Source organism: Xanthomonas sp. MUS 060, assembly GCF_000963215.1.
Taxonomy (GTDB): domain Bacteria; phylum Pseudomonadota; class Gammaproteobacteria; order Xanthomonadales; family Xanthomonadaceae; genus Xanthomonas_A.
On record NZ_JZIM01000017.1, the window covers coordinates 1 to 57,671 of the forward strand.

The 57,671-nt window shown below is 62.0% G+C and carries 48 protein-coding genes, 4 tRNA genes and 7 pseudogenes (1 of these 59 running past the window's edge); 20 read left to right on the top strand and 39 right to left on the bottom strand.

Going from position 1 to position 57,671, the window contains the following annotated elements; genetic code table 11:
• The 8 genes and pseudogenes from XANALMUS060_RS22135 to XANALMUS060_RS13585 all read right to left on the bottom strand — a co-directional run.
• The coding region (locus tag XANALMUS060_RS22135; RefSeq protein ID WP_045738889.1) for an AMP-binding protein at positions 1-348 on the bottom strand (348 nt) is incomplete at its 3' end.
• Positions 349-379: 31 nt separating this feature from the next.
• Complete coding sequence (locus tag XANALMUS060_RS17570) at positions 380-3,295, bottom strand: condensation domain-containing protein (protein ID WP_152640507.1); 2,916 nt, start codon at positions 3,293-3,295, stop codon at positions 380-382.
• A complete protein-coding gene (locus tag XANALMUS060_RS22695) occupies positions 3,240-3,494 on the bottom strand; it encodes an AMP-binding protein (RefSeq protein WP_161795419.1) in 255 nt (84 codons plus the stop codon). The genes XANALMUS060_RS17570 and XANALMUS060_RS22695 overlap by 56 nt, the downstream gene beginning before the upstream one ends.
• Before the next feature lie 139 nt (positions 3,495-3,633).
• Positions 3,634-4,191: pseudogene (locus XANALMUS060_RS18755) on the bottom strand (AMP-binding protein); the annotation flags it as partial.
• A 45-nt stretch (positions 4,192-4,236) separates the two neighbouring features.
• Complete coding sequence (locus XANALMUS060_RS20985; protein ID WP_152640509.1) at positions 4,237-4,419, bottom strand: hypothetical protein; 183 nt, start codon at positions 4,417-4,419, stop codon at positions 4,237-4,239.
• Positions 4,420-4,521: 102 nt separating this feature from the next.
• A complete protein-coding gene (locus tag XANALMUS060_RS18760) occupies positions 4,522-6,069 on the bottom strand; it encodes a condensation domain-containing protein (RefSeq protein ID WP_082065130.1) in 1,548 nt (515 codons plus the stop codon).
• A gap of 612 nt (positions 6,070-6,681) precedes the next feature.
• Entirely contained in the window at positions 6,682-7,869 is a 1,188-nt protein-coding gene (locus tag XANALMUS060_RS13580) for an ATP-binding protein (protein ID WP_045738890.1), read from the bottom strand.
• Positions 7,866-8,560, bottom strand: a pseudogene (locus XANALMUS060_RS13585) (response regulator). The gene XANALMUS060_RS13580 and the pseudogene XANALMUS060_RS13585 overlap by 4 nt, the downstream one beginning before the upstream one ends.
• A 98-nt stretch (positions 8,561-8,658) precedes the next feature.
• Between XANALMUS060_RS13585 and XANALMUS060_RS13590 the strand changes: the two are divergent.
• Positions 8,659-9,705 (top strand): annotated as a pseudogene (locus XANALMUS060_RS13590) (TolC family protein); the annotation flags it as partial.
• Positions 9,706-9,762: 57 nt separating this feature from the next.
• Here the strand turns inward: XANALMUS060_RS13590 and XANALMUS060_RS18765 are convergent.
• Positions 9,763-10,086, bottom strand: a pseudogene (locus XANALMUS060_RS18765) (response regulator); the annotation flags it as partial.
• Between the two features lie 98 nt (positions 10,087-10,184).
• On the opposite strand from XANALMUS060_RS18765, the gene XANALMUS060_RS13595 reads away from it, so the two are divergent.
• The 4 genes from XANALMUS060_RS13595 to XANALMUS060_RS13610 are packed head-to-tail and all read left to right on the top strand — an operon-like array spanning position 10,185 to position 16,729.
• Entirely contained in the window at positions 10,185-11,654 is a 1,470-nt protein-coding gene (locus tag XANALMUS060_RS13595) for an efflux transporter outer membrane subunit (protein WP_045738891.1), read from the top strand.
• A gap of 28 nt (positions 11,655-11,682) precedes the next feature.
• Positions 11,683-12,516, top strand: coding sequence for a MipA/OmpV family protein (locus XANALMUS060_RS13600; protein WP_045738892.1), 834 nt, complete (start codon positions 11,683-11,685; stop codon positions 12,514-12,516).
• 14 nt (positions 12,517-12,530) lie between these two features.
• A complete protein-coding gene (locus XANALMUS060_RS13605; protein ID WP_200894053.1) occupies positions 12,531-13,658 on the top strand; it encodes an efflux RND transporter periplasmic adaptor subunit in 1,128 nt (375 codons plus the stop codon).
• Entirely contained in the window at positions 13,655-16,729 is a 3,075-nt protein-coding gene (locus tag XANALMUS060_RS13610; protein WP_045738894.1) for an efflux RND transporter permease subunit, read from the top strand. Before XANALMUS060_RS13605 ends, XANALMUS060_RS13610 begins: the two co-directional genes overlap by 4 nt.
• Positions 16,730-16,970: 241 nt before the next feature.
• On the opposite strand, the gene XANALMUS060_RS13615 is transcribed toward XANALMUS060_RS13610, so the two are convergent.
• The 8 genes and pseudogenes from XANALMUS060_RS13615 to folD form a co-directional block, all read right to left on the bottom strand.
• A tRNA-Glu gene (locus XANALMUS060_RS13615) sits at positions 16,971-17,046 on the bottom strand.
• A gap of 48 nt (positions 17,047-17,094) precedes the next feature.
• Positions 17,095-17,170 (bottom strand) — tRNA-Ala (locus XANALMUS060_RS13620).
• Between the two features lie 109 nt (positions 17,171-17,279).
• A tRNA-Glu gene (locus XANALMUS060_RS13625) sits at positions 17,280-17,355 on the bottom strand.
• A 44-nt stretch (positions 17,356-17,399) separates the two neighbouring features.
• Positions 17,400-17,475, bottom strand: a tRNA-Ala gene (locus XANALMUS060_RS13630).
• A gap of 241 nt (positions 17,476-17,716) precedes the next feature.
• Positions 17,717-18,331, bottom strand: a pseudogene (locus tag XANALMUS060_RS13635) (GMP synthase (glutamine-hydrolyzing)); the annotation flags it as partial.
• Between the two features lie 184 nt (positions 18,332-18,515).
• A pseudogene (guaA, locus tag XANALMUS060_RS13640) lies at positions 18,516-20,083 on the bottom strand (glutamine-hydrolyzing GMP synthase).
• A 146-nt stretch (positions 20,084-20,229) separates the two neighbouring features.
• Positions 20,230-21,687 (bottom strand): IMP dehydrogenase, encoded by a 1,458-nt coding sequence (gene guaB, locus XANALMUS060_RS13645; RefSeq protein WP_045738895.1) that lies wholly within the window; start codon positions 21,685-21,687, stop codon positions 20,230-20,232.
• Between the two features lie 130 nt (positions 21,688-21,817).
• Positions 21,818-22,708, bottom strand: a complete 891-nt coding sequence (gene folD, locus XANALMUS060_RS13650) for a bifunctional methylenetetrahydrofolate dehydrogenase/methenyltetrahydrofolate cyclohydrolase FolD (protein ID WP_045738896.1) — start codon at positions 22,706-22,708, stop codon at positions 21,818-21,820.
• 51 nt (positions 22,709-22,759) lie between these two features.
• On the opposite strand from folD, the gene XANALMUS060_RS13655 reads away from it, so the two are divergent.
• Positions 22,760-23,056, top strand: a complete 297-nt coding sequence (locus XANALMUS060_RS13655) for a DUF1244 domain-containing protein (RefSeq protein WP_045738897.1) — start codon at positions 22,760-22,762, stop codon at positions 23,054-23,056.
• A gap of 51 nt (positions 23,057-23,107) precedes the next feature.
• On the opposite strand, the gene moeB is transcribed toward XANALMUS060_RS13655, so the two are convergent.
• The 10 genes from moeB to ndk form a co-directional block, all read right to left on the bottom strand.
• Entirely contained in the window at positions 23,108-24,277 is a 1,170-nt protein-coding gene (gene moeB, locus XANALMUS060_RS13660) for a molybdopterin-synthase adenylyltransferase MoeB (protein ID WP_255352378.1), read from the bottom strand.
• Between the two features lie 16 nt (positions 24,278-24,293).
• Positions 24,294-25,523 carry a gephyrin-like molybdotransferase Glp gene (glp, locus tag XANALMUS060_RS13665; RefSeq protein WP_045738899.1) on the bottom strand — a complete coding sequence of 410 codons (1,230 nt, stop codon included), beginning with the start codon at positions 25,521-25,523 and terminating at the stop codon, positions 24,294-24,296.
• Entirely contained in the window at positions 25,520-26,125 is a 606-nt protein-coding gene (locus tag XANALMUS060_RS13670; protein WP_045738900.1) for an NTP transferase domain-containing protein, read from the bottom strand. Before XANALMUS060_RS13670 ends, glp begins: the two co-directional genes overlap by 4 nt.
• A gap of 6 nt (positions 26,126-26,131) precedes the next feature.
• Positions 26,132-27,529, bottom strand: coding sequence for a ribosome biogenesis GTPase Der (der, locus tag XANALMUS060_RS13675; protein ID WP_045738901.1), 1,398 nt, complete (start codon positions 27,527-27,529; stop codon positions 26,132-26,134).
• 18 nt (positions 27,530-27,547) lie between these two features.
• A complete protein-coding gene (gene bamB, locus XANALMUS060_RS13680) occupies positions 27,548-28,906 on the bottom strand; it encodes an outer membrane protein assembly factor BamB (protein WP_045738902.1) in 1,359 nt (452 codons plus the stop codon).
• On the bottom strand, positions 28,906-29,544 hold the full coding sequence (locus XANALMUS060_RS13685) for a tetratricopeptide repeat protein (protein ID WP_045738903.1): 639 nt from the start codon (positions 29,542-29,544) through the stop codon (positions 28,906-28,908). Before XANALMUS060_RS13685 ends, bamB begins: the two co-directional genes overlap by 1 nt.
• Before the next feature lie 63 nt (positions 29,545-29,607).
• Positions 29,608-30,474, bottom strand: coding sequence for a RodZ domain-containing protein (locus XANALMUS060_RS13690; protein ID WP_045738904.1), 867 nt, complete (start codon positions 30,472-30,474; stop codon positions 29,608-29,610).
• Positions 30,474-31,262 (bottom strand): type IV pilus biogenesis/stability protein PilW, encoded by a 789-nt coding sequence (locus XANALMUS060_RS13695; RefSeq protein WP_200894054.1) that lies wholly within the window; start codon positions 31,260-31,262, stop codon positions 30,474-30,476. The genes XANALMUS060_RS13690 and XANALMUS060_RS13695 overlap by 1 nt, the downstream gene beginning before the upstream one ends.
• A gap of 13 nt (positions 31,263-31,275) precedes the next feature.
• Positions 31,276-32,541, bottom strand: coding sequence for a 23S rRNA (adenine(2503)-C(2))-methyltransferase RlmN (rlmN, locus tag XANALMUS060_RS13700; protein ID WP_235430502.1), 1,266 nt, complete (start codon positions 32,539-32,541; stop codon positions 31,276-31,278).
• Positions 32,495-32,920, bottom strand: coding sequence for a nucleoside-diphosphate kinase (gene ndk / locus XANALMUS060_RS13705; RefSeq protein ID WP_045738907.1), 426 nt, complete (start codon positions 32,918-32,920; stop codon positions 32,495-32,497). Before ndk ends, rlmN begins: the two co-directional genes overlap by 47 nt.
• Positions 32,921-33,134: 214 nt before the next feature.
• Between ndk and XANALMUS060_RS13710 the strand changes: the two genes are divergently transcribed.
• From XANALMUS060_RS13710 to XANALMUS060_RS13725, 4 genes are all read left to right on the top strand, one after another.
• Positions 33,135-33,797: a TetR family transcriptional regulator gene (locus XANALMUS060_RS13710; protein ID WP_045738908.1), complete on the top strand. Its 663-nt coding sequence runs from the start codon at positions 33,135-33,137 to the stop codon at positions 33,795-33,797.
• 5 nt (positions 33,798-33,802) lie between these two features.
• Entirely contained in the window at positions 33,803-36,178 is a 2,376-nt protein-coding gene (locus tag XANALMUS060_RS13715; protein WP_045738909.1) for a 3-hydroxyacyl-CoA dehydrogenase/enoyl-CoA hydratase family protein, read from the top strand.
• Between the two features lie 70 nt (positions 36,179-36,248).
• Positions 36,249-37,454, top strand: a complete 1,206-nt coding sequence (locus XANALMUS060_RS13720; RefSeq protein WP_045738910.1) for an acetyl-CoA C-acyltransferase — start codon at positions 36,249-36,251, stop codon at positions 37,452-37,454.
• A 3-nt stretch (positions 37,455-37,457) separates the two neighbouring features.
• On the top strand, positions 37,458-38,117 hold the full coding sequence (locus XANALMUS060_RS13725; RefSeq protein ID WP_082065131.1) for an acetyl-CoA C-acyltransferase: 660 nt from the start codon (positions 37,458-37,460) through the stop codon (positions 38,115-38,117).
• A gap of 25 nt (positions 38,118-38,142) precedes the next feature.
• On the opposite strand, the gene XANALMUS060_RS20600 is transcribed toward XANALMUS060_RS13725, so the two are convergent.
• The 10 genes and pseudogenes from XANALMUS060_RS20600 to cmk form a co-directional block, all read right to left on the bottom strand.
• Entirely contained in the window at positions 38,143-38,313 is a 171-nt protein-coding gene (locus tag XANALMUS060_RS20600; RefSeq protein WP_161795422.1) for a hypothetical protein, read from the bottom strand.
• 56 nt (positions 38,314-38,369) lie between these two features.
• Entirely contained in the window at positions 38,370-38,795 is a 426-nt protein-coding gene (locus XANALMUS060_RS18770; RefSeq protein ID WP_343122979.1) for a sugar phosphate nucleotidyltransferase, read from the bottom strand.
• A pseudogene (galU, locus tag XANALMUS060_RS13735) lies at positions 38,743-39,567 on the bottom strand (UTP--glucose-1-phosphate uridylyltransferase GalU); the annotation flags it as partial. The gene XANALMUS060_RS18770 and the pseudogene galU, both read right to left, overlap by 53 nt.
• Positions 39,567-41,477, bottom strand: coding sequence for a nucleoside-diphosphate sugar epimerase/dehydratase (locus XANALMUS060_RS13740; RefSeq protein ID WP_045738913.1), 1,911 nt, complete (start codon positions 41,475-41,477; stop codon positions 39,567-39,569). The gene XANALMUS060_RS13740 and the pseudogene galU, both read right to left, overlap by 1 nt.
• A gap of 115 nt (positions 41,478-41,592) precedes the next feature.
• Positions 41,593-42,588, bottom strand: a complete 996-nt coding sequence (locus XANALMUS060_RS13745; protein ID WP_235430503.1) for a glycosyltransferase family 4 protein — start codon at positions 42,586-42,588, stop codon at positions 41,593-41,595.
• A 21-nt stretch (positions 42,589-42,609) separates the two neighbouring features.
• The gene (gene lapB, locus XANALMUS060_RS13750; RefSeq protein WP_045738914.1) at positions 42,610-43,788 is read right to left on the bottom strand and encodes a lipopolysaccharide assembly protein LapB; all 1,179 of its coding nucleotides are present in this window, start codon (positions 43,786-43,788) and stop codon (positions 42,610-42,612) included.
• A 24-nt stretch (positions 43,789-43,812) separates the two neighbouring features.
• Positions 43,813-44,082 carry a lipopolysaccharide assembly protein LapA domain-containing protein gene (locus XANALMUS060_RS13755; protein WP_045738915.1) on the bottom strand — a complete coding sequence of 90 codons (270 nt, stop codon included), beginning with the start codon at positions 44,080-44,082 and terminating at the stop codon, positions 43,813-43,815.
• A 72-nt stretch (positions 44,083-44,154) separates the two neighbouring features.
• Positions 44,155-44,460: an integration host factor subunit beta gene (locus XANALMUS060_RS13760; protein WP_045727560.1), complete on the bottom strand. Its 306-nt coding sequence runs from the start codon at positions 44,458-44,460 to the stop codon at positions 44,155-44,157.
• Between the two features lie 78 nt (positions 44,461-44,538).
• Complete coding sequence (rpsA, locus tag XANALMUS060_RS13765) at positions 44,539-46,218, bottom strand: 30S ribosomal protein S1 (protein ID WP_045738916.1); 1,680 nt, start codon at positions 46,216-46,218, stop codon at positions 44,539-44,541.
• A 233-nt stretch (positions 46,219-46,451) separates the two neighbouring features.
• On the bottom strand, positions 46,452-47,126 hold the full coding sequence (gene cmk / locus XANALMUS060_RS13770) for a (d)CMP kinase (protein WP_045738917.1): 675 nt from the start codon (positions 47,124-47,126) through the stop codon (positions 46,452-46,454).
• Positions 47,127-47,299: 173 nt separating this feature from the next.
• Between cmk and ykgO the strand changes: the two genes are divergently transcribed.
• The 7 genes from ykgO to XANALMUS060_RS13810 all read left to right on the top strand — a co-directional run bounded on the left by ykgO (position 47,300) and on the right by XANALMUS060_RS13810 (position 52,831).
• Positions 47,300-47,425 carry a type B 50S ribosomal protein L36 gene (ykgO, locus tag XANALMUS060_RS13775; RefSeq protein WP_003468676.1) on the top strand — a complete coding sequence of 42 codons (126 nt, stop codon included), beginning with the start codon at positions 47,300-47,302 and terminating at the stop codon, positions 47,423-47,425.
• Between the two features lie 128 nt (positions 47,426-47,553).
• Positions 47,554-47,883 carry a hypothetical protein gene (locus tag XANALMUS060_RS13780; RefSeq protein WP_045738918.1) on the top strand — a complete coding sequence of 110 codons (330 nt, stop codon included), beginning with the start codon at positions 47,554-47,556 and terminating at the stop codon, positions 47,881-47,883.
• 186 nt (positions 47,884-48,069) lie between these two features.
• Complete coding sequence (locus XANALMUS060_RS13785; protein WP_045738919.1) at positions 48,070-49,107, top strand: agmatine deiminase family protein; 1,038 nt, start codon at positions 48,070-48,072, stop codon at positions 49,105-49,107.
• Between the two features lie 236 nt (positions 49,108-49,343).
• Positions 49,344-50,228, top strand: a complete 885-nt coding sequence (locus tag XANALMUS060_RS13790; protein ID WP_045738937.1) for a carbon-nitrogen hydrolase — start codon at positions 49,344-49,346, stop codon at positions 50,226-50,228.
• Positions 50,229-50,371: 143 nt separating this feature from the next.
• Positions 50,372-51,649 (top strand): TraB/GumN family protein, encoded by a 1,278-nt coding sequence (locus XANALMUS060_RS13795; RefSeq protein WP_045738920.1) that lies wholly within the window; start codon positions 50,372-50,374, stop codon positions 51,647-51,649.
• Between the two features lie 340 nt (positions 51,650-51,989).
• Complete coding sequence (locus XANALMUS060_RS13805) at positions 51,990-52,361, top strand: cytochrome c (RefSeq protein ID WP_045738938.1); 372 nt, start codon at positions 51,990-51,992, stop codon at positions 52,359-52,361.
• Positions 52,362-52,369: 8 nt separating this feature from the next.
• Positions 52,370-52,831, top strand: coding sequence for a cytochrome c (locus XANALMUS060_RS13810; protein WP_045738922.1), 462 nt, complete (start codon positions 52,370-52,372; stop codon positions 52,829-52,831).
• Between the two features lie 45 nt (positions 52,832-52,876).
• Here XANALMUS060_RS13810 and XANALMUS060_RS13815 read toward each other — a convergent pair whose 3' ends face one another.
• Both XANALMUS060_RS13815 and XANALMUS060_RS13820 read right to left on the bottom strand, forming a co-directional pair.
• On the bottom strand, positions 52,877-54,550 hold the full coding sequence (locus tag XANALMUS060_RS13815; protein WP_045738923.1) for a hypothetical protein: 1,674 nt from the start codon (positions 54,548-54,550) through the stop codon (positions 52,877-52,879).
• A 12-nt stretch (positions 54,551-54,562) separates the two neighbouring features.
• Positions 54,563-55,159, bottom strand: coding sequence for an NfuA family Fe-S biogenesis protein (locus XANALMUS060_RS13820; RefSeq protein ID WP_045738924.1), 597 nt, complete (start codon positions 55,157-55,159; stop codon positions 54,563-54,565).
• Between the two features lie 91 nt (positions 55,160-55,250).
• On the opposite strand from XANALMUS060_RS13820, the gene XANALMUS060_RS13825 reads away from it, so the two are divergent.
• The 3 genes from XANALMUS060_RS13825 to XANALMUS060_RS13835 form a co-directional block, all read left to right on the top strand.
• Entirely contained in the window at positions 55,251-55,592 is a 342-nt protein-coding gene (locus XANALMUS060_RS13825) for a 4a-hydroxytetrahydrobiopterin dehydratase (RefSeq protein WP_045738925.1), read from the top strand.
• A 5-nt stretch (positions 55,593-55,597) separates the two neighbouring features.
• Complete coding sequence (locus tag XANALMUS060_RS13830) at positions 55,598-56,029, top strand: energy transducer TonB (protein WP_045738926.1); 432 nt, start codon at positions 55,598-55,600, stop codon at positions 56,027-56,029.
• A 271-nt stretch (positions 56,030-56,300) separates the two neighbouring features.
• Positions 56,301-57,671 carry the 5' portion of a DUF3300 domain-containing protein gene (locus XANALMUS060_RS13835; protein WP_045738927.1) on the top strand. It continues 498 nt past the right edge of the window, so the window shows 1,371 of its 1,869 coding nt (coding positions 1-1,371); its start codon is at positions 56,301-56,303; the stop codon falls past the right edge of the window.

The window sequence follows — 57,671 nt, forward strand, 5'->3', positions numbered from 1 at the left end:
GGTATTGACAACCTCGATGTTGTGAGGCCTGAACGCATACCACTCCCTCAACTTCTGCGGAGATATCGCATCTCCAGTCACATTGAGAAGCCGCACGCCTTGCAGTTGTGTCCGTGCCAGCTCTGGCGATTGCTTCCATGCGCCGACAAGGCTATGCCAATGCGCCATTGTCAAATGCACGACCGTTGCCCGTGGGTGTGCAGATATCTCTGCGCAGCCATGATCCACAGAACCAAATATCGAGGGGGCCAGAACAAGTGCAGCCCCGCCGAGCAAGGCAGGGAAGATTTCTTCGACCGAAAGATCGAATGCAGTTGTGTCCGTGCCAGCTCTGGCGATTGCTTCCATGCGCCGACAAGGCTATGCCAATGCGCCATTGTCAAATGCACGACCGTTGCCCGTGGGTGTGCAGATATCTCTGCGCAGCCATGATCCACAGAACCAAATATCGAGGGGGCCAGAACAAGTGCAGCCCCGCCGAGCAAGGCAGGGAAGATTTCTTCGACCGAAAGATCGAAGCTGATCGAATTCTGTTGCAAGACATGAGCGATCGGACTGCGTCACTGCGAACAACCTCACCGTATCCAATGCGTAGTTGCACAGATTGCGGTGCTCGATCATCACGCCCTTGGGCATACCGGTGGATCCGGACGTGTAGATCACATACGCCAGATTCGGACTGCGTCACTGCGAACAACCTCACCGTATCCAATGCGTAGTTGCACAGATTGCGGTGCTCGATCATCACGCCCTTGGGCATACCGGTGGATCCGGACGTGTAGATCACATACGCCAGATGCCGCGCAGTCAGACCAGTGGCGTGGCGGTCGAGATTGCGATCCGATAGATGCTGCCAGCGTTCGGCATCGGCTTGCACATCGACGATCACGGCCGAAGCTGTCCGCTCTTCGACAAGGGGACGGCTCGCGGTATCCGTCAACACCGCCACCGCGCCACAATCGGCACGTATGTAAGCCAATCGCTCTGGTGGATAGGCCGGGTCCAGCGGCACATAGGCACCACCGGCCTTCAGCACCGCCAACAGCGCCACCACCATCTCTGCACTGCGCTGCACGCAGATCGCCACCCGCTCGTCCGAGCGCACACCCAACTCGCGCAGGTAATGCGCCAGACGATTGGCTCGTGCGTTCAACTCGCTATACGTCAGCGCCACCTCACCCTGCACCACCGCGATGGCCGATGGCGTTCCCGCCACCTGTGCCTCGAACAGTTCGTGCACACAGGCATCGCGTGGATAATCCACCGCCGTTGCATTCCACTGTGTCAGTAGTTGATGACACTCGGCCTCGTCTAGCAGCGGCAAACACTCAACAGGCTGATCTTCAGCGCCATCGGCGACCATCGCATCCAACAGACGACGCCAATGGCCCATCCAACGCTCCAGCGTCGAACGCTCGAACAACGCTGTGGCATAGGTCAGATTGCCGACGATCTCATTCTCACTCTCCTCCAACGACAACGACAGGTCGAAATGCGCACTTGTCCGCGCAACGCCAATTTCGCTCGTCTCGATCTCACCAAGATCCAGCACACCCTGCGGCGTGTTCTGCCAGGCGAACATCACCTGACACAGCGGCGTATGCGCCAGACTACGCGGCGGTTGAACCAGTTCGACGACCTGCTCGAACGGAATGTCTTGATGTGCCTGCGCCTGCAGCGCACGCTCCTTTACCGACGCCAGCAATTGCGCCAGCGTCGGTGAGCCGGACAACTCCACCCGCAACGCCAGCGTGTTGACGAAGAACCCGATCAGCCGTTCGGTCTCGGAGCGACCTCGATTGGCCACTGGACTACCGATTACCACATCGTTCTGCCCGGACAGACGCGATAGCAATAGCGCCCAACTGGCGAGTAACGTCATATATAGCGTCAGGCCATGCCGCTGACTCAGCGCCTTCAGCGCCTGTGCCTGCTGCGGATCGACGACCACATCCAACATCGCGCCGGCATGATCTTGCCGTGCAGGACGCGGACGATCCGTCGGCAATTCCAGCAACACCGGCGCACCGGACAGTGCCTCACGCCAATAGTCGGCCTGCTGCTGCAATAACTCGCCCACCAGCCATTGCCGCTGCCAGCTTGCATAGTCGGCGTATTGGATCGGCAACGGCGCCAGCGGATCGGCTTCGCCACGTGCAAAAGCCCGATACAACACGCTCAGCTCATCGATCAAAATCGCCATCGACCACCCGTCCGAGACGATGTGGTGCATGCTGATGAAGAGAACGCACTCGTCATCGGCAAGGCGTATCAGCCAGCCACGGATCAACGGACCGTGCTCCAACGCGAACGGCACTTGTGCCTGCTCGGTCAATAACTGTTCCAGCTCCCGCTCACGATCCAAAACACCGCGCAGATCGTGATCGATCAGATGAAAGCCACTGTCTTCAGCGGCAACCTGCTGCAACGTCTGCCCATCGACCAGCGCGAACGTCGTGCGCAACGACGCATGCCGGGCCACGATGCGATCCAGGGCACGACGCAGCGCCTGTGTATCCAGCAACCCGCGTAAGCGTAAGCCGCCACTAATGTGATACGCCTGACTGATGCACTCAAATTGCGACAGGAACCAGAGACGTTGCTGAGCAAACGACAGAACGCGCGGTGCATCGTGCGCCAGCGGCACGATCTGTGAAAGGACAGTCTTTTGGGAGGACTCCACACACACGGCAAGCTGCTCAAGCGTGGCATGCACGAACAGGTCCGCTACGCCAATCTCCACACCCAATTCCTGACGCAAACGCGAAGCGACCCGCACCGCCAACAACGAATGTCCACCGAGAGCGAAGAAGTTGTCATGCCGTCCGATGGTTTCCAGACTCAGTAGATCGCGCCAGATCGCGGCAATGGCTTGTTCGATCGCGCCCTGCGGCACTTCATAGCCACACGCGGCATAGGCTTCACCATCAGGTACTGGTAATGCCTTACGATCCAGCTTGCCATTCGGGGTCAGCGGCAGACGATCCAAGTGCACATAGGCCGCCGGCACCATGTAATCCGGCAGAAGATTCGACAGCCAACTGCGTAAAACCTCTGGACCGATGCTCTCGGACGTCGCATCCTCGGCAGCGACCCAATACGCCACCAGCCGTTTTTCGGTACGCGCCAGATCATCAAGCGCGATGACAACGCACTCGCGCACATCCGCATGCGCACTCAGTCGCGCCTCGATTTCACCCAATTCAATGCGGAAACCACGGATCTTGACCTGATGATCGTTACGTCCCACAAAACTCAATCGCGCCATCGGCACGCCAGCGACCCAGATCGCCACTGCGATACATCCGCGCCGTCGGATCGGTACTAAATGGATCGGCGAGGAAGCGTGTGGCGCTCAGGTCCTCTCGATTCAGATACCCACGCCCCACGCCATCGCCGCCAATGTACAACTCGCCCACCACCCCACCAATCGGAACCGGTGCGCCTTGTACATCGTCGAGGATATAGATCTGCGTGTTCGCAATCGCACGCACGACCAATCGGCAGGATCCCGGTGTTTACCAATCGGCAGGATCCCGGTGTTTTCCGACTCGGCGCAGTAACGCCAGGCCGTAACATCCACTGCCGCTTCTGTCGGCCCATAAAGATTGAAAATTTCGGCTGATGGAAAAACTACCTGGGCACGCTCTGCAAGTGCTGCCGGCAAGGCTTCGCCACTACAAATAACCCGCTTGACCCAGGAATACGGATCATGATCGCCATGCTCGCGACAAACAAATGCCCGCAGCATCGACGGCACATGCCCGCAGCATCGACGGCACGAAAGAAATGCAACGTGGTGACTTGCGTATCGCGGATCAACGTCTTCAGATACACCGGATCTTTGTGGCCTTCTGATTCGGTCAACTGCATCCGCGCACCGCTCAGGTGACTTGCGTATCGCGGATCAACGTCTTCAGATACACCGGATCTTTGTGGCCTTCTGATTCGGTCAACTGCATCCGCGCACCGCTCAGCAGGCAGCGGCCAGAACAGTTCCCAGACCGAGACATCGAAGCTCATCGGTGTTTTTTGTGTAAAACAACCTCGGATCGATCCAGCGTGTAGGCTTTTTGCATCCACACGAGACGATTGACGACGCCGCGATGTTCGCTCGTTCATCGCACCCTTCGGCATACCGGTCGATCCGGACGTGTAGATCACATACGCCAGATGCCGCGAGGTCAGACCAACGGTGGTGCGATCCGGATTACTGTCACGGTGGTGCGATCCGGATTACTGTCGGGCGGGCAGGTGTGCCCAGCGCTGGCCGTCGGCTTGCAGATCGACGACCACCGTTGAAGCAGTCGGATGCTCGACCAAGTGGCGGCTCGCGGTATCCGTCAACATCACCACTGCACCGCAATCTGACTGCATATAGGCCAGCCGCTCCGGCGGATAGGCCGGATCCAGCGGCACATATAGGCCGGATCCAGCGGCACATAGGCACCGCCCGCCTTCAGCACCGCAAGCACCGCCACCACCATCTCCACACTACGCTGCACGCAGATCGCCACACGATCATCCGGGCATACGCCCAACTCGCGCAGGTAATGCGCCAGACGGTTGGCGCGTGCGTTCAACTCGCCATAGGTCAGCGNGCATCAACACCTGATGGCGCTCGGCATCGTCCAGCAACGGAAGACGATCTACTGCCTGATGTTCCGCACCCTCGGCGACCATCGCAGCCAACAGATGCCGCCAATGCCCCATCCAACGCTCCAGCGTCGAACGCTCGAAAAGCGAGGAATTAAAATCCAAAACGAAAAATATCTTTTCCCCGCATTTGACCGCCTCCAGGATAAGGTCAAGCGCTGCAGCACCGGCCATCGGGGGATGACAGAAATGAGCAAGATGCAAGCCTCCCCAAGGTACAGATACATGATCTTCGCCACCAGCCAGAATGTTCAAGGCATCAGAAGAGCCACGCGCATCCTGAAAAACAAACATCGTTTGGAAAAATGGCGAACGATTTCTCTCGCGAGGAGGATTGAGTCTCGCCACGAGCTCGGAAAATGGGAAATCCTGATTTCCCATTGCTCCTCTGACACGACTACGCACCATTCCTAGCAATTCAGCAACCGTAAGGTCAGAATTAAAACTAGCGCTTAAGACAACCTGATTAAAGAACGTTCCTGCAACTTCAGCCCATTTCCGACCCCTCCTAGCCGGCATAGAAGAACCAACATGAAAAGCATTCTGCCCCGTAAGCCGGCGAAGAAGAACAAAATAAGCAGTCAGAATCACCACATAGAGCGATGAACCAGTGCGTCGCGCCAGCTCATTCAACTCAATGGATAACGCTGCATCCAGGTTAAACGATATAAAATCCCGGCATGTGGTGGGCAACAAGAAAGATGGCGCACGCGTCGGCAAATTCAGGCATGGATAGTCATCTGCAAGCAGCTTCTGCCAATATGAAAATTGCCTACGGCCGTCCTTGCCATTCAGCCAATCACGCTGCCATATTACGTAATCCGAATAACTAAGCTCAGGCTCGCGATCAGAGGGAATATATCGGCTCGATGGCGCTACCCCACCCATTTCACCCAAAATATTTCCCAGCTCTTCGATCAGGCGCCAAAATGACCAACCATCCGCGATAAGATGATTGAATGTCATCAAAAAAACACTCTCTCGCAAACCAACCTGATAAAGATCAACTCTAAACAGTGGAGCGACTGTGACATCGAAAGAGCGTAAACTATCCTTTTTTACTAGCGCCTCAAGAGAGGATGGATCAAAACCAGAAACCTCGACTACTCGGAGCTGCACGTTGACAAAAGGCTCACTCCTTTGTTCAGGCTCCGAGTTGAACTCACGGAAACGAGTCCGCAGCATCGCATGACGATTTGCTAGCTCTGCAAGCGCCTGATTCAATAGATGAAGATTGACCTCGCCAAAAATTCGCGCAAAGAAACTTATATTGTAAGTCCCTTGCAACTCTGGCTGGAGCTTATACAAAAACCACAATGCACGCTGATTTTCCGACAAGGGCAACCAGATCTCGTCGTTTGTGCCTTTTCGAATACTGCAACCATCATCCATCGCAAGCACCTCTTGGATCACACCGATTCAGGATTCGGAAAATTCGATATCAACCGAAAACCAACTTGGATTTAACGAGATGCAACAGCGCTAACATCCAGCATGAAATGCCATTCCGAACACTAGAAAAAAATCATTGGATTCGACAATTAAATAAAATATTGCTTTAAATTTTACATTTATTGGAATTAAATAATTATTTCAAATGAATTGCATTTCGATTAAATGCAGGCCCAAAGTGCGAGATGGAAAATTTTACTTTCAAATAATCATTTGATTGCTTGTTACGAGCGAAACTTCAGCCAAAAACGGTGTGCACCTTATAAAAATCATTGAATTTTCAGAATGAAATTTTACGAATTTTATTTTTTCCAAAATCAAACTTCATTGTACAAACCAATTGTTACAACAATAGCGACATTGCTGTTAAAACTTGGGGGGACGTCGGCTGTATCAGAGACACTCGCCTCTATCAATTTCGAGGTGTGCAGGGGCTCGGAATCAAAGGCCTCACGGCAAGCAAATTGAACGTGAAGAAGCGCCTTTGGCTGGCTGCGCGAAGCCGAAGACGACCTGGCGAGGATCTTTAGATACATGCCTTCGGTCAGGCACCCTAATACTTGCAGCGTCTGCTTATGGCACCTGAGGCAGACGCACCCGTGCGCACAACCCACCACCATCGCGGTTGGCGAATTCGAGGATGCCGCCATGTGCTTGGCAGATCGCTGCGGCAATGGACAAACCCAGGCCACTACCGCCCGAATGGCGAGCACGCGAATCGTCGGCACGCCAGAAGCGATCCAGCATCCGTGACAGGACCTCCGGCGCGACCCCAGGACCACGGTCGGCGATACAAATCAGCACATCGCCATTCTCGGACTGTCCCTGGATCGACAATTGCTTGCCGGCGACGGCATAGCGCAGCGCGTTGTCGATCAGCACTGACAGAACCTGACCGAGGCGGTCGCGATCGGCATGCATGCTCAACTGTTCGGGAATACACAGGTGTACCTCCATCCCGGCTTCCTGCAGCGGCTGTGCCACCCAGGCGATGCGTTCGCGCACCAGTGCGCCGAGCGGGAAGCACTGCGGCTCCAGTAACAACTGGTTTGCTCTGGCCATCGACAGCAAGTGCAGATCGCCGACCAGGCGATTGATCTGCTCTAACTGGCGCTGCACCATGGATAACTGTTCCGGACTGCTAGGGAATACGTCATCGAGCATGCCCTGTATCCGCCCCATTGCGGCGTTGAGCGGAGTGCGTAACTCATGCGCCAGCATTGCGCTTGAGTCGCGCACTTCGCGTTCGTATTGCTGCAGTTGCGCGGTCATACTGTTGAAATCCATGGCCAAGCCGGCCAGTTCATCGGGCGCACCCGGCACTACGCTAGCGCGCGCGGCGAAATCGCCATCGCGGATACGTCGTGCGGCCTCGGCCACGTTGGAGAACTGTCGCGACAATGGGCGCGATGCGATCAGCCCGCAGATCACGATCACCGGGATCGAAGCCAGCACCATCTGCGCCAATAACCACCAGTCGCGACTGGCCAATCCGGGCAGGAAATCGACCACGTCGTAATAAGTTTCGAACAGTTGCCATAGGCGTTGCGCGTTACTGTGCGGATCCTCGCGCAATAGCAGCATTTCCTGCCGTACCTGCGGCGGCAACCGATGTAGGGTGGAGAAATCCCAGATCGCGAAGCGCAGCACCATCCCCAACGCGATCACCACGATCGTCAACACCGCCAAAGCACTCATGCGCAGCCCTACCCATTGCCACAGCGGCGCGTGGGCGGTGCGACGGCAAAATGGCCACATCATTGGAAGCGATAGCCGATTGCGCGCACGGTTATCAGCAGGCCATGAATCCCCTCCTGCTCCAATTTCTTGCGTAGGTTATGCACGTGCGCGTCCACCACACGCTCCAGGGCATCGCTGTCTGGCAGGCAGATTTCCAGCAATTCGCTGCGGGTGAACGCTTTGAACGGGGTCTTCATCAGCGTCGCCAGGAGATTGAACTCGGTCGGCGTCAGTTCCAGCGGCGATTCGCGGCCCTGACCATCGCGCACCGTGGCCCGCACCGCAGCCGTATCGACGCTGAGCCGGTCGTGGCGCAACAGCTCTTCTTCTTTGCCTCGTGCCGATCCCGTGCGACGCAGCACGGCGTAGACCCTTGCCACGACTTCTCTTTGGGGCTGTATGGCTTGACCACATAGTCGTCGGCACCGTAACGCAGCGCGCCGAGCTTTTCCGGCTCATCGCCCATCGCAGTGACCATGATCACTGGCGTATCGCTGCTGCGGCGGATCGTGGACAGCACCTCGGTACCGCCGAGTATGGGCAACATGATGTCCAGCAGGACCAAATCCGGCTTCCACTGCGCATGCAGCGCCACCGCCTTCTGGCCATCCTCGGCCACCGCAACGTCGAAACCATCCCGGCGCAGGTAGGCCTCGAGGATGCTGGCGCTGTCCGCATCGTCTTCGACCAGCAAGATCTTCTTTGCATGCATGAAATGGACCCCTTCATGGAATCTTGAAAATTCCTAAAAATCGGCTTGAACATGCCCGCCGATACTGAGGGCCAAGATTGGATACCAGACCAACCCTCATGATTCTAACGCCCCGCATCCACCGCCGTCGTCATGCCAGCCCCCTGCTCTGCGTGCTCGCCATCGCGTTGGGAGGCTGCTCCTTGACACCGGTCTACCAGCGTCCGCAAACAGCTCTGCCGCCCACGCTGGGCGCATCCACAGCGGTGGCCGCAGCCGGCCACGATACCGCCACGACCGCCGTGGCCGCGCTGAACCAGGAAGAACAGCAGTTCGTGCATGCCTTCTCCCCACAGCACGATCTGACACCGCTGGTGACCCAAGCCTTGGCACACTCGCCCGACTTTCGCAACAGCGTGCTGCTGGTTCAGCAGGCGCGGGCGCAGTACCGCATCGAGCGTGCGCAGCAACTGCCGCAACTGGGCATCAACGCACAGGGCGTGCGACACAGCTACGATAACCCGGCAACCCAGGAACGCTACGGACAGAAGCTGTTCACCACTGCGGTGGGTGTGAATGGCTTCGAACTGGATCTGTTCGGTAAGCTGGCCTCGCTGTCGGCCGCCGCACAGCAGCGCTATCTGGCCTCGCGCCAAGGTCAACAAGCCGCGCGCGGCGCGCTGATCGCCGAAGTACTGCGGGCCTATACCGTCGAGCGCGCCGCCGCGCAGGCTGAGCAGCGCCTACAGGCAAGCGCCGAGCACACGAGCGCGCTGCAGGCGATTGCCAACCGACAGCACGAGGTCGGGCTACTCTCCACCGACACGCTGAACCAGCAACGCCATGAGTGCGATCAAGCTCGGATCCGTGCCCTGCAAGCCGGCAGCGACCACGCCGCGGCCCGCCGTGCGCTGCAACTGCTGACCGGCTACACCGCGCCAGATAACACCGGCACGTTGCAGTCGCTCCTGCCAGAGGCGGGCAGCGCCAACGCTGCGGCATGGCGCGAGCTGGATTCGCAAGTGTTGTTGCAACGACCGGATATCCAGCAGGCCGAAGCCGAACTGCACGCGCGCAATGCCGACATCGGCGCGGCGCGCGCCGCCTTCTTTCCATCGATTCAACTGAGCACTTCGCTGGGTACCGCCAGCGACAGTCTCAACGGCCTGTTCATGCCTGGCAGCCGCAGTTGGAGCTTCATGCCGCAACTGCTGATGCCGATTTTTGGGGCTGTATGGCTTGACCACATAGTCGTCGGCACCGTAACGCAGCGCGCCGAGCTTTTCCGGCTCATCGCCCATCGCAGTGACCATGATCACTGGCGTATCGCTGCTGCGGCGGATCGTGGACAGCACCTCGGTACCGCCGAGTATGGGCAACATGATGTCCAGCAGGACCAAATCCGGCTTCCACTGCGCATGCAGCGCCACCGCCTTCTGGCCATCCTCGGCCACCGCAACGTCGAAACCATCCCGGCGCAGGTAGGCCTCGAGGATGCTGGCGCTGTCCGCATCGTCTTCGACCAGCAAGATCTTCTTTGCATGCATGAAATGGACCCCTTCATGGAATCTTGAAAATTCCTAAAAATCGGCTTGAACATGCCCGCCGATACTGAGGGCCAAGATTGGATACCAGACCAACCCTCATGATTCTAACGCCCCGCATCCACCGCCGTCGTCATGCCAGCCCCCTGCTCTGCGTGCTCGCCATCGCGTTGGGAGGCTGCTCCTTGACACCGGTCTACCAGCGTCCGCAAACAGCTCTGCCGCCCACGCTGGGCGCATCCACAGCGGTGGCCGCAGCCGGCCACGATACCGCCACGACCGCCGTGGCCGCGCTGAACCAGGAAGAACAGCAGTTCGTGCATGCCTTCTCCCCACAGCACGATCTGACACCGCTGGTGACCCAAGCCTTGGCACACTCGCCCGACTTTCGCAACAGCGTGCTGCTGGTTCAGCAGGCGCGGGCGCAGTACCGCATCGAGCGTGCGCAGCAACTGCCGCAACTGGGCATCAACGCACAGGGCGTGCGACACAGCTACGATAACCCGGCAACCCAGGAACGCTACGGACAGAAGCTGTTCACCACTGCGGTGGGTGTGAATGGCTTCGAACTGGATCTGTTCGGTAAGCTGGCCTCGCTGTCGGCCGCCGCACAGCAGCGCTATCTGGCCTCGCGCCAAGGTCAACAAGCCGCGCGCGGCGCGCTGATCGCCGAAGTACTGCGGGCCTATACCGTCGAGCGCGCCGCCGCGCAGGCTGAGCAGCGCCTACAGGCAAGCGCCGAGCACACGAGCGCGCTGCAGGCGATTGCCAACCGACAGCACGAGGTCGGGCTACTCTCCACCGACACGCTGAACCAGCAACGCCATGAGTGCGATCAAGCTCGGATCCGTGCCCTGCAAGCCGGCAGCGACCACGCCGCGGCCCGCCGTGCGCTGCAACTGCTGACCGGCTACACCGCGCCAGATAACACCGGCACGTTGCAGTCGCTCCTGCCAGAGGCGGGCAGCGCCAACGCTGCGGCATGGCGCGAGCTGGATTCGCAAGTGTTGTTGCAACGACCGGATATCCAGCAGGCCGAAGCCGAACTGCACGCGCGCAATGCCGACATCGGCGCGGCGCGCGCCGCCTTCTTTCCATCGATTCAACTGAGCACTTCGCTGGGTACCGCCAGCGACAGTCTCAACGGCCTGTTCATGCCTGGCAGCCGCAGTTGGAGCTTCATGCCGCAACTGCTGATGCCGATTTTCGACGCTGGTCGCAACCGCGCCAATCTGGACATCGCGCAACTGCGCAAGGATGGCGCGGTCGCCGATTACGAGAAAGCCGTGGAAACAGCCTTCCGCGAAGTCGCCGACGCGCTCGATGCCCTGCCCGTCCTGCAACAGCGCGCAGAGGACGAGCGCTCCAATGCCGAGCGCGAACGCCAGCGCGTGGCACGCATGCGGCAGCGCGTGGCGCAAGGCCTGCAAGACCGCAGCGACCTGCTCGCCGGCGAGCTCAAGGCCGAGCAAGCCGAACTGGAGCAACTGCAATCACGCCAGGCCCTGCTGCTGAACCGCATCGCGCTGTTCCACGCGTTCTACGGCGTGCAACTGCCACACGCGTCCTGATCCCCACTGCTCCGCCACGAGGTTGCTCATGAATCCTGTCTGCTCCGTCCTGTCTTCGGCGCTGGCCGTCGCCATGCTGACACTGTCCGCATCTGCGCATGCCGTCGATGCCGACACCCCGTCGCACACCACAAATGCCAGTGCCAGTCTCTTTGGCGACAAGACCGAATTGAGCGTCGGTACCGGTGCCATGCTGACACCACGCTATGCAGGCTCGGCCGACGACTACATCCAACTCCTGCCGGTGTTCTCCCTGCAGCGCGGTATTGTGTTCGTGGATAGTGTCCGCGGTGCTGGTGTGCAGTTTCAGAATGCGCACGGTTTCTCCGCTAGCCAATCGTTTTACTACGATCTGGGACGGCTGCAGCGCAATAGTACTTGGCGCCCCGGCTCGGATCGGTTGGCCGGTATGGGCGACGTCCCCGGTGCAATCACCGCGCGCAGCCTGGTGATGCAACAACTCACACCTTCCGTGGCGCTGGAGGCGGAAGCCGAATTCGCGCTCAAGGAAAACGCACGGCGCAACCGCTACCGCGCGGGTGCCCAGTTCACCCTGCTGCATCGCCCCACCGACAACATCACCATGGACCTGAATGCCCACTTGGGCGACCGCCGTTTCAACCAGTCCTATTTCGGTGTCGATGCCGCGCAGAGCGCGGCCAGCAACTTCCGGCCATACCGTGCCGATGCGGGAATATATGCCTATTCGGTCGGTGCCGACTGGGACCACACGCTCTCCAAGCACTGGACCGTTTCGCTGCTGCTCAACGCCACGCGCTATGTCGGCACGGCCGACGGCAGCCCCGTCGTGCAACGCCGCGCCTTCGCCAGCATCGGCGCGACCATGACCTATACCCGCTGATCGTGACCAGGACACTGCCGACCATGAAATCACGTCACATCCTTCTTATCACCCTGTTGCTGCCGCTGGTCGTGCTGTCGCTGTCAGGCTGCAGCCAGGACACAACACCGGTGGTCGATGCGCCGCGCTCGGTCAAATTGGAAATCGTCGCCAGTGGCGTTGATCAGGGCAGCGAACGCTTCGTGGCACAGGTACGTCAGCAACAGCGGGCCGAACTCGGTTTCGAGGGCGGCGGCCGCATCGCCGACATCGCCGTGGATATCGGCGACCAGGTGCATGCCGGTCAGGTCCTGGCACGCCTGGATCCGGAGCCGAACCGGCTACGCTTGCAACAAGCCGAGGCCAACGTCGGCATCGCCAGCGCCGATCTGCACCAGCAGCAGACCCAACTCGCTCAACAGCAAGCGATGTTCGACGACGGCGCTACTTCGGCAGCCACTCTGACCGCGGCCAAGAGCAGCTTCGCTGCGGCTCAGGCACGGGTGCGCAGCGCACAGTCTGAGTTGGCGCTGGCGCGCCGCGCGGTGCGCCAATCGGAGTTGCGCGCACCGTTCGACGGTAGCGTGGTGAGCCGCTTGCAGCAGCCAGATGCAATCGTCAGTGCCGGCCAGAGCGTGCTGCAAGTGGATGGTCAAGACCATGCGCAAGTCGTGGCCGCATTACCTGCGGCGCGCGCAGCGATGCTGCAACCAGGTCAGGCGATCACCGCTTACCGTAGCACCGCGCCTACGCAAGCGTTACCGTTGCGGTTACGCAGCGTCTCCACGCGTGTGGAGGGCGGCGACACCGTGCAAGCGCTGTTCGATAGTGCCTCCGCTATGATGCAACTGCATAGCGGCGAAATCCTGTTGCTGGCACTGCCCGCCACTGCCTCCGTGCAACCGCCGAGCGTTCCGCTCAGTGCACTGATTCCGAGCATGACGAATCAGAAGATGACGCTCTTCGTGTATCGCCGAGACAATCGGACTGTGCATCGGCGTCAGGTCGACACGGGCCGCATCGAGGGCGAACGCGTGCAAATCCTCGCTGGCCTGCGTGCAGGCGAATACATCGTCGCCACCGGCGCCGCATTTCTTAACGACGGCCAGGCCGTCCTCCCCTTCCATCCCACCACCCGTCTCAGCACAAGCGCCACGCCATGAACCTGACCCGCGCCACTCTCAATTCGCACCGTCTGGCGATGTTCAGCGCGGCACTGATCCTGATCGGCGGCATCATCACTTTTCTCGGTTTCCCCTCGCAGGAAGAACCCAGCGTGACCGTGCGCGAGGCTATCGTGCAGGTCGGTTTTCCTGGCATGTCCAGCGAACGTGTGGAGAACCTGCTGGCGCGGCCGATCGAGGAACGGCTACGCGAAATCAACGGACTGAAGAAAATCGTCACCACCATTCACCCTGGCAGCGCGATCGTGCAAGTGACCGCGCAGGACAGCGTCAAGGACCTGCCGGCGCTGTGGCAACGCGTGCGTAGCAAGGCGGCCCAGGCTGGAGCGGAGTTGCCGCAAGACACACAGGGGCCGCTGGTGGACGACGATTTCGGCCGCGTCGCCATCGCGTCGATCGCCATCACCGCGCCAGGCTTCAGCGGCGCCGAGATGCTCGGGCCATTGCGACAACTGCGCGCGCAGCTGTACACCGTGCCTGGCGTGGACCGCGTCACCTTCCACGGCCTGCGGGAGGAACGCGTCTACGTTGCATTCGACCGTACCCGTCTCGGCGAAGCCGGCCTGACCCCTGCCACGGTGGCGCAGCAGTTACGTGCGCAGAACGTGGTCACCGGCGGTGGCCTGGTCGCCGCGTCCGGATTGGCCATGACCGTCACCACCTCCGGCGAAGTGCGCGACCTCGATGATCTGCGCAAAACCCTGATCGCCACGCAAGGCACCAACGGCCTACGTCAGATCCCGCTGGCGCAGTTGGCGAAGATCGAACTGATGCCGGTGGATCCACCCGAAGCTGGCGCGATCTATCAAGGGCAGCCAGCGGTGGTGGTGGCGGTCTCGATGACACCCGGCAACAACGTCGCCGATGTTGGCAAAGCTTTACGGCTCAAGCTAGAGGAGACCGCCAAACGGCTGCCAGTGGGATTTTCCCAGCATGTCGTCACCTTCCAGGCCGACGTAGTCGAGCGCGAAATGGGCAAGATGCACCACGTCATGGGCGAAACCATCGCCATCGTGATGGCGGTGGTGATGCTGTTCCTGGGCTGGCGTACTGGCCTGATCGTCGGCGCGATCGTACCGCTGACCATCCTCGGCGCGCTGATCGTGATGCGTATGCTGGATGTAGAACTGCAGACCGTGTCCATCGCCGCGATCATCCTGGCGCTCGGCCTGCTGGTGGATAACGGCATCGTCATCGCCGAGGACATTGAACGGCGTCTGGCTGCGGGAGAACCCCGCCGCGAAGCCTGCGAGGCCGCCGGACGGAGCCTGGCGATTCCATTGCTGACGTCCTCGCTGGTGATCGTACTGGCGTTCTCGCCGTTCTTCTTCGGTCAGACCAGCACCAACGAATACATGCGCTCGCTGGCAATCGTGCTGGCGGTGACGCTGCTCGGCTCGTGGTTACTCAGCATCACCATCACGCCGCTGTTGTGCATGTATTTCGCACGACCGCATGCCACTGCCCATGGCGAAACCTACGGCTCGGCACCGTACCGTGTGTATCGGCGCATCATCCAAGCATTGCTGGCGCACAAGGCACTGTTTCTCGGCGGCATGCTGGCGTTGCTGACGCTGGCCGTTGCGGTATTGGCATCGATCCCCTACAGCTTTTTGCCCAATTCCGACCGCCTGCAATTCCAGATGCCGGTGACCCTGCAGCCAGGCAGCGATGCGCGACAGACGCTGCGTACCGTGCAATCGATCAGCCAGTGGCTGGCTGATCGCAAACAGAACCCGCAAATCGTGGACAGCATCGGCTACGTCGCCGACGGCGGTCCGCGCATCGTGCTTGGACTGAATCCTCCGTTGCCGGCAGCCAACATCGCCTACTTCACCATCAGCGTGTTGCCAGGCACTGACGTCGATGCGCTGATCGCCAAGGTCCAACGGCATCTGCGTCAGCAATATCCAACGGTGCGTGCCGATCCTAAGCGTTTTTCACTGGGTTCGACCGAATCGGGCGTCGCGATGTATCGCGTGATCGGCCCGGACGAGGCGCAGTTGCGTCGCCTCGCCGCCGGCATCGCGCAGGCGTTGCGCTCGCTACCGGGGACCGTTGACGTGAGCGACGACTGGGACAGCCGTATCCCGCGCTACGATGTGCAGGTGGACCAGGCCAAGGCGCGGCGTGCTGGCGTCAGCAGCGAGGACATCGCTCAGGCACTGCAGTTGCGCTACAGCGGCATGGACGCCTCGGTGATTCACGACGACGGGACCAATGTGCCGATCCTGCTGCGCGGCGACTCCGAAGAACGCGAACGCGATCGGGATCCCGGCACGACCCTGATCTACCCGCAGTCCGGTGGCACACCGCTGCCGTTGGCATCGATCGCCGACATCCAACTGAGCTCGGAGCCTTCGACGATGATGCGCCGCAACCTGAGCCGCGCGATTACCGTCACCGGACGCAATCGGCAACTCACCACCGAGCAGATAGTCGCCGCATTGGCCGACAAAGTGGCGTCGCTGCATCTACCACCAGGCTACCGCATCGAAATGGGCGGAGAACTGGAGGAAGCCGCCGAAGCCAACCAGGCCCTCTTGCAATACATGCCGCATGCGTTGGGCGCGATCCTGCTGCTGTTCATCTGGCAATTCAATTCGTTCCGCAAATTGTTCATCGTCATCGCCAGCATCCCGTTCGTGTTGATCGGCGCCACCATCGCTCTGCTGGTGACAGGCTATCCGTTCGGCTTCATGGCCACTTTCGGACTGCTTGCGCTGGCCGGCATCATCGTCAACAACGCGGTGCTGCTACTCGAATGTATCGAGGCGGAACTGGCTGATGGCCGCAGCCGGCACGAGGCGGTGATCGCTGCGGCACTCAAACGCCTGCGCCCGATCGTCATGACCAAGCTCACCTGCATTGTCGGCCTGATCCCACTGATGCTGTTCGCCGGACCACTGTGGACCGGCATGGCCATCACCATGATCGGCGGTCTGGCGCTGGGGACGCTGGTGACCTTGGGTGTGATCCCGGTGTTGTACGAGCTGCTGTTCTCGCGGCATGCTCAACGCGAAGTCACTGACGTCAGGACTTCGGCGTGAACAGGCTACGGCAGGCTGAACATCTCAATGCTGAGCTGTTCTGGTTGATGCGCAGCACGCGCAACTGCACAAAGCCCATCTTGCAGCGCGTCGCCGCAGACGCGCCGCATCGGACGGCTGCCCTGCCGATGCCGGGCACCGACTCCAACAGCGAGCGAGGTATGCGGATGTATCGCTCTGCGCGGCCACTGCGCCGCACACAAAAAAACACACCCGGCATTGCCGGGTGTGTATTGAAAAGTGGCGTCCCCACGGGGATTCGAACCCCGGTCGCCACCGTGAAAGGGTGATGTCCTAGGCCTCTAGACGATGGGGACGCTGATAACGATGTCGCTTTCTTTGCGGACGGCCTATGTCCGAAAAGTTGGTGGAGCCAGCCGGGATCGAACCGGCGACCTCTTGCATGCCATGCAAGCGCTCTCCCAGCTGAGCTATGGCCCCATTGGGACTGGCAGAAGCGGAATCATACCCGACTTTTCACCGATGTACAAAACAGACGGATCACGCAGTTCGATGGGACTGAACTTGCGCGCGCATCATGCTCGAAAAATGGCGTCCCCACGGGGATTCGAACCCCGGTCGCCACCGTGAAAGGGTGATGTCCTAGGCCTCTAGACGATGGGGACGCTGATAACGATGTCGCTTTGCGGACGGCCTATGTCCGAAAAGTTGGTGGAGCCAGCCGGGATCGAACCGGCGACCTCTTGCATGCCATGCAAGCGCTCTCCCAGCTGAGCTATGGCCCCACATGCTGCGAGGAGCGGAATATTAACGACCACCCCTGCCCCACGCAAGCTTTTTTGCAGAATTTCCCGCACGACCGAATCGGCTGTCGCAATCGATCGCGTGGTGAGATCTACATGCACATGGACAGGATAGACCTGACAGCCACTTTTCCGACTAGGCCCGAATGTCCCAGCATCATTCATTGAAGCGGGGCATCGCACGCGCATTTTCCTTGGCTTACGACTTCTTCGACAGGCCCAATCACTCCCACTCGATCGTCGCTGGCGGCTTGCCCGAAATGTCGTAGACCACCCGCGAGACACCGCGTAATTCGTTGATGATGCGGTTACTCACCGTGCCCAGGAAGTCGTAAGGCAGATGCGCCCAGTGCGCGGTCATGAAGTCGATGGTCTCCACCGCGCGCAGTGCGATCACCCATTCGTAAGCGCGGGCGTCGCCCACGACACCCACTGATTTCACCGGCAGGAATACCGCGAACGCCTGACTGGTCTTGTCGTATAGATCCGCTTTGCGCAGTTCGTCGATGAAAATGGCGTCGGCCTTGGCCAACAGTTCGGCGTATTCGGGCTTCACTTCGCCCAGGATGCGCACGCCCAGGCCTGGGCCGGGGAACGGATGACGGTAGACCATGGTCCGCGGCAAACCGAGTTCGACGCCCAGACGCCGCACCTCGTCCTTGAACAGTTCGCGCAGCGGCTCGACCAGGCCCAGCTTCATGTGCTCTGGCAAACCGCCGACGTTGTGGTGGCTCTTGATCACGTGGGCCTTGCCGGTCTTGCTGCCGGCGGACTCGATCACATCCGGGTAGATGGTGCCCTGTGCCAACCACTTGGCGTTGCGCAGCTTGTTCGCTTGCAGAATTTCCCGCACGACCGAATCGGCTGTCGCAATCGATCGCGTGGTGAGATCTACATGCACATGGACAGGATAGACCTGACAGCCACTTTTCCGACTAGGCCCGAATGTCCCAGCATCATTCATTGAAGCGGGGCATCGCACGCGCATTTTCCTTGGCTTACGACTTCTTCGACAGGCCCAATCACTCCCACTCGATCGTCGCTGGCGGCTTGCCCGAAATGTCGTAGACCACCCGCGAGACACCGCGTAATTCGTTGATGATGCGGTTACTCACCGTGCCCAGGAAGTCGTAAGGCAGATGCGCCCAGTGCGCGGTCATGAAGTCGATGGTCTCCACCGCGCGCAGTGCGATCACCCATTCGTAAGCGCGGGCGTCGCCCACGACACCCACTGATTTCACCGGCAGGAATACCGCGAACGCCTGACTGGTCTTGTCGTATAGATCCGCTTTGCGCAGTTCGTCGATGAAAATGGCGTCGGCCTTGGCCAACAGTTCGGCGTATTCGGGCTTCACTTCGCCCAGGATGCGCACGCCCAGGCCTGGGCCGGGGAACGGATGACGGTAGACCATGGTCCGCGGCAAACCGAGTTCGACGCCCAGACGCCGCACCTCGTCCTTGAACAGTTCGCGCAGCGGCTCGACCAGGCCCAGCTTCATGTGCTCTGGCAAACCGCCGACGTTGTGGTGGCTCTTGATCACGTGGGCCTTGCCGGTCTTGCTGCCGGCGGACTCGATCACATCCGGGTAGATGGTGCCCTGTGCCAACCACTTGGCGTTGCGCAGCTTGTTCGCTTCTCTTCGTCGAAGATGTCCACGAACAGGTTGCCGATGATTTTGCGTTTGGCTTCCGGGTCGCTGACCCCGACAAGTGCTTTGAAGTAGCGCTCGGCGGCATTGACGCGAATGACGCTGACGCCCATGTGCTCGGCGAACATCGCCATCACCTGGTCGCCTTCCTGCCAGCGCAACAGGCCGGTATCGACGAAGACGCAGGTGAGTTTATCGCCGATGGCCTTATGCAGCAGTGCGGCGACCACGGAGGAATCGACCCCGCCGGACAAGCCCAGGATCACCTCGTCGCCACCGACCAGCGCGCGTACTCGCGCGATCTGGTCGTCGATGATATTGGCCGCAGTCCACAGCGTCGCGCAGCCGCACACGTCCACCACGAAGCGACGCAGCAGGGTCTGGCCTTGCAGGGTGTGGGTGACCTCAGGATGGAACTGCACGCCGTACCAGCGCTTGGCCTCGTTGGCCATGGCCGCAATCGGGATGCGGTCGGTCATGGCGGTGATGGTGAAGCCTGGCGGCACGTTGGCGACGTGGTCGCCGTGGCTCATCCATACGTTCAGACGCGCACTGCCTGGGTGATCGGTCAAGCCGGAAAACAAGGCATCGGGCGCGACCACGTCCACTTCGGCATGACCGAATTCGCGCTGATCGGCGGCCTCGGTGGACCCGCCGAGCTGCGCGGCCATTGTCTGCATGCCATAGCAGATGCCCAGCAGCGGCAAGCCGCTATCGAACACTTCCTGCGGCGCGACCGGCGCGCCCGGCAAGGTGGTCGACTCCGGGCCACCGGAAAGGATGATGCCCTTGGCACCGAAGCCGGCGATCTCGGCCGGGTCGTGATCCCAGGCCCATATCTCGCAATACACGCCAAGTTCGCGGATGCGCCGCGCGATCAGTTGGGTGTACTGCGCGCCGAAATCGAGAATGAGGATCTTGTCGCTGTGAATGTTGGTCATCGGGACTCGGAGTGGGATGCGGGACTCGGGCTCCTGCGATCCGCTAGCGCTGTGACGATGAAAAAACGGCGAGGAGAAATTGCTTCCTGCCCCGCCGTTCGAAGGTGATGCCAACGTCTCGAGTTCCGAGTCCCGAGTCGCGGCATTCAGCCCATACGGTAGTTCGGCGGTTCCTTGGTGATCTGCACGTCGTGGACGTGGCTTTCGCGCTGGCCGGCACCGGTGATGGTGACGAACTTGGGCTTGGTGCGCATCTCCTCGATCGTCGCGCAGCCGACATATCCCATGGTCGCGCGTAGGCCGCCGACCAATTGGTGGATGATGCCGCTGAGCGGGCCACGGTACGGCACACGGCCTTCGATGCCTTCCGGCACCAGCTTGTCGGCATCGGAAGCATCCTGGAAGTAGCGGTCCTTGCTGCCCTTCTCCATCGCGCCCAAGCTGCCCATACCTCGATAGCTCTTGTAGCTGCGACCCTGGAACAGTTCGACCTCGCCCGGGGCTTCCTCGGTGCCAGCGAACAGGCCACCCACCATCACCGTGGAGGCCCCGGCCACCAGCGCCTTACCGATGTCGCCGGAATACCGGATACCGCCGTCGGCGATCAGCGGGATGCGGTCCTGCAGCGCCTCGGCGACCATGTCGATGGCGGTGATCTGCGGCACGCCCACACCGGCAACCACACGCGTGGTGCAAATCGACCCTGGCCCCACGCCGACCTTGACCGCGTCGGCACCGGCGTCCATCAATGCCAGCGCGGCGTCGCCGGTCACGATGTTGCCGCCGATCACCTGCAACTGCGGGTAGCTTTTCTTGACCCAGGCCACGCGGTCGATCACGCCCTGGGCGTGGCCGTGCGCGGTATCGACGATGACCACATCCACACCCGCTGCGGCGAGCAGTTCCACGCGCTGCTCGGTGTCGCCGCCAACGCCCACCGCCGCACCGACAAGCAGACGCGTGGACGCATCCTTGGCGGCATTGGGGTTGTCGGTCTTCTTCTGGATGTCCTTGACCGTGATCAGGCCGCGCAGTTGGAAACTGTCGTTGACCACCAGAATCTTCTCGATGCGATGGCGGTGCAGCAATTGCAGCACTTCCTCGTCGCTGGCGCCTTCGCGCACGGTGATCAGGCGATCCTTCTTGGTCATGATGTGGCGGACCGGATCGTCGAGTTTCTTCTCGAAACGCATGTCGCGGCTGGTGACGATGCCGACCAATCCACTGCCGTCCACCACCGGCACGCCGGAGATGTTGCGTGCGCGGGTCAGTTTCAGCACTTCGCCGATGGTGGTTTCCGGGCCGACGGTGAACGGTTCGGTGATCACGCCCGCTTCGAACTTCTTGACCTTGGCCACTTCGGCCGCCTGCTGCGCCGGTGTCAGGTTCTTGTGGATGATGCCGATGCCGCCGAGCTGCGCCATGGCCACCGCGAGACGGTGCTCGGTCACTGTATCCATCGCCGCCGATAGGATCGGTAGTTTCAGGCGCAGCTCGCGTGTCAGCCGGGTTTCCAGGCTGACATCCTTGGGCAGCACGGTCGAATGAGAGGGGACGAGCGAAACGTCGTCGTAGGTAAGAGCTTCAGCCTGGATGCGCAGCATCGGCGGACCGCAAATGTGGGGAAGCGCGACATTTTAGCCCGAAAAATCGCGTGAAGCTATGCGCGCATGCAACGGCATGCGGGACGCGGCGTTCCACCGCGCACGCCGCGCCGCTGCCGCGCGCCGCGGCTCAGCGAAGCAAGGCCGCGTCCGCCGCCTCGATGGTGTTCTGCATCAGCGTCGCCACCGTCATCGGCCCCACTCCGCCAGGCACCGGGGTGATCCAGCTAGCACGCTGCGCCGCCGCCTCGAAGCCGACGTCGCCGACCAGGCGACCATCGTCCAGGCGGTTGATGCCGACATCGATTACCACCGCACCGGGTTTGATCCAATCGCCCGGGATCAGCCCAGGCCGACCCACCGCCACCACCAGGATGTCGGCATCGCGCACGTGCGCCTGCAGCACGTGCGCCGGGGTGAACTTGTGGCAGCAATTGACCGTGCAACCGGCGATCAGCAGTTCCAGCGCCATCGGCCGGCCAACGTGATTGCTGACCCCGACGATGGTCGCGTTGCGGCCACGCACCGGCTGATCGGTGTGCGCCAGCAAGGTGACGATGCCGCGCGGGGTACAGGGTCGCAGGCCGAACTCGCGCAGTGCCAGGTGGCCGACGTTCTGCGGATGGAAACCATCCACATCCTTGCGCGGGTCGATCCGGTGGATCAACCGACTCGCATCGGCAATGCCTGGGAGCGGCAACTGCACCAAAATTCCGTGGATCTTGGGATCGGCATTGAGCTGATCGATCAACGCCAGCAACTCGGCCTCGCCAGTGCCCGCCGGCAGGTCGTAATCGAACGCCTCGATGCCGACTTTCTCTGCCGCGCGCCGCTTGTTGCGCACATATACGGTGGAGGCCGGATCGCCGCCGACCAACACCACCGCCAAACCGGGCCTTGGCTGCCCTGCCACCAACCGGGCATCGACCCGTGTTTTCAGTTCATCGAGCAAATCTTCAGCGATGCGCCGCCCGTCGAGAATGCGGGCCGGAACGGGGGAGACAGGCGCAGAGTCGGTCATCGGGGCGAGCGGGTGTAGAGTCGGGGGACGCCCATTGTCCCCGATTCCATCATGACCGACACCACCCGCATCGAGGCCGCCGCATTCCGTCGCTTGTTGCAGCACCTGAATCAAGACCGCACCGACGTGCAGAATATCGACCTGATGATCCTGGCCGGCTTCTGTCGCAACTGTCTGGCCGACTGGTACCGCGAGGCGGCAGCGACCGAAGGCCAGATACTGAGCAAGGAGCAGGCACGCGAGCGCGTTTACGGTATGCCGTTCGCCGATTGGAAAGCGCAGTACCAGGCCGAAGCGACACCGGAACAACTGGCCGCTTTCGCCGAGGCGCAACGTCGGCATGGTTGACAAATCAATCCAGGGCATCCCCGGAAGCCATCGCCGGCTGTGATAGCACCCTCAGTGCGGTGCGCCGCAGAACTGCGCGTAATCGATATAACCTGGGAAAGGCCGTCCCGGCGCGCATAGCCGACAATGCGGATCGGCGGCCAGACGGGTCTCGCGGAAGCGCATTGCCAACGCGTCGACATGCAGCAGGCGTCCACTCAGCGGCTCGCCGATGCCAAGCAACAGTTTCAACACCTCGTTGGCCTGCAACAAGCCAACGATACCGGGCAGCACACCCAGCACGCCGGCCTCGGCGCAGTTGGGCGCGAATTCCGGCGCTGGCGGTTCCGGGAACAGGCAGCGGTAGCATGGTGCCAGACCACGCTGACGGCCAGCATCGAACACGCTGACCTGACCCTCGAAACGCTGGACCGCGCCGTACACCAGCGGCTTGCCCAACTTCACGCAAGCATCGTTGAGCAGGTAGCGTGCGGGAAAATTGTCCGAGCCATCCAGCACCACGTCCACCTCCTGCAACAGGCGTTCGACGTTGTCCGCCGTGACCCGCTCCCGCACCGCCTCCACCTGCACAGCCGGGTTCAGCGCGGCCAACGCCGTTGCCGCCGAGTCCACTTTGGGTTGCCCGATCTGCGCGTCGCTATGCAGGATTTGGCGCTGCAGATTGCTGCGCTCGACCACGTCATCGTCGGCGATGCGCAGGTGCCCAACGCCGGCCGCGGCCAGATAGACACCGGCCGGAGAGCCCAGCCCACCGGCACCGACCAGCAGCACCCGTGCAACCTGTAGCCGCCGCTGGCCGTCGATGCCGACCTCGGGTAGGCACAGGTGGCGCGCATAGCGCTCCAGGAAGTCCTGCTGCTCCGGCGCGAGCGCCGGACGTTGCAGCGGCAAGCCTTCGCGCTGCCAGCCAGTGGTGCCGCCCAACACCGAGGCGACCTGGGAATAGCCAAGCTGTTGCAGGAACGCCGCGGTTTCCTGCGAACGTCTGCCGCTTTGACAGATCAGCAGGATCTCGGCGCTTCTATCGACATAGGCGGCCGGATCGGCCTGCAACTGCGCACGGGCCACACCAAGGGCACCTTCGGCCATGCCCGAGGCACGCTCGTGTTCCTCGCGGATATCGATCAGCCGCGCGCCCTGCGCAACGCGTGCATGGGCCTGTCGCGGCGTCAGTTCTCGAATGCTCATGAGGACATTATCGACGTAAACCGTATCGCCGATGCAGTGGCTGCAATGCTCAGTAAGGCACCACCTCGACCACCTCGCCAGCCTCGAAACGACGCTCGCCTTCTTCCAGGCGCAGCAGCACATCGCTGTCGGCCGCGCCGCGCAACCGATGCGAGCCATCGGCCGGATTCGGCTCCACCCACAGTTGTCCGTATGCGTCACAGCGCATACGCCCACGCAGGAACTCCAGTCGGTCGTGACGCTTGTCCCACGCGGTTGCAAGTCGTGCGCGCCAGGCACGGTGGGGCTCGGCTCGTCGCTGTAGGGCGTCCAGCAATGGTCGGCCAATCGCCAAAAACGTCGCCAGCACCGAGACCGGATTGCCGGGCAAGCCAAGGAACAAGGCATGATCCCATTCACCAAACAACACTGGCATGCCCGGGCGCATGCGTACCTTCCAGAAATGGACGCGACCGCGCTCGGCCAGCAACCGGGGCAGATAGTCCTTTTCGCCAGCGGACACGCCACCGCAGGTCAGTACCACGTCGAACGCCGACGCCGCGTCGGCCAGCATGGCCTGGATACATAGCGGATCGTCCGGCAACGTTGGCCAGGCGGTGGGTGCCAGGCCGAGCAGGCGCAATTGCGCCATCAACATGTCGCGATTGCTGTTATAGATCTGTCCGGGCTGCAACGGCATGCCTGGCTCGACCAATTCGTCGCCGGTGGCAAACACCGCCACAGTCGGTCGCGCCGCGACGGAGAGCTGGGACACACCCAGTGCCGCAGCCAGGCCGATGCGCGAGGGCGTCAGCAGCATGCCAGGCTCAAGCACACGCTCGCCCGCACGCACATCCTCGCCCTGAGCCCGCACATGCGCGCCACGGGCAGGCATCTGCGTGAACTCCACGCATCCGTCATGCTCGACCGCGTTTTCCTTGATGAGCACCGTATCCGCCCCCAGCGGCAGCGGCGCGCCGGTGGTCACGCGCAGGCATTGGCCGGCAGCGATTGCCTGTTGCCGGTCGGTGCCAGCGAACTGCTCGCCAACAAGGCGCAGGGCATTGGGTGCGTCGGGTGTCAGGTCCGCATGGCGCAGTGCGAACCCATCCATCGCGCTATTGGCGAACGGCGGCAAATCGATCTGCGCCTCCAGCGGCTCCAACAGGATACGACCATCGGTACGTTGCAACGCGAGCCGTTCGGCATTGAGCGGACGCGTGCGTGCGGCGGCAACGACGATGGCCAACGCGTCCGCGTATGCGATTCGGGTGGCAGATTCGGTCTTGATCTCGGTCATGGCATCGGCAGGATACCCGCTACGGATAAATCCTGGGGCGTGTTGAGATTGCCGAGGACAAGATCGGGCAAGCGCAACGGGACCATGTTCAAACGCTGTTGTAGTCGCCACGGCGCATAGGCCGCCGCCGCCAGGGCGGCGTCCAATGCGGGACGCAATGCGGCGAGTCGATACAAGGCCACCAACGGCTGCACTCCAGCCGCATCCTCGAGCCAGGCGCCATCGCCGGCCGCGCCCACTGCGGCCAACAGCGCCGGCAATGCCGGTGGCAACTGGCACGCATCCACCGGCACGGTCAGCAGCCAGGGCGTGGCGCAGGCAGCCGCCAAAGCGTCTACGCCGGCGATCGGACCCAGCGAACGCGGTGCCTGGGCTGGTGCGTGGATCCGGTCCGGCACCGCCCGCAACCCGATGGCCGCGTAACGCGATAGATCGCGATTGGCACTGACCAGCACCGTTGCCACGCTCAGCGCGAGCATCTGCGCAAGACGCTGCACCAACGGCTGGCCGTCGTGCTGCAGCCAGGCTTTATCGAGACCACCCAAGCGTTGCGCGCGACCACCGGCCAAGATGCCGAGGGTGATCGCACGCTGCGGGTCCATGCGCGGCTACTTGCCGCGCACGTGCTTCATCAAACGCCGCTTCTTGGCGATCTGGCGTTCGGTGAGCACGTTTTTCTTGCCTTCGTAGGGATTGGCGCCTTCGCGGAACATGAAACGCACCGGCGTGCCAACCAGCTTGAAACGCTTGCGGAAGAAGTTTTCCAGATAGCGTTTGTACGACTCCGGCAGGACCTTCAAACGGGTGCCGTGCACGATGAAGGTCGGCGGATTGCTGCCGCCCGGATGGACGTAGCGCAGCTTGGAGACATGGCCGCGAATACTCGGCGGTGGATTGCTCTCGTAAGCCACTTCCAGCGCCTGATTGACTTCGCTGGTGCTGAACTCGCGCACTGCCGAGGCATGGGCGTTATGAATGGCGCGAAATAGTTCGCGCAAGCCAGACCCGTGCTTGGCCGAAATACGCACGGCTTCGGCCCAGGGCACAAAACCCAACTTGCGCGACAGCAATGCCTCGGCCTGTTCTCGCTGGTAGTCGGTCAGTCCGTCCCACTTGTTCACCGCCACCACCAGGGCACGGCCTGCATCCAGGATCGCGCCCAGCACGCTGGCGTCCTGATCGGTGACGCCTTCGCTGGCGTCGAGCAGAAGCACCGCCACCTCGCATTGCTCGATCGCCTGCAGCGTCTTGAACACGCTGAACTTTTCCACGGCTTCTTCGACCCGGCCACGGCGACGCAGGCCAGCGGTGTCGATCAAGCGGTAAAGACGGCCGTCGCGCTCCAGGTCCACCGCAATCGAATCGCGGGTGGTCCCAGGCACGTCGGAAGCGATCATGCGCTCCTCACCCAGCAAGCGATTCACCAGGGTCGATTTGCCAACATTGGGGCGACCGACGAAGGCAATGCGCATGCGCGCGGGGTCGGTATCCAGGGTTTCGACAGCGCCCTCTTCCGGCAATCGTGCCAGTACATCATCAAGCAGGTCGTCGATGCCCTGGCGATGCGCGGCGGATACCGCAATCGCCTCGCCCAGGCCGTAGCGCGCGAACTCGGCACGGACCTGGTCTTCATCGGTGCCGTCGATCTTGTTGATGAGCAACAGCGTCGGCCGCGCCAGCTTGCGCAACCAGGACAGGATCTCATCGTCCAGCGAGGACGCGCCTTCGCGGCCATCGACCACGAACAGCACAAGATCGGCCTCGCCAGCGGCGGCACGCGCCTGACTGGCCGTAGCACCAGCCAGCCCCTCCTCTTCACCGGAAATACCGCCGGTATCGACGATCACGAACGGCGTCTCCGGCTGCAGTCGACACACGCCGTAATGACGGTCGCGGGTCACGCCCGGCTGGTCGTGGACCAGCGCGTCGCGACTGCGCGTCAGCGCGTTGAACAACGTGGACTTGCCGACATTCGGCCGTCCAACCAGGGCGACCAGCGGCAGCATGGCGACGTCCTTCCCTTCTTATTGACCCAACCGGAACGCGGTCAGGTCGCCTTTCGTGTTTTGTATGAGCAAGATGCCATCGGCAACCACCGGTTGCGCCACCAGCGGCTTGCGCCCCACCCGCTCGCGCGCGGCGAACTCGCCGTTGTCGAGCTTGAGCCAATGCAGATAGCCCTTGTAGTCGCCGACAACCGCATAATCTCCATGAATTGCTGCGCCGGTCAGCGAACGGCGCGCCAGCGCCGGTTGCGACCACATCGCCGACCCGGATGCCTTGTCCAGCGCCCACACGGTGCCGGCATTGTCGGCCACCACCACGCTACCGGAGCTCACACCTACACCGCCGGCACCGCCATGATCGCGATCCCACAGTGGGCGACCGCTTGGGCCTTCGAGCGCCACAGTATGGTTCTTGAAGCTGGTCGCATAGAGCGTTGTGCCATCGATTACCGGCGCACCATCCACATCGGACATGCGCTCGAGCTCGGTCCGACCTTCCGGCACAGCGATGGTCTGCTGCCACAGCACGCGGCCATCCTGCATCGCCAAGGCACTCAGGGTGCCGTCGTCGTTACCGATGAACAGCACACCTGGGCCCGCTACCACCGGTGCATTGCCGCGTACAGTCAGACTCGGCAGTTCCTGCGCGTTGAACCAACGCTGCTGGCCGGTCGCGGCATCGAAGGCGGTGGTGCGGCCGTCGTTGCTGCGCACGAATACCGTATTTTGTGCAATCACGGGTGCGGCGATCACTTCGTTGTGTACCTTGGCGTGCCACTTCTCGTTACCGTTCGTGGCATCGAGTGCGAGCACTTCGCCGTTCAGGCCACCGACGACCACCAGACCGTCGCCCACGCCCGGACCACCAGCAAAGCGCGGCAGCGGACGATGCTTCTCCAAACGCTTGCGTTCCTTGGCCTGTTGCTTCTCATTGCGCAAACGCTGTTTGTAGGCCGCACGCTCCTCCTTGGACAGGTTTTTGCCGGATTCGCTCTCTACCTGGCTCTTCGGCTGCTGCTCTGCGACCTGCGACTGTTGTTCCTTGCGCGCCTTCTTGGCGTCGTATTCCCATAGCGACTTGCCGGTTTGCAAGTCCAACGCGTACACCGTGCCGGAGGCGGCAGCGACATACACCTTGCCATCGGCTACAACCGGATGCTGGCGCACGCCGATCCGACGCTCGCCTTTACCGACATCGGTGGACCAAAGTTTGACGACTTTGACAGTCGGGTTGAAATCGACCAATTCGGCTGGCTCGGCGGCTTTCTTGGCGGCGGAGTCCTTACCAGCGAACCACCCTTTGACCGTGCTGCAGCCAGACAGCGTCAACCCCAGCAGCGCAACGAGCGCGACGCGCTTGAACATAACTACCTTCATCAGATCGGCTCCGCTGCATTCGGCACGCTGCCGCCCGCATCCATCAATTTTATTTCCAGCAAACTCCGCTGCGGCGCCGCCACATCCAGCCCAGCCAGCGACTTGACGTAAGCATCGCGCGCCGCATCAAGCTTGCCTTGTGCAACCAACGCATCGCCGCGAATTTCGAGGCTACGTGTATCGTCGGCCAAAGCGAGCAGCTTGAGCGCATCTGCGGGCTTATGGGCCTGAAGCAATAGAGAAGCCATACGCTGATCCACCAGTGGCTTCATCTCGGCATCGGCTTTGAGTGCGCGTAGCGTTGCCAGCGCCGCGTCGTTCTTGTCCGCATCGACCTGCGCCTTGGCCAGACGTAGCCCAGCCAATACGACATACATATCGGACGAGCCCTGCTGCAACTGCGCAAGGTCCTTAGCGGCCTTGTCAAGTTGCTTGGTCTCGATGCTCTTGAGCAGCGCCTCGTAACGCGAATTGGCCTGGGCCAAATTCTCGGACCGGTGCTTGGCCCACAATTGCCAGCCCATGATTGCGCCAAGGCCCAGTAGGATGCCACCGATCAGGCCAGCGCCATTTTTTCTGAGCCAAGTGCGAACGCGTTCGCTTTGTTCGTGCTCGTCGAGCAGGTCGTCGATCGCCATGCGTACTCTCGCCCCACCGCTACGGCAGGACATGGAATGTGGAAGGAGGAAACCGCGCTACCGTCACTCGGAGGCAGGCACCACGGAACCGTCAGAGGATACCGCAAAGCGCGCCACATTCGCGCGTCTGTAGGGAGTCAGATCCACCGTACTACCGGATTGCTGAACCTGAACCACCGAGGCATTACCCAAAACGACACGCCCGACTTGACCTGGCGCGTAGGTACGGTTCTCACCAGACTTGAGCATGGCCTTTTCGACCAACCTGCCGTCAGGCGCACTGACCTGCATCCAACTGTCACCCTGAAACGACAAGGTCAGCCCACCCTTTTCGGTTTGCTCCTCATGCGGCAGAGGGGTCAGTGAAGCGATGTAAGGGGTCGCGCTCGGTGCCGAATGATTGATCGCCTCGGCTGCCGCCGGAGCCGCACGCTCCTTGGCGACAGATGACAAGCCAGGCGTCTCCACGTCAATTGGCCCGCTGGGCACCACATCGAGCGAAGCGGTGTTTGGGCCATCTTCGGCAAAATGGCTGCGTGTGGCATACCAGACAGGTATCGCCAGGCCAGCGGTGATCACCACGTACACCATCCGCCGGGTAGCGCTCTCGAAGATACGCCGTAGCGGTCGTGTATGCGTATGACTGATCAAATCGACCGGTTGTACGGGCGCAATCTGTGCGGCCTGCAACAGCGGATCGAGATCCACGCCAAGCAGACGCGCATAGCTGCGCAACTGACCTCGCACGAAGACCGGGGCACCGAGGCGCTCCCACTCTTCCGATTCGAGCGACTGTATGACATGCATGGGCATACGTAGAGTGCTGCCAACCTCCTCGATGCTCAGCCCCGCCGCCTCGCGTGCATCGCGGAGTTGTTGCCCGCAGCCTTTGGCACAACTGAAAACGTTAGGATTTGAATCATTGCTCACTATGGATTATTCCCAGATATCGTGGTCGCAGCATTGGGAAACTCCTTACGCAACCTCTGTCGGTAACGACTGGAGGCAGCCTTGTCCCCCAGCCCTTGCTCAATTTTCACGGCGAGTTGTAGCACGGAAGAATTAGCAGGCGCAGCGGCAATACGCCGTTCTGCGAACGCGCGCGCCTCGAAAAAGTGCCCCTGTGCAAGCTCCTCTCGCGCCATTGCCTCCAAGGCATAGGGATTATTCGGCTCCATTGCAAGTGCCTTGCGCAGATCGCGCAGGCCGCGCTCGCGCTGCCCGACCTGCAATGCACAGCCACCGGCATTTGCCAGTGCCGACGCCGGCGAGGGGTAATCCGGCACCGCCAGTGCGCGGTCGAACCAGACCAGCGATTCAGCCGCCGCGCCATTCGCGCATAGCCAAGCACCGTAATTATTCAAGGTTTCGCCGCTATCCGGAGCCAGTTCGGCAGCCTGACGGTAATGCTCGCCGGCAACAGCATGTGCGTCGCGACGATCCGCGATCACCGCTAGCAATGTGTGCGCTTGCACAGAGTTGGCATCCAACGTCAGCGCTTTGTTGGCGTACTTTTCGGCGTCATCCAGATCGCCGGAACCGAGCCGGTTCACCGCCAACCCAAGTTGCTCCTCCAGCGCGAAGCGCGACTTGACTGCCTGGCTGTCGTGGAAGTGGTGATCCGGCTGCACCTGCTCGACGGTACGTAATTTGCCGGACTTGGCGGCAAGCCAGTTACAACCCGGCAGCGCCAGCAGCGCCGTCAGGATCACGGCGATGGTCAAATGGCGGCTAGGTTGTCGCATCCTGCTCCGCCCGCGTCTGCAGTTCGCGCTGGAACTGGGCATGGCGACGGGTCCGGTCCATGACCTGCCCCTTGAGTTGCCCGCACGCCGCATCGATATCATCGCCGCGCGTGCGCCGCACCATCGTCAATACCTGCGCATCCAGCAATATCTTCTGGAACGCGCGAATCTCGGTTTCGCCGGAGCGCGCGTAGCGTGTGCCCGGGAACGGATTGAACGGAATCAGATTGACCTTGCCTGCGTTGGCGGCCTGCACCGCGTTATCGAACTGGCGCATCAGCCGCGCCAATTGTCGCGCGTGCTCGGGCTGGTCATTGATTCCCTTCATCAGGGTGTACTCGAAAGTCACCGATTCACGACGCTTGTTGGCTCGCAGATAGCGTGCGCAAGCCGCCATCAATTCGGCGATCGGATACTTCTTGTTGAGCGGCACCAGCGTTTCGCGCAACGCGTCGTTCGGCGCATGCAGCGAGACGGCCAAAGAAACGTCGCTCTCGCCGGATAAACGATCAATTTGCGGCACCAATCCCGAGGTCGACAGGGTCACGCGCTTATTGGCAAGGCCGTAACCCAAATCGTCGCGCATGATGCTCATCGCACGCACGACATTATCGAAATTCATCAGCGGCTCGCCCATGCCCATCATCACCACGTTGGTGAGACGGCGCTGCTGGTGCGGCACGTTACCCAGATGCCGCGCCGCCACCCACACCTGGCCGACGATCTCGGCAGTGGACAGGTTGCGATTGAAGCCCTGGGTCGCGGTGGAACAGAAACTGCAATTCAACCCGCAACCGACCTGCGAGGACACGCACAAGGTGCCGCGGCCCTTGTCGGGGATATAGACGGTCTCGATGGCATTCTTACCATCCACTCCCATGGCCAACAGCCATTTGTGGGTACCGTCTGCAGAAGGCTTGTCGAACACCACGTTGGGGACGACGACCTCGGCATGTTGCTGCAACTTGGCTCGCAGCGCCTTGCCGAGATCGGTCATTTGCTCAAAATCGGTGACGTAGCGGTGGTGGATCCACTTCATCACCTGATGGGCACGATAGCGTGCTTCGCCGAGGGTTTCGGCGAAGAAACGCTCCAGGCCCTCGCGATCAAGGTCGAGCAGATTCTGTTTGGCTGCCGCGCCGCTGCGAAGCGGATCGGCAAGCACCAACGGAGGATGGACGACCTCGTTCACGACGGACCTCGAGTCAGCGCGACACCACTTCGGTGGCAGCAAAGAAATAAGCCACTTCATTGACGGCATTTTCGACCGAATCTGAACCATGCGCGGCATTGGCGTCGATCGAATCGGCGAAGTCTGCGCGAATTGTGCCCGGAGCCGCGTCCTTCGGATTGGTGGCGCCAAGCAGTTCGCGATGTGCAATCACGGCGTTTTCGCCCTCCAGTACCTGGATCATCACCGGACCGGAAATCATGAACTCGACCAGCGCATTGAAGAACGGACGCTCACGGTGCACAGCGTAGAAGCCTTCGGCTTCCAGGCGCGAGAGTTGCTTGTACTTGGCGGCAACGACCTTCAAGCCAGCCTTCTCGAAGCGGGAATAAATCTCGCCGATGACATTCTTGGCGACGGCGTCGGGCTTGATGATAGACAGGGTGCGCTCCAGCGCCATGGGACGTTCTCCGTTGGGTGGGTCACTCTCGACCCGAAGTTAAGATTAAAAAACCCGTGCCAAAACGCGGGCTTAGCCAGGATTCAGATGGACGATTCTATCCAATTGCGACGTGCTTTGCACGGCTGCGGCTGAATTGTGCTGCAAAGCAGCATGACGGACCCAGCGACCCAGCCTAGAATCAAACAATCGTTTGATTGATTTTGGCGATCACATGACAAAACAGGTGCATTTCTCGACCAAGGCTCGCATCCTCAGCGCGGCCGAGGAACTGTTCGCCCAGCATGGCTTCTCCGGCACCTCGCTACGACAAGTCACCAGCCAAGCCGACGTCAATATCGCGGCGGTGAATTACCACTTCGGCTCCAAGGAAAACCTGGTCAACGAGGTGTTCCGCAGGCGGATGGACGAAATGACCTCCGCGCGCATGACCCAACTGGAAACCGCCAAGCGTGAGCATCCCGGTGAACTCGGCCCGGTGCTTGCCGCCTTCGTGGAACCAGCACTGGCAATGGCGCAGGAACACCAGAGCGGTGGTGCCTTCGTCCGGGTGATCGCCCGCGCCTATGCCGAGAACAACGACAGCCTGCGCCAGTTCCTGTCCGACCACTACGGCCACGTGCTACGCGAATTCGCCAAGGCGATCGCGGCCTGCGTGCCCGGGTTGAGCAAACAGGAGCTCTACTGGCGCCTGGATTTCCTGGCCGGTGCTCTGACCTACGCCATGGCCGATTTCGGCCTGATCAAGCGTCCCGCCGGTGTCAGCGAAAGCGCGCACCGCGCCCACGCCGCAAGCGAACTCATCCGTTTCGCCGAAGCGGGTTTCCTTGCCCACTGCGCACATTCGCTCCCGCACACCCTGACCCACAGAGGCTGATCGCTATGTCCACCCCCCTGCTAGTCCGCCGCGCCGCCGTCCTGGGCGCGGGCGTGATGGGCGCACAGATCGCTGCGCACCTGACCAACGCTGGCGTCGACACCGTGCTGTTCGACCTTGCTGCCAAGGACGGCCATCCCGATGGCATCGTCCTCAAGGCCATCGCCAACCTGACCAAGTTGAGTCCTGCGCCGCTGGCCAGCCCTATCCTGGCCGAGTCCATCGCATCGGCCAACTACGATACGGGCCTGGAACAACTGCGCGGCTGCGACCTGCTCATCGAGGCCATCGCCGAGCGCATGGACTGGAAGCAGGATCTGTATAAGAAGATCGCGCCGTTCGTGGCCGAGCATGCCGTACTCGCCTCCAACACATCCGGCCTTGGCATCAACGCGCTATCGGAGGTGTTGCCGGCGCAATTGCGCCCCCGCTTCTGCGGCGTGCACTTCTTCAATCCGCCACGTTACATGCACCTGGCCGAGCTGATTCCGGCCAAGCACACCGACGCGGCGTTGCTGCAAGACCTGGAGACCTTCCTGACCACCACCCTGGGCAAGGGAGTGGTCTACGCCAAGGACACTCCGAATTTCATCGGCAACCGCATCGGCGTGTTCTCGATCCTGTCCACGATCCACCACACCGAGCAATTCGGCCTGGGCTTGGACGAGGTGGACGGCTTGACCGGCCCGTTGATCGGTCGTCCCAAGTCGGCCACATACCGCACCTGCGACGTGGTCGGCCTGGACACCATTGCACATGTGGTCAAGACCATGGCAGACACCTTGCCGCAGGATCCTTGGCACGCGTTCTTCAAAACGCCGAAGTGGCTGGAGGCCCTGATCGGCAAAGGCGCGCTTGGTCAGAAGACCGGCGCAGGCCTGTTCCGTAAGCTCGGCAAGGACATCGTGGTGTTGGACCTGCAAAAACAGGACTATCGCCCGGCCCAGCGCGGCGCCACGGCGGACGTGGTCGAGATCTTGAAGATCAAGCATCCTGCGGAAAAGTTCGCCAAGCTGCGTGAAAGCCCGCATGCGCAGGCGCAGCTTCTGTGGGCAACCTTTCGCGATCTGTTCCACTACAGCGCCTATCACCTGGACGACATCGCGCAGACCGCGCGCGACGTGGATCTGGCAATGCGCTGGGGCTACGGCTGGACGCTGGGGCCGTTCGAGAGCTGGCAGGCGGCTGGCTGGAAGCAGATCGCGCAGTGGATCGCCGAAGACATCGCCAGCGGCAAGAGCATGAGCAGCGCGCCACTGCCGAACTGGGTGTTCGATGGCCGCGACGGCGTGCATGCCGCCGAGGGATCCTACAGCCCCGCACGCGATACCAAACTGCCGCGCTCGGCACTGCCGGTGTACAAGCGCCAGCGTTTCCCCGATGTGCTGCTGGGCGAGACGTTCCCGCAAGGCGAAACCGTGTTCGAGAACGACGGCCTGCGCCTGTGGCACGACGGCGACGACATCGCCGTGGTCAGTTTCAAGACCAAGATGAACACCGTTTCCGACCAAGTACTGGACGGCCTGCAGGAGGCCGTTCGTCGCGCAGAGAAAGACTTCAAGGCCATGGTGTTGTGGCAACACAAGGAGCCCTTCTCCGCCGGTGCCGACCTGGCGGGCGCCCTGGGCCTGCTGCAGGCCGGCAAGCTCGACGCGTTCGAAGCCATGGTCGCCAATTTCCAGGCCACCAGTCAGTGCCTGAAGTACGCGCTGGTGCCCGTGGTTGCGGCAGTGCGCGGACTAGCCTTGGGCGGCGGCTGCGAGTTCCAGATGCACAGCGCCAAGACCGTGGCCACACTGGAAAGCTACATCGGCCTGGTCGAGGCTGGCGTGGGCCTGCTGCCGGCCGGCGGCGGCCTGAAGGAGATCGCGCTGCGCGCCTCGCAAACGGCGGCAGCCACCGGAGGCGACGTATTCGCCGAACTGAAGAAAACCTTCGAAACCGTCGCCATGGCCAAGGTCTCGACCTCGGCCGTCAACGCCAAGGAACTTGGCCTGCTGCGCGGGACCGACAAGGTTGTATTCAACAGCGACGAGTTGCTGTACATCGCCAAGGCGCAAGCCCGCGCCCTGGCCGAAGGCGGCTACCGCCCACCGTTGCCGGCGCGACGCATCCAGGTCGCCGGCGACGTCGGCATCGCCACCTTCAAGATGTTGCTGGTCAACATGCTGGAAGGCCGCTTCATCAGCGAATACGACAACGAGATCGCAACCCGCATCGCCACCGTATTGTGCGGCGGCGAGGTCGATCGCGGTGCGCTGGTGGACGAGCAATGGCTGCTCACGCTCGAACGCAAGCACTTCGTCGAACTGGCACAACAGGAGAAAACCCAGGCACGTATCGACCACATGCTCAAGACGGGCAAGCCGTTGCGGAATTGATTGAAGCCGGCACCGAATCTCAGGTCACGGACCCGACACCCACACTCCCCGTCATTCGAGAACTCCGCCAATGACCAGACAGATCCAAGACGCTTACATCGTCGCCGCCACCCGCACCCCAGTCGGCAAGGCGCCCAAGGGCATGTTCCGCAACACGCGTCCGGACGACATGCTGGCGCACGTGCTACGCGCGGTGGTCGCGCAGGCGCCGGGCATCGACCCCGCACGCATCGACGACGCGATCATCGGCTGCGCCATGCCCGAAGGCGAGCAAGGCATGAACGTGGCGCGCATCGGCGTATTACTGGCCGGCCTGCCGAACTCGGTCGCCGGGCAGACCATCAACCGTTTCTGTTCCTCTGGCCTCCAGGCGGTAGCGCTGGCCGCCGACCAGATTCGCTTGGGCAACGCCGATCTGATACTGGCCGGCGGCACCGAATCGATGTCGATGGTACCGATGATGGGCAACAAGGTCGCCCTGTCGCCACAGGTATTTGTCGAGGACCACATCGCCATCGCCTACGGCATGGGCATCACCGCCGAAAAGGTGGCAGAAGAATGGAAAGTGTCACGCGAGGATCAGGACGCCTTCGCCCTCGCCTCGCACCAGAAAGCCATCGCGGCGATCGCCGCGGGCGCGTTTCGCGAGGAGATCACGCCTTACGACATCGTCTCGCACCAACCCGATCTGGCTGGCAACGTCATCGCGCTGCGCAACACGCGCGTGGACACCGACGAAGGTCCGCGCCCGGATAGCTCGCTGGAGGGACTGGCCAAACTGCGCCCGGTGTTCCGCAACGGCCAATTCGGCGGCAGCGTCACGGCCGGCAACTCCTCGCAGATGAGCGATGGCGCCGGTGCGCTGCTACTGGCTTCGGAGCAGGCGATCAAGGACTACGGGCTGACGCCGCTGGCACGTTTCGTGAGTTTCGCGGTCGCGGGCGTGCGCCCGGAAGTGATGGGGATCGGCCCGATCGAGGCGATTCCGAAAGCCCTCAAGCAGGCTGGCCTGCGCAAGGAACAACTGGACTGGATCGAACTCAACGAGGCCTTCGCCGCGCAAGCGCTGGCAGTGATACGCGACAGTGACCTGGACCCCTCCAAGGTCAATCCACTGGGCGGCGCGATTGCGTTGGGTCATCCACTCGGTGCCACCGGGGCCATTCGCACCGCCACCCTCGTGCATGGACTGCGCCGACATCAGCAAAAATACGGCATGGTCACCATGTGCATCGGCACCGGCATGGGCGCTGCAGGCATCATCAAGGCACTGTGATCCATCCGTGATGGGGACCAGCGCACGTTTCGCGAGGAGATCACGCCTTACGACATCGTCTCGCACCAACCCGATCTGGCTGGCAACGTCATCGCGCTGCGCAACACGCGCGTGGACACCGACGAAGGTCCGCGCCCGGATAGCTCGCTGGAGGGACTGGCCAAACTGCGCCCGGTGTTCCGCAACGGCCAATTCGGCGGCAGCGTCACGGCCGGCAACTCCTCGCAGATGAGCGATGGCGCCGGTGCGCTGCTACTGGCTTCGGAGCAGGCGATCAAGGACTACGGGCTGACGCCGCTGGCACGTTTCGTGAGTTTCGCGGTCGCGGGCGTGCGCCCGGAAGTGATGGGGATCGGCCCGATCGAGGCGATTCCGAAAGCCCTCAAGCAGGCTGGCCTGCGCAAGGAACAACTGGACTGGATCGAACTCAACGAGGCCTTCGCCGCGCAAGCGCTGGCAGTGATACGCGACAGTGACCTGGACCCCTCCAAGGTCAATCCACTGGGCGGCGCGATTGCGTTGGGTCATCCACTCGGTGCCACCGGGGCCATTCGCACCGCCACCCTCGTGCATGGACTGCGCCGACATCAGCAAAAATACGGCATGGTCACCATGTGCATCGGCACCGGCATGGGCGCTGCAGGCATCATCAAGGCACTGTGATCCATCCGTGATGGGGACCAGCGCATCATGGGCCTGAAGAGGTATCCATGCTGCATCGACGCATGGTCAAGTCACATTGCCTGCGCGCTTGCAGCTTGCTTGTCTGCGCCTGGAACGTTCGCTCAATGGCTGCGGTCAGCAGCTCCAGAAGATAAAAAGCAGCCTCGCGGCTGCTTTTTATTTCCATGAAAAACATGACGGCGTCTCGACTCCACGCATGATGCGTTAGCTGGAGGGAGCGCTGAACCCGGCTTAGTCTTCCGCCAGCATCTGAGTGAGTTTCTCGCGCGCCGGCTTGGCAAGCTTCTTGTTTTCCAAAGCGAAACGGATAGTCGCTTCGACCAGACCCAGATGAGTACCACAATCGAAACGGGTCCCTTCGAAACGATAGGCGTCCACTTGTTCGCTCTTCAACAACGTCGCGATCGCGTCGGTGAGCTGGATCTCGCCACCGGCACCAGTCCCTGTGCCTTCCAACAGTTCAAAGATCTTCGGGCTGAGTACGTAACGCCCGACCACTGCCAGATCGCTCGGCGCGTCTGCCGGCTTGGGCTTTTCTACGATCTGTTTGATACGGCCCTTGCGGCCATCGAACACATCCGTTGCCACGATGCCATAGCTGGCGGTGTTCCAAAGCGAAACGGATAGTCGCTTCGACCAGACCCAGATGAGTACCACAATCGAAACGGGTCCCTTCGAAACGATAGGCGTCCACTTGTTCGCTCTTCAACAACGTCGCGATCGCGTCGGTGAGCTGGATCTCGCCACCGGCACCAGTCCCTGTGCCTTCCAACAGTTCAAAGATCTTCGGGCTGAGTACGTAACGCCCGACCACTGCCAGATCGCTCGGCGCGTCTGCCGGCTTGGGCTTTTCTACGATCTGTTTGATACGGCCCTTGCGGCCATCGAACACATCCGTTGCCACGATGCCATAGCTGGCGGTGTTCTCGTGCGGCACGTCCTCCACGGCGATCACGCTTGCACCACTGGCAGCGTTGAGATCGGCCATCTGCTTGAGCGCGCCGTCACCTCGGTTCCAGATCAGATCATCCGGCAACAGCACCGCAAATGGTTCATCACCGACGACCGACTTGGCGCACAGGACCGCATGGCCCAGGCCCAAGGCTTCTGCCTGGGTGACGAAGATCGCGCGCACGCCATCGGGCAGCACATGGCGGATCATCTCCAACTGTTCGTGCTTGCCAGCCCGCTCGAGCTTCTGCTCCAGTTCGTAGGCCTTGTCGAAATAATCCGCGACCGCATGCTTATAGCGATTGGTCACGAAGATCAACGTATCGCATCCGGCCTCGATCGCCTCATCCACAGCGTACTGAATCAACGGCCGATCAATGATCGGCAGCATTTCTTTGGGGACGGTCTTGGTGGCAGGAAGGAAGCGGGTCCCCAGACCTGCGACCGGAAATACTGCCTTGCGGATTCTCTTGCTCATCAGAGCCTTCTGGCCTCGCGTGCGGGAAATGGAACAATCGTAGCCGAGCCCTCGTGAGCGCCTTGCTGACGCAAGGGCGTGAATTCGGGCATGGTCGTGCGCAGTACCTGTTCGATGGTTTCGCTATCGTAGTCGGCGACCGCGGCACGCAACTGCTGCAGGCCACGCAACACGTCTTCGCGTGAAAAACTGCGCACACCGGCCTCGAGAATCTTCGGATGCGAGGTGGGACGATAGTCCTCGTCGGAATAGAAGAGCGTCTCGTGCAGTTTTTCGCCCGGACGTAGGCCAGTGTAGAGGATTGCGATATCGCGCCCGGGCTGTTTGCCCGCCAAACGGATCATCTGCTCGGCAAGCAAGCGAATCGGCACCGGCTCGCCCATGTCCAGGGTGTAGATCGCCCCCCGCGAGGCCGAGGCAGCCGCCTGTACGATCAACTGACAGGCCTCGGGAATGGTCATGAAATAACGTGTCACCTGCGGATCGGTCACCGTGACCGGGCCGCCCTGGCGGATCTGCTCGCGGAATAGCGGTACCACACTGCCAGCCGAGTCGAGCACATTGCCGAAGCGCACCGTCACGAAACGCGTCCCCACCGCTTGGTCGTCCAGCGATTGGCACACCATTTCCGCATAGCGCTTGGAGGCGCCCAGGACATTGACCGGGTTGACGGCCTTGTCGGTGGAAATGAACACGAAGGTCGAGACATTGGCGGCGACGCAGGCACGCGCCACATTCTCGGTCGCCAGCACATTGTTGCGGACCGCTTCGCGGAACTGCCCCTCCAGCAACGGCACCTGCTTGTAGGCGGCGGCATGGAACACCGCATCCGGTTCGGCCACGCGCATCGCGTGACGGATCACCGCCGGATCGCCGCAGTCGCCGAGAACGCAGTCGATTTCCAGATCAGGGAAGGTGCGACGCAGATCGGCATGGATGGTGATCAACGCCAATTCGTCGATCTCCAGCAACAGCACCTTGCGCGCACCATGACGCGCGCACTGCCGACACAGTTCCGAGCCGATCGAACCACCGGCACCTGTCACCAGGACGGTGCGCCCGGAGAGCCAGCCTTTGATCAATTTCCAGTCAGGCTTCACCGGCTTGCGCCCGAGCAGGTCCTCGATCGCGACTTCCTTCAGTTCGCCAGGCAGGTAGTGGCCCTCAAGCACATCGACCAGGCGCGGCACCGTGCGGAACGGCAGACCGGTGCTTTCGCACAGTGCAACCACCCGCTGCATGCCCACGGCGTCCAACGACGGGATTGCGATCACCAACAGCTTGGCCGCGGTTTCCTTGGCGATCTCCCCAGCTTCGTCGATACGGCCAAGGATCGGCAAGCCCTGCAGCTTGGCTCCATGCAGATGCCCGGCGTCATCCACAAAGCCGACCGGATGGTAAGCACCGGAACGGCGCAAATCGCGTACCAACGCCTCGGCAGCGCGCCCGGCGCCGACGATCAGCACACGTCGCGCCGTCTCGTCCGAGTGCGCAATCTGATAATCCTTCCACGCGCGGTAAAGCAGGCGCGGCGCACCCAACAACGCCGACAGCGCGAACGGATAGACCATCAGCACCGACAGTGGAATTGCGTCAAAACGGCTGTATGCCAGTCCCAGGACGATGGCGATCAGCCCATAAAAGCTGGCTTTGAAGATATTCAGCAGATCGGGAACGCTCGCGAAGCGCCACAGACCGCGGTACAAACCCACTTTCCACAGCACCAAGCCCTGCGCCAGCAGCACAATTGCCGTATTCAGATTCCACAGCGGTAGTGGATGCTCGCCTGGCAGCATCGTGTAGCGCAAAGCATGCAACAACTGCCAGCAAATCCAGACAATGACAAGATCGTGGACAACCACGGAAATCTTGGGCAACAGCTCGGTGATTCGGTCGCGAGTGGAAAGCATCAGTAATCCATGAGAGTTCAGCGTATTCCCTTACGCAAAGCTAGCCAAAGCACAGCTACCGAAAAAAACCAGGCGATCGCCAGACTCGCTTGCCCCACCGTTTCCAGGCTTAAACCTAGACTAGCGATTGTAATCGCCAGGATGCTGAACAGAGCGTATGCAAAGGTAACTGTGGTGTGACTCCTCCCAGTGTGTACCCAGCGCTGGTAAAAATGTTGCACGTGCGGTTGCCACCAACGTTCGCCAGCCAACATGCGCGAAAAAAGTGTGCATCCGGCATCAATCGCGAATGCCGAGAGCGGTCAAAGGTAACTGTGGTGTGACTCCTCCCAGTGTGTACCCAGCGCTGGTAAAAATGTTGCACGTGCGGTTGCCACCAACGTTCGCCAGCCAACATGCGCGAAAAAAGTGTGCATCCGGCATCAATCGCGAATGCCGAGAGCGGTATCGCGAATAACCAGGGTATATGCCCGGAGACCAGGCTCCCCCAGGCGAATAGCCCGGCGATCAGGTAGCCGAGTGCACCGCTGCCGACGTCGCCGAGGAAAATCCGTGCTCGCGGATAGTTGAACGGCAAAAAGCCGGCGCAGCTCACCAACAGCACCCAACAGGGCCAACGAGACCAGACGGGGAGCAGGCAGGCAAACCCCAACGCCACCAGTATCGCCTGACTGGTCGCCAAGCCATTGATGCCATCCATGAAATTCCAAATATTTATCAAAGAAACCGTTGCCAGCCAGGTCAATCCTGTCAGCAACATCGACTGGCTCGACCTGTAGACAAGTGCAGCAAGCAGACTCGCCGCCAATACATGCACCAGCAAACGCCACGCGGCCGACAGTGGACGGTGGTCGTCCCACCAACCGATTCCCGCGACCAGGAGCAGGCCTGCCGCAAAAACAGTCGCGTCGCCGGCATGAGCCAGCCAGTGCGCTCCTGCCCAGCCGCAGGCAACCAACACCGCCACCACAATCGCTATCCCGCCGCCACGCGGCGTCGCCACGGTATGGCTGCGACGCTCGCCGGGTGCATCCATCAGCTTGCGTTTGATCGCGTAGTGGCGCGACAACCAGGTGCCGGCAGCACTCAGCGCCGCCAGTGCGAGGAGCATTGTTCCTACCGCGACCTGCACTTACACCACCGCGTAGTTAAGCAGGGGCTTGACCGTCCCCCATTCCTTGCAGCTAGGGCATTGCCAGTGGTGAGTCCGCGCACCGAACCCGCAGCGGGTGCAGCGATAGCTGGGATTGCGTACCAGCAACTGGTCGGTGATGTGCTTGAGGTCCTGCAGGGTGGCGGTGGAGTCGGCACCCTCGGCCAGAGTCAGGTCGATCAGGGCCGACTCGCCACGCACCGACGGCCGATCCTTGAGCTGACGGCCCAGATAGGTCCGTGCAGCGGAAACGCCCTCCTGCGATTCCATCAAGCGGGTCAGCGCCAACACTGGAGCGATGCCGCGATAGTGTTCAGTCATCTCCGACAAGAACGCACGCGCGCCGCTAAGATCGTTGCCTCGGCGGTAGCACTCCATCAATGCCGGCATGATCTCAGGCAAGTAGTCCGGATCGTGGCGGGCCGCACGTTCGAAGGCGCGGATCGCAGCGTCGTTATTGCCGGCATCGACATCGATGCGGCCCTCCAGAATGCCGGCACGCACCGACTTGGCGTCCGCCTGGTAGGCCCGCGCGATCGCCGCGCGCGCCAGATCCTGCTTGCCGGAAACGAGACAGCGATCGGCCAGCTCGCATTCGAACTGCGCAATCAACTTGCCCATCGGCTCGCCGGTCACCTCTTCGTACCGTGTGGCATTGTCGATGGCTTTTTCCCAGTCGCGCTCGGCCTGGTAGATGCTGATCAGGTGCTTGAGCGCCTGTGGGGCACGCTGGTCGATCTGCGCCAGTTCGCTGAACACGGTTTCGGCCCGGTCCAATAGGCCGGACTTCATATAGTCCTCGCCCAGAGCCAGCAACGCCTGTACGCGTTGCGCGTCACTGAGGTCAGTCCGCTGTACCAATCCCTGATGCAGACGGATCGCACGGTCCACTTCGCCGCGGCGACGGAACAGGTGTCCGAGCGCGACCTGTGTCTCGAACGTTTCCTTGTCCAGTTCGGCGATATGCAAAAACAGTTCGATTGCCTTGTCGGGCTGCTCGTTGAGTAAGTAGTTCAAGCCACGGAAATACGTGCTGGACAGACGGCTGACCTGGGAATCGCCGTGGCGCTGACCGCCACGACGGCCAATGACCCAGCCGCTCAGCGCCGCCAGCGGCAGAAACAGGAAGAACCAGAACCATTCGGTTAGAAAGTCCATCGAAGATCAGCGTCCGTCTACAGTCTAAAGATGGGAGGAAACCGGCGCAGCAACGGCGTTGGCGGCCTTGTTGGCGCGGCGCAGCTTGGCGTACAGCGGGATCGCGACCATGACCAGTACCAATGCCGCACCGATGACCACGCCAGCGAACAGCGACACAATGATGGCGATGCCGGAAGTGGTGGCAAGCGCACTAACACCGAAATTGATGACGATCGGCTGCGAATTGAGCGAACCGACGACCAGACCGGCAACTAGAAACACCAGCAATATCAGCAGTCGGACGATTTTCATGATGGACTCCAGCGCCGGGAGACAGCAGATTAGCCCAACGGGCGTGGATTGCAGCAACCGCAGGATGAAGGTCTAGAGCGCGTCGGACTCAATCGGAACAACGGCACTGACACGCTCGCGCAACTCCTTGCCGGGCTTGAAATGCGGCACGTGCTTGCCGGGAAGCGCAACGGATTCGCCGGTTTTGGGATTGCGACCTAGGCGCGGCGGCCGGTAATGCAGGGAAAAACTACCAAAACCGCGGATTTCGATACGGTCGCCGCCTGACAAGGCACCGCCCATCATTTCCAACAACGACTTCACGGCCAGATCGACGTCATCCGACTTCAAATGCACCTGCTTGCGCGCCAGGATTTCGATCAGCTCGGATTTGGTCATACGGATTCGTGCAATGGAGGCGAAACCTAGTACGGCCCGGAATAACCGGGCCGTACCAGTAACGCTGCGTGTGACGGATTACTCGGACTTGTTGCCGTTCAACTGCGCACGCAACAGCGCGCCCAATTGTGTGGTGCCGCCAGATGCTGACTGATATTCCTCCAGCACTTCGCGCATTTCGGCATCGTCCTTGGCCTTGATCGACAGTTGCAGGGTGCGGCCCTTGCGATCCATGCCCACGAACTTGGCTTCGATCTTGTCGCCGACCTTCAGGTGCTGGCTAGCGTCGTCGACACGCTCGTTGGCGATATCGCGTGCAGCGACATAGCCTTCGATGCCATCGGCCAGATCGATCATGGCGCCCTTGGCATCCACTTCGCGGACAACGCCCTCGACCTTCGAGCCCTTCGGGTTGGCCGCCATGTACTGACCGAACGGATCCTGCTCCAACTGCTTGACGCCCAGGCTGATGCGCTCGCGCTCCGGGTCCACTGCCAGCACCACGGCTTCCAGCGTGTCGCCCTTCTTGAAGTTGCGCACGATGTCTTCGCCGGTGGTGTTCCAGCTGATGTCGGACAGGTGCACGAGGCCGTCGATGCCGCCATCCAGGCCGATAAAGATACCGAAATCGGTAATCGACTTGATCTGGCCGGACACCTTGTCGTTCTTCTTGTGGGTAGCGGCGAAGGTTTCCCACGGATTGGCGGCGACCTGCTTCATGCCCAGCGAGATGCGGCGACGCTCTTCGTCCACGTCCAGCACCATCACTTCGACCTCGTCACCGACCTGCACGACCTTGGACGGGTTGACGTTCTTGTTGGTCCAATCCATTTCCGACACGTGCACCAAACCTTCCACGCCCGGCTCGATCTCCACGAACGCGCCGTAATCGGTCACGTTGGAGACCTTGCCGAACACGCGGCTATTGGCCGGATAACGGCGGGCAATGTTGTCCCACGGATCCTCGCCCAGTTGCTTCAGACCCAGGCTGACGCGGTTACGCTCGCGGTCGAACTTGAGTACGCGCACGTCCAGCTCGTCGCCGACGTTGACCACTTCGGACGGATGACGCACACGCTTCCAGGCCATGTCGGTGATGTGCAGCAGGCCATCGATGCCGCCCAGATCCACGAACGCGCCGTAGTCGGTCAGGTTCTTGACCACACCCTTCAGAATCGTTCCCTCCTGCAACTTATCCATTAGCTGCTCGCGCTCTTCCGAGTGCTCGCTCTCGACCACGGCACGACGCGAAACCACGACGTTGTTGCGCTTGCGGTCGAGCTTGATCAGCTTGAATTCCAGTTCCTTGCCTTCCAGGTAGGCCGGGTCGCGCACTGGGCGCACATCCACCAGCGAACCGGGCAGGAACGCGCGGACATCCTTGATATCCACGGTAAAACCACCCTTGACCTTGCCACTGATGCGGCCGACGATGGTTTCGTTCTTTTCCAACGCTTCTTCCAACTCGTCCCACACCATGGCGCGCTTGGCCTTCTCGCGCGACAGCACGGTCTCGCCGAAGCCGTTCTCGAGCGAGTCGAGCGCGACCTTGACCAGGTCGCCTTCGGCGACGTCGATCTCGCCAGCGTCGTTACGGAACTGCTCGATCGGCACAATGCCTTCGGACTTCAGGCCGGCGTTGATCACCACCACATCGCCGCGAACTTCCACGACGGTGCCGGTGACGATGGCGCCTGGCTTCAGCTTTGCCAGATTGGCTTGACTGGCTTCGAACAGTTCGGCAAAAGATTCGGTCATTTGAAATTACTCTAGTGGACACACGGACAGGGCGTTTCTTGATGGAAACGGCGACTGCCCACCCTGGTTAGTCGGCCCAAACTGCGGCCGGGTGTGGAGTGGAAAAACCGCAACGCACGATTGCGCGGCGGAGCCTTGGAACTACGATTTGAAACGCGTGACGCTTGCGGGTCTTGCGAACGACGGGCAAGGCGCCGATGGCTCGCTTGCCACCGCACCACCCTACGCACCGCTCAGACGTGCAACAACAACTGCATGACGTGACCCACAACCTGGTCGATGTCCATACCGGTGGTATCGAGGAGGACGGCATCGTCTGCCGGCCTCAGCGGCGCCACTGCGCGCTGGGCATCGCGTGCGTCGCGGGCCATGATCTCGCGCAGCAAGTCACTGAATATAACGGAAACCCCTTTTTCCTTCAACTGCTTATGCCGTCGCTGGGCGCGTTCCTCGGCACTGGCGGTCAGGAAGACCTTGCAGGGCGCATCGGGGAAAATCACCGTCCCCATGTCGCGCCCATCGGCCACCAGCCCAGGCGGGCGGCGAAATGCGCGCTGACGCTGCTTCAGCGCCGAGCGCACCTCCGGGATGGCGGCAATCGCCGAAGCCACCGCGCCAGCGGTTTCCAGACGCAACTCATCGGTGGCGTCAACGCCATTGACCAGAACCCGCAAACCACGGCCGGCAACCTCTTCGAAGTCCACACGGGTATCGAAGGTACAGCGCACCAGCGCGGCAGCATCGGAGATGTCCAGGTGCGCCCAACTGGCCGCGACTCCGACCGCCCGATACAGCGCACCCGAATCCAGGTAATGCCACCCAAGTCGCGCGGCGACGATGCGGCTGACGGTACCTTTGCCGGCCCCGGATGGACCATCGAGAGTCAGGACGGGAGCGGGTTCGTTCATGCGGTTCCTCGGAGCGTTGGCCGCGCATTGTAACGCCGACCTCCACCCGGCTGGCGCAAGCAGTTGAAACAATGAAGAAAAACAGGCTATGATTGTTGGCTTACCCATCTAGCGGCATGGACTTTGTCCGTGCCGCCTCCCTTCGAATCCACACGTTTACGCCGAGGTGTGCCATGAAAGTCCTTTCCTCCCTGAAGTCGGCGAAGGCCCGTCACCGCGACTGCAAGGTGGTCCGCCGCCGCGGCAAGGTCTTCGTGATCAACAAGACCAACCCCCGCTTCAAGGCGCGCCAGCGCTGATTGCAAGACCGCTCGCATCGCCGCGCCTGGCGCAGCGATGGCCGGTCTTGGACGAAAGCCGCCTTCGGGCGGTTTTTTGTTGCCGAAGTTTGCTGTAATCGTTCTTCGTCCTCTGGGGAGTAAACGTGATGAAGCAAAGTCTGTCCATTTTGCCGCTGCTGACCGCCCTAGGCCTAGCGGGCGGCGTCCACGCCGAGACCCTGCTTGTGGAGCGGGTCAAGCAGGAACCTGTCGCGTCGATGCCGACGCGCGGGCTGAGCATGGCCCAGGTGCAGGCACGCTACGGCACCCCGCAGCAGACGCTGGAACCACGTGGCGGCCAGAAGCGGCAGTGGCCGACCATCAACCGCTGGGTCTACCCTGCTTTCACCGTGTACTTCGAGAAGCAAAAGGTCGTCGACGTGGTCGCCAACAAGGTGGACCCGAACGAGATCGGCCCCAAACCGGCGATCCGTTGACGCGCACCCGCAGCCAACGTTCTCCACAACGGCCGCCCCCACCAAGTCAGGGCATAGCGCTGGCGGCAGCGGCCAAGCCGATGCTTGTAGCGACGAACGCCTGCGCGCAAGCGCTCGCATGGCGCGATGCGAGAAATTGATTCATCGCCCGGCTTCGGCCGGGCAGTACTTGAGCGACGATCCAGCATGAGCGACAACCTCCGTCTTCCAGCAGAATGGGAACCCCAATCCGCTATTTTGATCGCCTGGCCGCATGCCGGCACCGACTGGGCCGCGCGCCTGGCCGAGGTCGAGGAAACCTACATCGCGCTGGTCGCGGGGATCGTGCGTTTTCAGCATGTCGCGATCTGCGTCGCCGACGCCGATCTGCAGATCTATGCCGAGGCACGACTGCGCTCGGCACGGGTGGACATGCAGCGGGTGCGATTCGTGGAGGCCCAATACGATGACACTTGGCTGCGCGATTCCGGCCCAATTACCCTGACGCGCACGGATGGCGGCTTTCAGTTGCTGGATTTCCGCTTCACCGGCTGGGGCGGGAAATTCCAGGCGAGCCTGGACGACCAACTGGTGAGCCTCCTCGCCGAGCACGGGCTGTTCGCCGAAAGTACCGTGCGCCGTATCGATTTCGCGCTGGAAGGTGGAGCCATCGATTGCGATGGCGCCGGTACCTTGCTGACCACCTGGAAATGCCTGCACGAGCGGCATCCGCAGCGAACACGCGCCTCGCTCAGCCACGCTCTGGCCGACTGGCTGGCACAGCAGCGGGTGCTGTGGCTGGAGCACGGCTATCTGGAAGGCGACGACACCGATGCACATATCGACACCCTCGCCCGCTTCGCCAGTGAGGATGCGATCGTCTATCAGGCCTGCGACGACGCCGACGATTCGCATTACGCCGAACTACAGGCGATGGGGGCCGAACTGGCCGCATTGCGCACTGTCGACGGACGTCCTTACAGACTGTTCCCGCTGCCTTGGGCGCAGCCGATGATCGACCAAGGCAGGCGCCTGGCCGCGTCCTATGCCAATTTTCTGATCGTCAATGGCGCAGTGCTGATGCCCGCCTACGGCGATGCCGCCGATGCACAGGCGCAGGCGGTGATGGCGCAGGCGTTCCCGCAGCATGAGATCGTGCCGATCCCATGCCGGGCATTGATCTGGCAGAACGGCAGCCTGCACTGCATCACCATGCAGTTGCCCGCGGGGGCACTTGCGGACTGAAGGTGCGCTCGCATGACCAGCTTGGCCGCATGTGCAGGAGCATCGCTCGCACCCTGCATCGACCACCAAGCGGCAGCCAATGGCAATGCACCCGATGAGTCTGGTGCGCTAACGCAAATACCCGACCGAGACACCGCGCTCCGGCCTCTGTGCCCGTATCCACAGTTCATCAGCCCAGGCGCTGCCGCGCGGGCATCCGCGTTACCATGCGTGCTTTCGCCGATCTCCCTTTCGTCATGACCCGACATTCTCTCTCCGTTGCGCTGATCCAAGAGCGCAACCATGGCGATGCCGCAGCGAACCTGAGCGCAATCCAATCGCGTGTCGCCGAGGCGGCCGCGCAGGGCGCGCGCCTGGTGCTACTGCAGGAATTGCACAATGGTGCCTATTTTTGCCAGCACGAGTCGGTCGAGGAATTCGATCTGGCCGAGACGATTCCCGGCCCCAGCAGCGAGCGATTGGGCGCGCTGGCCAAGCGCCACGGCGTGGTCCTGGTCGGCTCGCTGTTCGAGCGCCGCGCTGCGGGCCTGTACCACAACACTGCCGTGGTGTTCGAGAAGGACGGCAGCCTGCTCGGCAAGTACCGCAAGATGCACATTCCCGACGACCCGGGCTTCTACGAGAAGTTCTACTTCACTCCGGGTGATCTGGGCTTCACCCCGATCCAGACGTCGGTCGGTCGTCTCGGCGTGCTGGTGTGCTGGGATCAGTGGTATCCGGAGGCCGCGCGCTTGATGGCGCTGGCCGGTGCCGAACTACTGCTCTACCCGACCGCGATTGGCTGGGACCCCGACGACGCGCAAGCCGAACAGGAACGCCAGCGCGATGCCTGGGTACTCAGTCACCGCGGCCATGCCGTCGCCAATGGCATCCCGGTACTGAGCTGCAATCGGGTCGGCCACGAACCATCGCCGCTCGGTGCGTCGGGCATCCAGTTCTGGGGCAACAGCCACGTGCTGGGCCCACAGGGCGAATTCATCGCCGAGGCCGGAACCGACCCGACAGTGCTGGTCTGCGACGTGGACCTGCAGCGCAGCGAACACGTCCGGCGGATCTGGCCGTTCCTGCGCGACCGCCGGATCGACGCGTATGGCGACCTGCTCAAGCGCTATATCGACTGAACCCGCCGAGCGCATTGCATGGGATGTTCCTGCGCACAGCACACCGAGCCGGTCACCAGGTCTCAATACCTGCCGACCTCAACACACCACCACCACGCCTGTTGCGCCACTGCGCCGACGAGGCCCTTCCGACGAGTCATGGCATGAACGCACTCCCCCAGGCCGACGACGCACTCTTCGCCGACCAGCCGTACCGCATCGTCGAACGCGACGGCATCCGCTACACCTTGCTCGGTACTGCGCACGTCTCCATGGCCAGCGTCGCCGTGGTCGAACGTGCCATCGAAAGCGGTCGCTTCGACGCGGTCGCGGTGGAACTGGATCCGCAACGCTTGCAGGCGCTCACCGATCCGGACGCGCTGACCAAGCTGGATCTGGTGCAGGTGATTCGCAAAGGACGCGTCGCCCTGTTCGCGGCCAACCTGGCCCTGGCCGCCTATCAACGTCGCTTGGCCGAACAGCTCGGCATCGAACCTGGCGCCGAACTCAAACGCGCCGTGCTGCTGGCACGCGAACGGCAGTTGCCGGTCTATCTGGTGGATCGCGAGGTCGGGCTGACCTTCAAGCGTGCTTCCAGCCGACTCGGCTTGTTCGGCAAGCTCAAGCTTGCCAGCGGCCTGCTCGGTGGATTGTTCGCCTCAGAGGAAGTCGGTGAAGCAGAGATCGAGAAGCTCAAACAGGGCGACATGCTCGAAGCCAGCTTCGGCGATTTCGCCAGCGAAAGCCCAGAGCTTTACGCAACCATCATCGCCGAGCGCGACTGTTACATGGCAACGCGCCTGCGCGAAGAACACGCGCAACGCGCATTGACCACGCCCCCCAGCGCAGAAGCGCACGCGCACAACGACGCGCATCGCCATGTGGTACGCGAAGTACTGGCGGTGGTCGGTGCCGGCCATCTCGCTGGTCTGGCCAGACACCTGCAGGACGATCAAGACGACCCGGCAACGCGACGCAAGACGCTGGAAGACGTACCGACCAAAAAGAACGTCCCCTGGATCACCATGACCCTGACCACGCTGGTGCTCGGTGGCGTGGCCTGGGGGTACTGGCATGGCGGCTTCGCGCTGGGCACCGATTTACTGCAACAGTGGGTGCTGTTCACTGGCGGGCTGGCCGGGTTGGGCTGCCTGCTGGCCGGCGGCCATCCACTGAGCGTGATCGCCGGTGCGATTGCCGCACCGCTGAAACCATTTCGGCCTGGGGTTCCTGCCGGTGCATTCAGCGCACTGGTGGAAGTACACATGCGCAAGCCGGCCTACGGCGACTTCCTCGCACTGCGCGACGATGCGCAGAACCTGCGCGGCTGGTACCGCAACCGGGTCTCGCGGGTGGTGCTGACCTTCCTGCTCACCAACCTGGGCAGCATGCTCGGCGTATGGCTGGCCGGATTTCGCATCCTGAGCAAACTCACCAGTTGAGTCGCTCGTATGGCGACCAGGCTTTGGCCTCATGGCACGCGGGCAATCCTTTGTGCCATGGCTGCACGTAAGCCAAGGCAGGACAGTGCAGCGCTTCGGCGCTGAAGCCGTGTTCCAAAACCATCCAGCCATTGGATGGATGGCCCTCGCTGTGATTTGCGCAATTGTCGGGCGAGCGAATCACGCATGGGACATTGATTAGCATCACATGCGGCAAATTGCGCTGTCCGCCATGTCGCGCGTGGCCAGTTTCGGAGCCACGAAAGGTAAGGCTATACTCGGTTCGTTCCGTATTCCCCCACGCCGGAACACCCGTCCCGTCCTTCCGGACCACGAAACCATGCGCACGCAGCCGCTCGCCGCTTGTCTTGCTCTGGCCTTACTTGTCTCTTTCGGGAGCATCCCGGCAAGGGCGCAAAACGCACCAATGCCCACCGCTCCCGCCGCCTCCGCCCCTGTGCAAGGCAATGCCGCAAACGGCCGATTGCTGACCTACACCTGCCAGGGCTGCCACGGCGTTACCGGTTACAAAAATGCCTATCCCAGCTACCGCATCCCCAAGATCGGCGGGCAATCGGCCCAATACCTGACACAGGCGCTGACCGAATATCGGCTCGGCAAGCGCAAGCACCCGACCATGCAAGCCCAGGCGGAAAGCTTCTCTGAGCAGGATATCGCCGACATCGCCGCTTTCCTGTCCACACTCAAGTAGGCTTTCCCATGTCGAACGCCGCGCACGCTCTGCGTCCCGCCATCGTCCTGCTTGCAGCCCTGTGTTTGGGGGCGTGTTCGCAATCGCAGGTGGAATCCTCCAGCACCTCGGCCGGCGATCCCGGCCACGCCAGCGGCGAGCATGGGGCCGGCTCCTCCGCCGGACTCCCCAGCGGACGCATCGCCATCGGCGAAAAACTCGCCCAGGCCAAGGGCAAGGCCACCGGGCAAAGCTGCATCAACTGCCACGGCGCCGAGGGCAATGCGCCAATCGACGCGACCTACCCCAGGCTCGGCGGCCAATACGGCGATTATCTGGCCCATGCGCTGCAGGCCTACCGCAGCGGCGACCGCCAGCACCCCTTGATGAGTCAGCAAGCGGCGCAACTGAGCGACCAGGATATCGCCGACCTGGCGGCCTATTTCGGTTCGCGCCCGAGCAAGTTGCGCGATCTGCATGGAGTGAACTGAGCACGAGCCGCTACGCGTGCCGGCAGCCATGGCCTGGATTGGGGCTCAGCGGCTGCCGTTGTCTTCTTGCAATGCTGGCTTGAATGGCACTTTCGGCGGCGGCCGCGCACCCGCCGGCTGATCGTTGAGATTGGGATCGGTGATGCCGCATCCGCCGCCGACCTGCAGAATCGAGATCACACAGGTGATGCTGCTGCCGGTACCCGGGATGGGAATGCTGACAGACTGGATCCCGCGTCGGACCCACTCTTCCAGCAGGGTCGCATTCGGCAGCCAATACTTGTCGAAGGACGTCGGCGTGTAGTCGTATGGCGGGCGCTTGAGCCATTGGCCGGCGTTAGCGATGCGCTCGCGCGTCCAGGTATCGGTGTCGGCCCCCGGCGCGCCGTGCTCGGCGGTCTTGTTCGCGCCAGCGCCATCAGCCAGGCGGACGCTACCATCGCCATTGAACAGGCCGTTACGCGCGCCGCCGCCGACATCACCGGCCCGGTTGCGCGCCGCCGCACCCCAGTCGTCGCTACGCTGTGGCGTGGCCCAGCTTCCTTCGCGGGCGGCGGTCGCCGGACCACTGCCTGGCGTGGCAGCATGCTGACCGGGTGGCGCCGTCGCTGATGCCGATGCAGCCGGTGTGGCCTGCTGCGTGGTTGGAGTACTGGCTTGTGTCACCGGCGCCGGCGCCACAGCAGGCACACTTGACTCCTTGACCGCTGCGGCGGCGGTGGGCACCGGTACGCTGACTGTCGCCGGCGTCGGGATCTCGATCTGGCGCACCTGCGGTGCCTGCGCTTGAGCCAGTTCCGGCATCGGCATGGGGTTAGGCATCGGCAGTGATTGGACCTGCACCTGCGACAGTGGCGCCGGCACTTCGCGTTCGCGCACCTGCAGCGTCGGCGCAGCCGGTCGCGGCACGACGACCTCGCGCGGGCGGATCTGCGCTAAGGCGGGCGCTTCGGTGACCACCTGAACATCGCGTTCCGTCACCTGAATCTCGGGCGGCACGATCGATCGCGGCGTCGGTACCGGTGTGCGCAAGCGTGGCGGTGGCGGCAACACGAAATCGCTGGTGGGCGTGGGCGTTTCGGTGACCTGCAGCGACTGCTCTGGCGGCGGCGGGCTTTTGGCCGCGACCGGCACGTTGGCGCTCGCGGCCGCCACGGACGCAGGTGATGTCGAGGTCTTGGCTGTGCTGCGTGCGCGCTTGACCACGGCATGTGGAACACGAGTGGCACTAACGGGCGCGGCACTTTTTGGGGGTGTCGTCAGTGCTGCCGACGCACCACCACCGGTGTCGGCAGGCGTGCCGCGACCGACGAACTCCACCTGCACCCGGCTTGCCTGACCATCGTCGGTATGCAACGGCAACCAGCGCACGAACGCAACCCACAACAAAAACACCGCGAACAATAGGTGCAACAACAGGCTGAGCAACACCGCAATGCGTCGCCACCAGCGCTGGTCGTACGGTGCCGGATCCCAATGCTGCCACCACAGCCGGCGCAATGCCTGCCATGGACTCAGCGCCGGCAGGCGCATCGATACCGCAGGCAGTGGCTGCGGCAATGCCGCGATCAACTCGGACGCCACGAACGTGCGTGGCGCGACCGGTTGCGATGCCAGCCAATGCGCCCAACTGTCAGGCAATCCGGTAAGAGGGTCGCACGGCAGCCCGCCGGACATACGCGCCAATAGCGCGTCGAGAATGTCGGCGGCGCGTGTCACCGAGCGCGCGGACTAGGCGACCGTATCGCGCGGAATGTACGGTGCGCTGCCACTATCGTGGTCGGTCGCGTCGCGCACGGCGGTCACGCCGGATACGCGCCCCATCAGTGTCTTCTCGATGCCCTGTTTCAGCGTCACATCGGCCATACCGCAGCCGTGGCAGCCGCCACCAAAACGCAACAGCACCACGCCATCGGCAGACACTTCCTGCACCGCGACGCGGCCGCCGTGCTGGGCCAATTGCGGATTGACCTCGTTTTCCACGACCCAACGCACCCGCTCAACCAGCGAGGCCGCCTCGCCCGGCGCTTCGCCTTTGATCTTGGGTGCCTTGATCGTCAATTGCTGGCCGGTTCCCTGAGCGACATAGTCGATCTCGGCTCCGTCCAGCCAGGCGACACTGTCGGCGGCGACATACAAGGTGAAACCGGTGCAATCAATCGCCCATTCGTCGCCGGCCAGGTCGGCCGGCTCTGCGAACTCCAGCCGCGCGTCGGCGCGCGCGGTTCCCGGATCGACCGCGCTCAGGCGCACGCCCATGCCGGGCACCGCCTCGCGTTCGAGCAGTTTGTGAAAGTGGGCCTGCGCGCTGTCTGATATCTGGATCATTTGGCTATTCTAGCCTTTCGCATGTCATTGGCTCATCATCAGTGCTGTTCTTTTCCGGCATCTTCAGCCACTTCGCCGTACAAACTTCATCATGAACGATCTGATCCCGCTCGCGCAGGCCCATTGTTCGCCCTGCAAGGGCAGTGAATACAAACTCACCCAGGCACGCTTGGCGGAACTGCTAGCGCAAGTGCCCGGCTGGGAATTGGTCGAAAGCGGCATGGCGATCAGTCGCACCTTCCGCTTCCCGGATTACCACCGCACGCTGGCGTTCGTGAATGCGCTGGCCTGGATCGCACACCGCGAAGACCACCATCCCGACCTCGGCGTGCACTACGACCGCGTGGTGGTGCGCTATTCCACCCACGACGTCGGCGGCCTGAGCGAGAACGACTTCATCTGCGCCGCCAAGGCGTCGGCCCTTTCGGAGTGAACCGTATGCCTGCCCTTTCCCGCCTTCTTGCTCCTCTGGCCTGCATGAGCGCCGTGCTGCTGAGCGGCTGTGGTCAATCGTCGCAATCCCAGAGTCAGGCCACCGCACAGGCCCCGACCGAGGTCGCGGCGGTGCGAACGCCACCGCCGGATTACCCGATCGAACTGGCCTGCGCGGGACTCGGCGGCAAAGTCGTGCTGAAAGTGGTGGTCGGCGTGCAAGGCAAACCCACCGAAGTCAACGTCGTCAGCAGCAGCGGACAGCCCGCATTGGATGCAGCGGCGCAACAGGCCGTGCACGAATGGATGTTCAACCCCGCCACCCGCAACGGGCAGGCGGTACCGTGGACGATCCAGGTACCGGTCAACTTCACCCCACCGCAACCGCGCCCAGACCGCTGCTTCGCTCTGGACGCACAGCCCAAACACAGCGGCTGATTCAATCGAGTCAATGGGGTCGCCGCAGGGGACTGCGGCGACACGCGCCCGCATGCCGCATCCGCAATCGATTGCGTCCAATGCGAGCAACACCCAAGGCCTGCGCGCCATTAGCGCGTGCTGTACACGCTGGCCTGAACAAGTGCGCTGATGCCACCTGAACGCAAGCCAGCATGCTGCCACGCAGTGTGTTTTCAGCAAGCTGGCAGACACCTGACGCAGGGCATGCTGCGCCCACAAGTCACCCCGATACTGCTAGATGAGGTACCGCATGGAGATCCGCTCACTGCCTCCCACCAAAGTCGCACTGGTCACTGCCCTGAGCGTGTTTGCGCTCGGCGCATGCCAGCGGCAACACCCCACTGCGACAGCAGAACAGGGCGCCATCGCTCCAGTACCGGCACAGAGCGACCCCGCTACCACACCTGCCAGCTATGTCCCGCCAACAGCAGATCAGCTGTATCAATTAGTGGCGCCAATCGCCCTGTTCCCGGACAAGCTGCTGGCACAGACGCTGGCCGCTTCGGTCTATCCGAACCAGGTCATGGCGGCACAAGACTGGCTACGCAACAACCGTAACATGAGAGCAGCCGACCGCCTGCAAGCCTCCGCCTCGCAACCCTGGGACCCCAGCGTCAAGGCGCTGACCGCCTTCCCCGATGTTGTCGACCAATTGGCAAGCAACGGCGACTGGACCCGTTCACTCGGCGATGCTTATGCACACGATCCCAACGAAGTTCTAGACGCGGTCCAGGTCATGCGTGAACGTGCGCAAGCGCAAGGACACCTGCGCGATACCCCGCAACAGCGCGTGCAGGTGGTGCAGCGTACCGTCGTGGAACCGGCCCCCTATGCCGACGCAGTGCCGCCACCGCGCCGCACCATCGTGATCGAACCGGCGCAACCTGACGTGGTCTACGTGCCGCGCTACGATCCCGAGGTGGTCTACGGCGAACCGATCGGCGTGTACCGCGAGTACAGCTACCGTCCGCCGCGTCCTTACTACGATACCGGCGACCTGGTGACCACAGGCATCGTGTCCTTCGGCGTCGGCGTACTGATCGGCGAAGCCCTCGACCACCACCGCCACCACATGTTCGGCTGGTTCGAACCAGAGCCGGCCTGGCACGATTGGGGCTGGAACAACTGGGGAGTGAACTGGAACGCGCCACCGTCGGTACCGAACTACGTGGTGTACAACCATAACGTCTACGCCCCGCGCACGACCATCATCAACAACCGCATCGTCAACAACCGTATCGATAACCGCACTTTCGTGCGTAACAACACGGGTCCGACGCCGATGGGCGTGGGCATCGCCGTCCCTTCGCAATCATTTCCCGGGGCCCGTCCAACGGCTGCGGCGATGGCTGCTGCAACGGCAATGGGAACGCGCATGAATATGCCGACGAGCGCATTTGCCACGCAACGCGCCCGCACCATGCCCGGATCGATGCCGCAAACCATGCCGCACTTCACCGCACAGATGCTGCAGGCCGGGCGCCCAGTCGCAGCGATGCCGTCCTCGCAACGGCTGCAACCGTCAGGTGCACCGCTCGCCGAACAGGTGCCGCGCGATCCACGCATGCCCTTGCATACTCTGGCGATGGCACAGCCGAACGGGTCAAGAGCTTCCCAACCG

Excerpts from the sequence above, each read along its gene's own strand:
- XANALMUS060_RS13740 (WP_045738913.1), bottom strand. The coding sequence starts at position 41,477 with ATGCTTTCCACTCGCGACCGAATCACCGAGCTGTTGCCCAAGATTTCC.
- XANALMUS060_RS13785 (WP_045738919.1), top strand. The coding sequence starts at position 48,070 with ATGAGCGACAACCTCCGTCTTCCAGCAGAATGGGAACCCCAATCCGCT.
- ndk (WP_045738907.1), bottom strand. The coding sequence starts at position 32,920 with ATGGCGCTGGAGCGCACCCTGTCTATCATCAAGCCCGACGCCGTCGCC.
- XANALMUS060_RS13720 (WP_045738910.1), top strand. The coding sequence starts at position 36,249 with ATGACCAGACAGATCCAAGACGCTTACATCGTCGCCGCCACCCGCACC.
- XANALMUS060_RS13790 (WP_045738937.1), top strand. The coding sequence starts at position 49,344 with ATGACCCGACATTCTCTCTCCGTTGCGCTGATCCAAGAGCGCAACCAT.
- XANALMUS060_RS13745 (WP_235430503.1), bottom strand. The coding sequence starts at position 42,588 with ATGCTCCTCGCACTGGCGGCGCTGAGTGCTGCCGGCACCTGGTTGTCG.
- XANALMUS060_RS13600 (WP_045738892.1), top strand. The coding sequence starts at position 11,683 with ATGAATCCTGTCTGCTCCGTCCTGTCTTCGGCGCTGGCCGTCGCCATG.
- XANALMUS060_RS13780 (WP_045738918.1), top strand. The coding sequence starts at position 47,554 with ATGAAGCAAAGTCTGTCCATTTTGCCGCTGCTGACCGCCCTAGGCCTA.
- XANALMUS060_RS13610 (WP_045738894.1), top strand. The coding sequence starts at position 13,655 with ATGAACCTGACCCGCGCCACTCTCAATTCGCACCGTCTGGCGATGTTC.
- cmk (WP_045738917.1), bottom strand. The coding sequence starts at position 47,126 with ATGAACGAACCCGCTCCCGTCCTGACTCTCGATGGTCCATCCGGGGCC.
- XANALMUS060_RS13715 (WP_045738909.1), top strand. The coding sequence starts at position 33,803 with ATGTCCACCCCCCTGCTAGTCCGCCGCGCCGCCGTCCTGGGCGCGGGC.
- XANALMUS060_RS13805 (WP_045738938.1), top strand. The coding sequence starts at position 51,990 with ATGCGCACGCAGCCGCTCGCCGCTTGTCTTGCTCTGGCCTTACTTGTC.
- XANALMUS060_RS13810 (WP_045738922.1), top strand. The coding sequence starts at position 52,370 with ATGTCGAACGCCGCGCACGCTCTGCGTCCCGCCATCGTCCTGCTTGCA.
- XANALMUS060_RS13755 (WP_045738915.1), bottom strand. The coding sequence starts at position 44,082 with ATGAAAATCGTCCGACTGCTGATATTGCTGGTGTTTCTAGTTGCCGGT.
- folD (WP_045738896.1), bottom strand. The coding sequence starts at position 22,708 with ATGACCGACTCTGCGCCTGTCTCCCCCGTTCCGGCCCGCATTCTCGAC.
- der (WP_045738901.1), bottom strand. The coding sequence starts at position 27,529 with ATGCTGCCGCTGGTCGCCCTGGTTGGACGGCCGAATGTCGGCAAGTCC.
- XANALMUS060_RS13670 (WP_045738900.1), bottom strand. The coding sequence starts at position 26,125 with ATGGACCCGCAGCGTGCGATCACCCTCGGCATCTTGGCCGGTGGTCGC.
- XANALMUS060_RS13795 (WP_045738920.1), top strand. The coding sequence starts at position 50,372 with ATGAACGCACTCCCCCAGGCCGACGACGCACTCTTCGCCGACCAGCCG.
- XANALMUS060_RS13760 (WP_045727560.1), bottom strand. The coding sequence starts at position 44,460 with ATGACCAAATCCGAGCTGATCGAAATCCTGGCGCGCAAGCAGGTGCAT.
- rpsA (WP_045738916.1), bottom strand. The coding sequence starts at position 46,218 with ATGACCGAATCTTTTGCCGAACTGTTCGAAGCCAGTCAAGCCAATCTG.
- bamB (WP_045738902.1), bottom strand. The coding sequence starts at position 28,906 with ATGAAGGTAGTTATGTTCAAGCGCGTCGCGCTCGTTGCGCTGCTGGGG.
- lapB (WP_045738914.1), bottom strand. The coding sequence starts at position 43,788 with ATGGACTTTCTAACCGAATGGTTCTGGTTCTTCCTGTTTCTGCCGCTG.
- rlmN (WP_235430502.1), bottom strand. The coding sequence starts at position 32,541 with ATGAAGTGGCTTATTTCTTTGCTGCCACCGAAGTGGTGTCGCGCTGAC.
- guaB (WP_045738895.1), bottom strand. The coding sequence starts at position 21,687 with ATGCTGCGCATCCAGGCTGAAGCTCTTACCTACGACGACGTTTCGCTC.
- XANALMUS060_RS13710 (WP_045738908.1), top strand. The coding sequence starts at position 33,135 with ATGACAAAACAGGTGCATTTCTCGACCAAGGCTCGCATCCTCAGCGCG.
- XANALMUS060_RS13830 (WP_045738926.1), top strand. The coding sequence starts at position 55,598 with ATGCCTGCCCTTTCCCGCCTTCTTGCTCCTCTGGCCTGCATGAGCGCC.
- XANALMUS060_RS13685 (WP_045738903.1), bottom strand. The coding sequence starts at position 29,544 with ATGGCGATCGACGACCTGCTCGACGAGCACGAACAAAGCGAACGCGTT.
- ykgO (WP_003468676.1), top strand. The coding sequence starts at position 47,300 with ATGAAAGTCCTTTCCTCCCTGAAGTCGGCGAAGGCCCGTCACCGCGAC.
- XANALMUS060_RS13580 (WP_045738890.1), bottom strand. The coding sequence starts at position 7,869 with ATGATGTGGCCATTTTGCCGTCGCACCGCCCACGCGCCGCTGTGGCAA.
- XANALMUS060_RS13825 (WP_045738925.1), top strand. The coding sequence starts at position 55,251 with ATGAACGATCTGATCCCGCTCGCGCAGGCCCATTGTTCGCCCTGCAAG.
- XANALMUS060_RS13655 (WP_045738897.1), top strand. The coding sequence starts at position 22,760 with ATGACCGACACCACCCGCATCGAGGCCGCCGCATTCCGTCGCTTGTTG.
- XANALMUS060_RS13820 (WP_045738924.1), bottom strand. The coding sequence starts at position 55,159 with ATGATCCAGATATCAGACAGCGCGCAGGCCCACTTTCACAAACTGCTC.
- XANALMUS060_RS20600 (WP_161795422.1), bottom strand. The coding sequence starts at position 38,313 with ATGTTTTTCATGGAAATAAAAAGCAGCCGCGAGGCTGCTTTTTATCTT.
- glp (WP_045738899.1), bottom strand. The coding sequence starts at position 25,523 with ATGACCGAGATCAAGACCGAATCTGCCACCCGAATCGCATACGCGGAC.
- XANALMUS060_RS13595 (WP_045738891.1), top strand. The coding sequence starts at position 10,185 with ATGATTCTAACGCCCCGCATCCACCGCCGTCGTCATGCCAGCCCCCTG.